This is a genomic window from Hafnia sp., from assembly GCF_036648275.1.
Lineage (GTDB): Bacteria > Pseudomonadota > Gammaproteobacteria > Enterobacterales > Enterobacteriaceae > Hafnia > Hafnia alvei.
Genome location: NZ_JAVXIQ010000001.1, coordinates 57,672 through 115,342, shown reverse-complemented (window position 1 = coordinate 115,342; position 57,671 = coordinate 57,672). Strand labels below are relative to the sequence as shown.

50 protein-coding genes and 1 tRNA gene (2 of these 51 cut by a window edge) are annotated in these 57,671 nt (G+C 50.4%); 17 read left to right on the top strand and 34 right to left on the bottom strand.

Annotated features, from left to right (window positions below):
• The 30 genes from RSC70_RS00560 to RSC70_RS00415 form a co-directional block, all read right to left on the bottom strand.
• On the bottom strand, nt 1–1,293 hold the 5' portion of the coding sequence (locus RSC70_RS00560) for a VasL domain-containing protein (protein ID WP_332541298.1). The gene continues 75 nt to the left of window position 1, outside the view; only the first 1,293 of its 1,368 coding nucleotides appear in the window; it begins with the start codon at nt 1,291–1,293; its stop codon lies beyond the left edge, outside the window.
• Between the two features lie 33 nt (nt 1,294–1,326).
• A complete protein-coding gene (gene tssE / locus RSC70_RS00555; RefSeq protein ID WP_040045974.1) occupies nt 1,327–1,764 on the bottom strand; it encodes a type VI secretion system baseplate subunit TssE in 438 nt (145 codons plus the stop codon).
• 3 nt (nt 1,765–1,767) lie between these two features.
• Nucleotides 1,768–2,316 (bottom strand): type VI secretion system lipoprotein TssJ, encoded by a 549-nt coding sequence (gene tssJ / locus RSC70_RS00550; protein WP_279078575.1) that lies wholly within the window; start codon nt 2,314–2,316, stop codon nt 1,768–1,770.
• Nucleotides 2,297–3,382 (bottom strand): type VI secretion system baseplate subunit TssG, encoded by a 1,086-nt coding sequence (tssG, locus tag RSC70_RS00545; protein ID WP_332541296.1) that lies wholly within the window; start codon nt 3,380–3,382, stop codon nt 2,297–2,299. The genes tssJ and tssG overlap by 20 nt, the downstream gene beginning before the upstream one ends.
• On the bottom strand, nt 3,346–5,109 hold the full coding sequence (tssF, locus tag RSC70_RS00540) for a type VI secretion system baseplate subunit TssF (protein WP_025801648.1): 1,764 nt from the start codon (nt 5,107–5,109) through the stop codon (nt 3,346–3,348). The genes tssG and tssF overlap by 37 nt, the downstream gene beginning before the upstream one ends.
• Before the next feature lie 77 nt (nt 5,110–5,186).
• The gene (tssA, locus tag RSC70_RS00535; RefSeq protein ID WP_332541294.1) at nt 5,187–6,779 is read right to left on the bottom strand and encodes a type VI secretion system protein TssA; all 1,593 of its coding nucleotides are present in this window, start codon (nt 6,777–6,779) and stop codon (nt 5,187–5,189) included.
• Nucleotides 6,779–10,156, bottom strand: coding sequence for an ImcF-related family protein (locus RSC70_RS00530; RefSeq protein WP_332541293.1), 3,378 nt, complete (start codon nt 10,154–10,156; stop codon nt 6,779–6,781). The genes tssA and RSC70_RS00530 overlap by 1 nt, the downstream gene beginning before the upstream one ends.
• Entirely contained in the window at nt 10,143–11,273 is a 1,131-nt protein-coding gene (locus RSC70_RS00525) for a hypothetical protein (RefSeq protein WP_332541292.1), read from the bottom strand. The genes RSC70_RS00530 and RSC70_RS00525 overlap by 14 nt, the downstream gene beginning before the upstream one ends.
• Nucleotides 11,270–11,527, bottom strand: a complete 258-nt coding sequence (locus RSC70_RS00520) for a PAAR domain-containing protein (protein WP_046457902.1) — start codon at nt 11,525–11,527, stop codon at nt 11,270–11,272. The genes RSC70_RS00525 and RSC70_RS00520 overlap by 4 nt, the downstream gene beginning before the upstream one ends.
• A gap of 9 nt (nt 11,528–11,536) precedes the next feature.
• On the bottom strand, nt 11,537–13,894 hold the full coding sequence (locus RSC70_RS00515) for a T6SS phospholipase effector Tle1-like catalytic domain-containing protein (RefSeq protein ID WP_332541290.1): 2,358 nt from the start codon (nt 13,892–13,894) through the stop codon (nt 11,537–11,539).
• Nucleotides 13,885–14,391 (bottom strand): DUF3304 domain-containing protein, encoded by a 507-nt coding sequence (locus RSC70_RS00510; protein WP_304187008.1) that lies wholly within the window; start codon nt 14,389–14,391, stop codon nt 13,885–13,887. Before RSC70_RS00510 ends, RSC70_RS00515 begins: the two co-directional genes overlap by 10 nt.
• A gap of 81 nt (nt 14,392–14,472) precedes the next feature.
• Complete coding sequence (locus RSC70_RS00505; RefSeq protein WP_332541289.1) at nt 14,473–14,985, bottom strand: DUF3304 domain-containing protein; 513 nt, start codon at nt 14,983–14,985, stop codon at nt 14,473–14,475.
• 81 nt (nt 14,986–15,066) lie between these two features.
• Nucleotides 15,067–15,573 (bottom strand): DUF3304 domain-containing protein, encoded by a 507-nt coding sequence (locus tag RSC70_RS00500; RefSeq protein WP_304187013.1) that lies wholly within the window; start codon nt 15,571–15,573, stop codon nt 15,067–15,069.
• 81 nt (nt 15,574–15,654) lie between these two features.
• Nucleotides 15,655–16,158, bottom strand: coding sequence for a DUF3304 domain-containing protein (locus RSC70_RS00495; protein WP_304187015.1), 504 nt, complete (start codon nt 16,156–16,158; stop codon nt 15,655–15,657).
• 34 nt (nt 16,159–16,192) lie between these two features.
• Nucleotides 16,193–16,954, bottom strand: coding sequence for a DUF4123 domain-containing protein (locus tag RSC70_RS00490; protein ID WP_304187018.1), 762 nt, complete (start codon nt 16,952–16,954; stop codon nt 16,193–16,195).
• Nucleotides 16,955–16,967: 13 nt separating this feature from the next.
• Nucleotides 16,968–19,364 carry a type VI secretion system Vgr family protein gene (locus RSC70_RS00485; RefSeq protein ID WP_332541287.1) on the bottom strand — a complete coding sequence of 799 codons (2,397 nt, stop codon included), beginning with the start codon at nt 19,362–19,364 and terminating at the stop codon, nt 16,968–16,970.
• Entirely contained in the window at nt 19,358–22,123 is a 2,766-nt protein-coding gene (tssH, locus tag RSC70_RS00480) for a type VI secretion system ATPase TssH (RefSeq protein WP_332541286.1), read from the bottom strand. Before tssH ends, RSC70_RS00485 begins: the two co-directional genes overlap by 7 nt.
• A 207-nt stretch (nt 22,124–22,330) precedes the next feature.
• Entirely contained in the window at nt 22,331–22,822 is a 492-nt protein-coding gene (locus RSC70_RS00475) for an Hcp family type VI secretion system effector (RefSeq protein ID WP_025802740.1), read from the bottom strand.
• A gap of 88 nt (nt 22,823–22,910) precedes the next feature.
• The gene (locus RSC70_RS00470) at nt 22,911–24,620 is read right to left on the bottom strand and encodes an OmpA family protein (RefSeq protein ID WP_332541284.1); all 1,710 of its coding nucleotides are present in this window, start codon (nt 24,618–24,620) and stop codon (nt 22,911–22,913) included.
• Between the two features lie 12 nt (nt 24,621–24,632).
• A complete protein-coding gene (tssL, locus tag RSC70_RS00465) occupies nt 24,633–25,292 on the bottom strand; it encodes a type VI secretion system protein TssL, short form (RefSeq protein ID WP_304187030.1) in 660 nt (219 codons plus the stop codon).
• Nucleotides 25,289–26,638: a type VI secretion system baseplate subunit TssK gene (gene tssK / locus RSC70_RS00460; RefSeq protein WP_115103045.1), complete on the bottom strand. Its 1,350-nt coding sequence runs from the start codon at nt 26,636–26,638 to the stop codon at nt 25,289–25,291. The genes tssL and tssK overlap by 4 nt, the downstream gene beginning before the upstream one ends.
• A gap of 18 nt (nt 26,639–26,656) precedes the next feature.
• Entirely contained in the window at nt 26,657–28,210 is a 1,554-nt protein-coding gene (gene tssC / locus RSC70_RS00455) for a type VI secretion system contractile sheath large subunit (protein WP_038502127.1), read from the bottom strand.
• Between the two features lie 25 nt (nt 28,211–28,235).
• Nucleotides 28,236–28,736, bottom strand: a complete 501-nt coding sequence (gene tssB, locus RSC70_RS00450) for a type VI secretion system contractile sheath small subunit (RefSeq protein ID WP_025802730.1) — start codon at nt 28,734–28,736, stop codon at nt 28,236–28,238.
• A 968-nt stretch (nt 28,737–29,704) separates the two neighbouring features.
• Complete coding sequence (locus RSC70_RS00445; protein ID WP_130971476.1) at nt 29,705–30,349, bottom strand: hypothetical protein; 645 nt, start codon at nt 30,347–30,349, stop codon at nt 29,705–29,707.
• Between the two features lie 577 nt (nt 30,350–30,926).
• Nucleotides 30,927–31,517 carry a cob(I)yrinic acid a,c-diamide adenosyltransferase gene (gene cobO, locus RSC70_RS00440; RefSeq protein ID WP_332541282.1) on the bottom strand — a complete coding sequence of 197 codons (591 nt, stop codon included), beginning with the start codon at nt 31,515–31,517 and terminating at the stop codon, nt 30,927–30,929.
• Between the two features lie 17 nt (nt 31,518–31,534).
• Nucleotides 31,535–33,181, bottom strand: coding sequence for a fumarate hydratase (locus RSC70_RS00435; RefSeq protein ID WP_103009461.1), 1,647 nt, complete (start codon nt 33,179–33,181; stop codon nt 31,535–31,537).
• 160 nt (nt 33,182–33,341) lie between these two features.
• A complete protein-coding gene (locus RSC70_RS00430) occupies nt 33,342–34,265 on the bottom strand; it encodes a LysR family transcriptional regulator (protein WP_025802722.1) in 924 nt (307 codons plus the stop codon).
• A 32-nt stretch (nt 34,266–34,297) separates the two neighbouring features.
• Nucleotides 34,298–35,362: a nicotinate-nucleotide--dimethylbenzimidazole phosphoribosyltransferase gene (gene cobT / locus RSC70_RS00425; protein ID WP_332541281.1), complete on the bottom strand. Its 1,065-nt coding sequence runs from the start codon at nt 35,360–35,362 to the stop codon at nt 34,298–34,300.
• A 22-nt stretch (nt 35,363–35,384) separates the two neighbouring features.
• Complete coding sequence (gene cobS, locus RSC70_RS00420; RefSeq protein WP_332541280.1) at nt 35,385–36,143, bottom strand: adenosylcobinamide-GDP ribazoletransferase; 759 nt, start codon at nt 36,141–36,143, stop codon at nt 35,385–35,387.
• A gap of 25 nt (nt 36,144–36,168) precedes the next feature.
• Entirely contained in the window at nt 36,169–37,704 is a 1,536-nt protein-coding gene (locus tag RSC70_RS00415) for a cobyric acid synthase (protein WP_282814738.1), read from the bottom strand.
• 751 nt (nt 37,705–38,455) lie between these two features.
• On the opposite strand from RSC70_RS00415, the gene cobA reads away from it, so the two are divergent.
• The 10 genes from cobA to glsA all read left to right on the top strand — a co-directional run bounded on the left by cobA (nt 38,456) and on the right by glsA (nt 49,697).
• Nucleotides 38,456–39,238 (top strand): uroporphyrinogen-III C-methyltransferase, encoded by a 783-nt coding sequence (gene cobA / locus RSC70_RS00410; protein ID WP_130934052.1) that lies wholly within the window; start codon nt 38,456–38,458, stop codon nt 39,236–39,238.
• A gap of 86 nt (nt 39,239–39,324) precedes the next feature.
• Entirely contained in the window at nt 39,325–40,185 is an 861-nt protein-coding gene (locus RSC70_RS00405; protein ID WP_130934053.1) for a GHMP family kinase ATP-binding protein, read from the top strand.
• 603 nt (nt 40,186–40,788) lie between these two features.
• On the top strand, nt 40,789–41,235 hold the full coding sequence (glmS, locus tag RSC70_RS00400; protein ID WP_025802711.1) for a methylaspartate mutase subunit S: 447 nt from the start codon (nt 40,789–40,791) through the stop codon (nt 41,233–41,235).
• Entirely contained in the window at nt 41,232–42,623 is a 1,392-nt protein-coding gene (gene glmL / locus RSC70_RS00395) for a methylaspartate mutase accessory protein GlmL (RefSeq protein WP_025802709.1), read from the top strand. Before glmS ends, glmL begins: the two co-directional genes overlap by 4 nt.
• A gap of 14 nt (nt 42,624–42,637) precedes the next feature.
• Nucleotides 42,638–44,083, top strand: coding sequence for a methylaspartate mutase subunit E (locus RSC70_RS00390; protein WP_040045945.1), 1,446 nt, complete (start codon nt 42,638–42,640; stop codon nt 44,081–44,083).
• Nucleotides 44,083–45,327 (top strand): methylaspartate ammonia-lyase, encoded by a 1,245-nt coding sequence (locus tag RSC70_RS00385; RefSeq protein ID WP_063587422.1) that lies wholly within the window; start codon nt 44,083–44,085, stop codon nt 45,325–45,327. Before RSC70_RS00390 ends, RSC70_RS00385 begins: the two co-directional genes overlap by 1 nt.
• A gap of 1 nt (nt 45,328) precedes the next feature.
• Nucleotides 45,329–46,702, top strand: a complete 1,374-nt coding sequence (locus RSC70_RS00380; RefSeq protein WP_282806732.1) for an acyclic terpene utilization AtuA family protein — start codon at nt 45,329–45,331, stop codon at nt 46,700–46,702.
• Entirely contained in the window at nt 46,699–47,016 is a 318-nt protein-coding gene (locus RSC70_RS00375; RefSeq protein WP_130997754.1) for a DUF4387 domain-containing protein, read from the top strand. The genes RSC70_RS00380 and RSC70_RS00375 overlap by 4 nt, the downstream gene beginning before the upstream one ends.
• A 274-nt stretch (nt 47,017–47,290) precedes the next feature.
• A complete protein-coding gene (locus RSC70_RS00370) occupies nt 47,291–48,607 on the top strand; it encodes a dicarboxylate/amino acid:cation symporter (protein ID WP_040045941.1) in 1,317 nt (438 codons plus the stop codon).
• A 94-nt stretch (nt 48,608–48,701) separates the two neighbouring features.
• Nucleotides 48,702–49,697, top strand: coding sequence for a glutaminase A (gene glsA / locus RSC70_RS00365; protein ID WP_418910014.1), 996 nt, complete (start codon nt 48,702–48,704; stop codon nt 49,695–49,697).
• 87 nt (nt 49,698–49,784) lie between these two features.
• Here glsA and RSC70_RS00360 read toward each other — a convergent pair.
• Nucleotides 49,785–49,872 (bottom strand) — tRNA-Ser (locus RSC70_RS00360).
• 271 nt (nt 49,873–50,143) lie between these two features.
• On the opposite strand from RSC70_RS00360, the gene yccA reads away from it, so the two are divergent.
• Together yccA and tusE are read left to right on the top strand one after the other, a co-directional pair.
• Nucleotides 50,144–50,806, top strand: coding sequence for an FtsH protease modulator YccA (yccA, locus tag RSC70_RS00355; protein ID WP_008813056.1), 663 nt, complete (start codon nt 50,144–50,146; stop codon nt 50,804–50,806).
• Between the two features lie 185 nt (nt 50,807–50,991).
• Nucleotides 50,992–51,321, top strand: coding sequence for a sulfurtransferase TusE (gene tusE / locus RSC70_RS00350; RefSeq protein WP_046457935.1), 330 nt, complete (start codon nt 50,992–50,994; stop codon nt 51,319–51,321).
• Here the strand turns inward: tusE and yccX are convergent, their stop codons facing one another.
• Nucleotides 51,322–51,600 carry an acylphosphatase gene (gene yccX, locus RSC70_RS00345; protein WP_234618973.1) on the bottom strand — a complete coding sequence of 93 codons (279 nt, stop codon included), beginning with the start codon at nt 51,598–51,600 and terminating at the stop codon, nt 51,322–51,324.
• Between the two features lie 108 nt (nt 51,601–51,708).
• Between yccX and rlmI the strand changes: the two genes are divergently transcribed.
• Nucleotides 51,709–52,902, top strand: a complete 1,194-nt coding sequence (rlmI, locus tag RSC70_RS00340; RefSeq protein WP_040045938.1) for a 23S rRNA (cytosine(1962)-C(5))-methyltransferase RlmI — start codon at nt 51,709–51,711, stop codon at nt 52,900–52,902.
• 159 nt (nt 52,903–53,061) lie between these two features.
• Nucleotides 53,062–53,382 (top strand): heat shock protein HspQ, encoded by a 321-nt coding sequence (gene hspQ / locus RSC70_RS00335; RefSeq protein WP_025801019.1) that lies wholly within the window; start codon nt 53,062–53,064, stop codon nt 53,380–53,382.
• A gap of 55 nt (nt 53,383–53,437) precedes the next feature.
• Here the strand turns inward: hspQ and RSC70_RS00330 are convergent, their stop codons facing one another.
• Nucleotides 53,438–53,854, bottom strand: a complete 417-nt coding sequence (locus RSC70_RS00330; protein ID WP_103009395.1) for a CoA-binding protein — start codon at nt 53,852–53,854, stop codon at nt 53,438–53,440.
• 326 nt (nt 53,855–54,180) lie between these two features.
• Here RSC70_RS00330 and RSC70_RS00325 point away from each other — a divergent pair, with 326 nt between their 5' ends.
• Nucleotides 54,181–54,690, top strand: coding sequence for a YccT family protein (locus tag RSC70_RS00325; RefSeq protein WP_040045936.1), 510 nt, complete (start codon nt 54,181–54,183; stop codon nt 54,688–54,690).
• Nucleotides 54,691–54,794: 104 nt separating this feature from the next.
• A complete protein-coding gene (locus RSC70_RS00320) occupies nt 54,795–55,253 on the top strand; it encodes a methylglyoxal synthase (protein WP_025801016.1) in 459 nt (152 codons plus the stop codon).
• Between the two features lie 44 nt (nt 55,254–55,297).
• Here the strand turns inward: RSC70_RS00320 and helD are convergent, their stop codons facing one another.
• Complete coding sequence (gene helD / locus RSC70_RS00315; protein WP_332541276.1) at nt 55,298–57,352, bottom strand: DNA helicase IV; 2,055 nt, start codon at nt 57,350–57,352, stop codon at nt 55,298–55,300.
• A gap of 210 nt (nt 57,353–57,562) precedes the next feature.
• Between helD and RSC70_RS00310 the strand changes: the two genes are divergently transcribed.
• Nucleotides 57,563–57,671, top strand: partial view of a YccF domain-containing protein gene (locus RSC70_RS00310; RefSeq protein WP_025801014.1) — the start only. Its footprint extends 338 nt past the window's final position; only the first 109 of its 447 coding nucleotides appear in the window; it begins with the start codon at nt 57,563–57,565; its stop codon lies off the right edge, out of view.

The window sequence follows — 57,671 nt, the reverse complement described above, 5'->3', positions numbered from 1 at the left end:
AACCAGCGCCGGAGATACTTTTCCGGCGTTTTGCTGTTCAGACAGTTGGCGCAACAGTTCCTCCAGCGGCGGTGATTTCACCAACGGCTGTTGAATGGCAAAAATAGACGATTTCAGCTCTGAAACGGTCATATATTTCCCGCGCTGCTCGTCCAATCCATTGAGCTTATTGGCGAGCAATTGCAGACGGCTTTGCGCCATATGCCAATCCCCCAACGAATCACTGGCGGCTGCCTGCGCATTCAAATTTAGCAACCAACCGGCAGCTAGCTGATCGACCGCTGGCGTCTGCGGCCACAGCGTTTGCGCCTGCTTAACCAACTGAGAGGCATAGTTCAGCGACCAAAGTGCGGGTAAACTATTGATAGTCTCCAACTGCTTTTGCGTGGCCGCCACCATCTCATTCGTTAAAGAAGGTAGCTTGTCCGCTTTCTCGGTTCGCAGCGTATTCATCTGCTCCGACGACAACGGCTGCGGCAACGGTTCTACCGTGGCTAACAGCACATTGCGTACGGGCTCCTGATGCCACGCATTCCAACCCCACAGCCCTGCGCTGCCCACCAACGCCATGCAAATTAATCCAGCCGCAAAACCAACCCAATGGCTTTTCTGAATGCCGGTCGCGGTATTTTCCACCCGCATGATCACCGGTTTTGCTTCGGCTTGAACCACATACACCAGCGGTGAATCATCCTGCATTTCAGGCCCGGCTATCGACATCGATGGGCGAGTAGCCAGCGTACTGCCGCCCTGGATCGCATTATCGCCATCCAAACTTTCCAGCCGAAGCGCGGTGTTATGCATCAGATGATACAAACCATCTAGCTGGCTGAGATGCTTCAGCTCCAGACGTGCCAGCACTTCGCCCAGATGTTCCAGCAGCGTTTCAGTGCGATAAATAATCGGCAAGTCACTATACTTAAATACATAGCCGCGTAGCAACTGTTGCAGGCGTGTGGCAAGCCAGCCAAGAATTTCCATGCGAGCGTGCGTTTGCGCAGGCCAGAATACTGGCCACTGATGCGTCAGCAAACCATCGACGAGTACCAACCCCTCTTCAATGCCTGCCAATCCTGCGCGATGCGCGCGTGCCAGCGTGTAATACGCGGTGGTTTGCAGCTCAACCCCGTTTTGGCGAAAGAGTCCTAAACACAGTTGTTCCACTTTTTGCCAATCGACGTCAGGACGCGCGGGGTGCGTGAGCTTATTCAGCTCATCGCGCAGTGCGGTAAATTCGCTCAGGGTGCGCGGATCGCCGCCGGTACGTAAATGTTGTTCGGAGAAAGAAGCCATGCGTAAGTGAAGCTCCGTAAAAAGAAAGAAAAACTAAGCGGAAACAAACTGCTGCTGTTTGAGATGGCGCACCAACACTTTTCCCTCAGGCGCAAACTCCGTGCCAAAGCGCACCAGACCAAGCTCTTTCAGCTGAGCCTCAAGGGTGTATTCCAGATGGCCGCTGCGCGTTTGGGGGAGCAGCGTAATCGACAGGCTTTCAAGGCGTGGTTCATACTTCAATAACGTCGCCGAAAGCAGCGACAGCAGCCCATGCGCCGATCCCGGCATGCCTTGTAAGATCTGGCTCATGTCGGGCAGGCCATAGTCGGGCAGATGCGCCAAGGTGCCAGCGCGGCTATTCAGGATGCGTTGCATATTATCGAGCACCGATAAAATCACCTGATCGCGTTCGCTCACCCGCTGCAAATCCAGCTCACCGCCAAAGTTCAGCGTCAGCATTTCATACAATGAAGGGTTTTGAGACGTCATGGTCTAGTCCTTCACTGGTTTAAGGCTAAGCGCGTTATTTCTCAGCTCGATAATTCGTGGATCGTCAGGCAGCAAATCTTCACGGTCGATAACCAACCGCCAGCTATTTTTCTGCATATCAGGCATACGGAAAAGCCCAACGATCGCCACAAACTTGGCTTCTTTTTCCATCGGCATATTCAGCGACGCACCGGTTCCCGGTTTCACCACCACTTCACGTTCGCTGAGCAAATCCGCTTTCAGGCTCGCATCGCCGTCCACCAACAGGCTCTGATAATCCAGCTGTTCGAACGCTTTGCTATCGCGCAGTTGATAAACCCGCACCAGCGTAGGCACCGACAGCGCGCTCATGTCGTTGGCGTCGGTGTTAAGCGCCTCGCGGGCGCTGAAATCCAGATGCAGCGTTTTGATCTGCTTATAAAATATCGATTTAGTCACCGATGCCGTGCCGTCTGCCACGCTCTGCGTCAGGCCACAGCCCGCCAGCAACAGCGCGGACAACGCCATCGCTGTCGCCTTTAATGTACGGGGCTTAGAAGCGAAAATTGACATGCTTAACCTCTCTGTTCGCCGTATTCGGCTGTAATCCTTGATAATGCCCCAAGTTAACCGTGATCTCGTTGGGTAGAGCTAAGGCCGCAGGTGCGGCGGCGTGTAGGCCGAGCAGGCCGGTTAAACCGAGCTGAACCGGTGTTTTACCTAATACCGGCGGCGGCAATATGGCGGTCGGTAGCACCAGTTTTAGCCGCGCATTGCAACGCCATCCCAGATAAACGCGCAGTAAAACCATCAGATCGGTATGCAGTTGACCACCTGGCAGCCAGCCCTTCGCCTCGGTCAAATCGGTAGTGTGCAGCGTGAGCAACAGTTGGGTATTCACATCCGTTCCCGTCGCACCCAATACGGCTCGTTGAGACAAATTAATCCGCTGTGCTTGCCCTAGTCCGGCAGGCTGTTTGAGTGCAATTTGCTGGCGATCGTGCGGCGTGACCACCGCCGTGGTGTTCGGTGCCAACAGTCTCACTAACGCCATCACCCCTTCGGCGGTGCGCGTCGGTAAGCGCATCACGCTCAGCAAGGCCAAAAACCGCGATACCGGCGTGGCAATATGTGAAGAAGTGCCGGGGATCCCTAAACCAATCAGCCCCAATAGGCACTGCGAGGTTTCATCCGTTCCGCCGGTTTGAAAAGTGGCCGGATAGGAATACTTGCGCCAAATACGATAAAACTGGGTAAAGATACGGTGGTTAAAAATATCCAGAAACGCTTCCAGCGCCTCATGCCCTTCTCGCCTTTGTGCGATATCGTCGAGGTATGAGGTCGGCAGCGGTGAATCAACACCGTATAACCCTAGAAACGTGGTACGCACCGTCGGTGGACGCTCTGGGTGAAACTCATCACTTTCCAGTGATTTCAGCTCACTAACGGGAAATCCCATGCCAGGATGAGGACGAAAACGCACCGGATCGTCATGCGGGCTGGCAGTACTTCCCAACGCCGGTCTTTCTGGTGCCACCCGCTCCAGCAACTGGCAAAAGCGATAGACGTTAACCTCCGACATGCGCCCTTGCAGCGCCGTCATTAGCCCGGAATGCGCTGACTGTGATTCTCTTTCCATTGCAGACATTTCCCTGAGGGTTGCAGTATCAACGTAAGCTGGTTAAACAGATGAATATCGGCATACAGCGCAAAGAAGCGGCTAAGCATTTCACCAAACAGGCTGATATCCCCCTCGCCGGAAAAACCGTTGCTATCCAGCGTGACTTCAATGTCCACGCCGCGCAGCAAAAAGCCCTTCTCAAAGCGCTGGATCAGATGATGTTTCACGTCAACAATCGCCGCTAATCGACGGCGGTTAAGCTCGTCGCCAGTCCAGTCATACAGCGAAAGCGTGCCGCGCAGCACTTCGGCGTTATCCATCATCGGCAGGAAATTCGAACCAAGGTGGCTTAATACTCGCCAGTGAAAACGGTCGCGCGTCGGCGGATAGCACGGCATGGTTGGCGCGCACAGATTTCGCACCGACAGTTTGGTTTGCGTCGATTGAACTACGGTATCCAGCAGCGTGCTTTGCAGCGCCTTACGCGGCAGTTGGCCGTTGGTGCCGGTCAGGCTCAGTGACAAGTTTTCTTCGGCCAGCAGCTTATCGCTGTCGAACGCTTCGCCGCCGAGGATCAGCCACGTATCGTGCAGCCCAGAAGCACCGCGTTTCACCCGCGTATGAAAATAGCGTTCCGGCGCGTCGTAACGCATCATGCCGCCTTTGTGTCGGAAGCTGCTGAAAGGCACGTAGGTTTGGTGTCCGGTATGTTTCGAAGAGACGACGCTATCGACCGAATAGATCTCAGTATGCCCATCCTGCAAGCGCATCGGGCGCAGTAGGTAGTCGGTTTCCAACGGCGAAAGGCGCAGCGGATCGGCCTCTAACGGGAAAAGATTAATCACGGGAACACAGTGCAAACGCAGGTTTTCAGCGTCAAACGGCATGTCGTATGGCCACAGCTCGCTCAGCACCACCTCAATTTCAAACCACGGCAGTGCGGCGGGCAGTTCAACCTGCTCCAGCCCGTTCAAACCGACAAACATGAATTTCTGCCGGAAGGTGAAAAACTCCAACAGCAGCTGATAGCCGCTAAAGGCGCTTTCCCCTTTCGGCCACAGACCGTCCTGCTCGCCAAAGCCCAGCGGCGAAAAGTAACCATCGATACGCTGGCGGTCAGGCCGTTCCGGTAAACGCAGATACATGGCCTGCGTTTGCAGCGTTAACGCCTGATGCAGGGCGCTCGCCACCGGACTATCCGCGTTCAAATACAGCGGCAGGCGGCTAAGATCGATTTGCGCCCAGTCGGCCAGTTCGCTGCATTCAAAGCGGAAACGGATCACCGAACGACCATCCGGCTCAGTGCTCAGCCCCACCTTAGACAAATTTAACGGCAGCAGATCGAGATCCTGCGTGGTGCTATAGCGACAGCGAGTTTTCTGCTGCCCCACCGGCTGCGACATCACTTCAAAACCACCAGCCACACGCTCGCTGTGTTTCATCTGCGACCAGTCCGGCGAGAGCTCCACGATGGAAAGCGACGGGATGGTGCGCAAATAATGCGGCCACAGCAGACTCACAAGGCCTTCGGTTAGCTCGGGCAAGTCGTCATCCAGCTTTTCACGCAGTCGCCCCATCAAGAAGGCAAAACCTTCAAACAGACGTTCCACGTAGGGATCGCGTGCGCCCACCTTATCCAGATTAAGCATGGCCGCGCGGTCAGGATGCGCTTCGGCAAATTCTTTACCTGCTTCACGCAGATAGCGCATTTCTGCTTCAAAATAGCGCAGAGTTAAGTCATCCATGCGAATTGTGTTCTCATGAGAAAGGTTAAAAAATCGGGGGAGGTAAAACTAAAATCAGGCAATAATCTGCGGCAGTATCAGCCACACAGCACGGCGGCTCTCACCGGATCGATGTTCACCAGTCCGGCTAACAAGGTCTCCATACGCCGCGCCAGCGCCGCTTTATCGCTATCGTTACGCTGTGATTTCAAGCGCAACAGTTTCAGCAGGCGAGCTTTTACTTCGAAACTCAGCGCAGGCTCCCATTCCGCCAGCGTCAGTTGGGACGGATTGATATCCAGTTCGGTTAACAGATGCAGCGCCATTTCATTTTTGCCGTACTGCTCGGCAATGCGCGCCATCAGCAACCGCAACAACCAGCGATTGCGCGGGGTATGAATGCCCGAGCGGGTGCTTAGCCACGTCAGCGCGGCTTCAACGCCATCGCTATCGGCCTGCGCCAGCGCTTCACCTTCCAGCGCTAACACGTCGTCATCGCCCTGCGGCTGAGCCGATGCCGGTGGCGCAGCCCACTGCTCTTGATTGCCGCTCACATGCTGGGCAATCCAGTCGCGAGTCACCTCGTCGGCGAACGGCGTGCCGTCGTTGTAGGTCATCTCCTCCAACCCCGGCAGACGTTCTAAAAACATGCCCAAATCGCGCTTTACGATATCGGCCCACGCGTCATAAGGATGGCCTTGTTTGCTCAAGCTTTGGCAGGCATACCACTGCAAATCGAGCCAAAAATGATTCACGCCTTCGGCATACATACGCTCAACCTGTTCCAGCAGCTCATTCCAACTTTGCTGCATATGCAGGCGTTTAAGCTGGGCGCGATTGTCCGCCCGTGGCGGCGTTAAGCGCGTATTGCCCGAGGCATCCTGCGGCGGCAACTGATGCACCGTATCCCAACGCAGGCTTTTCATCAGCCGACTGCTCGACAGCCAGCCCTGCGGCTGATCGCGCAGGTAACGCGCCAGCTCCCGCGCCTGATCGAGCAAGTCACGTCCTGATTGGATCTGCTTGAGGGTAGGTAAACCCATCGTCGATCCCGCGTCTTCCTTTTGCCCCGCTGGCGCGCTGTTCTGCGGCACCACCGCGTCTAGGCCGCCCGCCTGCGCTAAGCGTGCATCCAGCGCCGAATAAAGTCCGCCGAGCGATGGGCGTTCTTCCTCTGGCCACACCTGCATTGCGCTGTCCAACAGCGCCAACGCGGCCACCGTGCGCTCCACATCGGCTTTCACCACTTCTGGATAACGCGACAGGCTATCCAGCACTTTGCTGCTGGTCAGCCATTCCATCGCCACCTTGCGGCTATGCGCACGCAGCGGCAGCACCGTATCGCTAAAGCGAGACACCACGCCCGCCAGCAGCGTTAAACCATCGGCAAGCCCGGTTTCTCCATCGCGATGCAAACGCGCCCAAAGGTAGTAGGTCGCCACCCGCACGTCTTTACACGCGGTAGTCAGCAGCTTTTCAGCTAACTGACAGATAAGATCGGTGTCAGCCCCCGACAGGCGGTTAACCTCTTCGCGCATGCGCTGAAAATCATCGTCGTAGCCCGGGTCTTCCCCCGCTGGCACATCAGCGCTAATCGGTAACAGCCATTTGTCCCACAGCGCCACCTGCTCGCCCGCCAATGCCAAAGCATCGCGCCCGTTCATGCTGGCTGCGATTAATCCCTGTAGCATTATTCATCCCCCAACGCGCTGTGATTACTGACCATCGCGTCTGACGCGCCCGCGTTCACCACAAAAATTTTGCTCGGCAGGCTAAACCCGCGCAGTTTCAGCAGCGCTAGCGGGCCGCTGCCCAGTTGGGTACGCAGGATCCACGACAGCGTGAGGCCATCCGGCGTATCCAGCGCTAAGCGGTAGCTGCTTTCGTCCAGCTTGGTGACTTTGGCTTTTTCTAGCCAATGGATTAGCCCCCAACTGCCCTGATAGTCGCCGAACAGGCGAGCGCCGCCGTTAACGCTGGTCCACGTCAGCATCACGCCTGGCTGGTAAGTGGCACCCGGCCAGTTAAAGCTCTGCCAGCTTTCCATCTGGTTGAAATAGCGCAGGCGTTGACCGTCGATCGCCAGATTGGTTTCTACCACGTTGCGCGCTGGCTGGGCGCGCAGCTCAAAGTGCACGCCTTGGCTGCCGTCGGTGAACAGCACGTCTGCCAGTTGGCTTAGCTGGTTGATAGCCTGTAAAAACTCAGGATTAAACTGAAGCCCCTGACTGTTGATTTGATCCGGCACCCACGTGTTGCCCTCTTTGTGCAGCACGCCCGCCAACTGACGCGTGAGGAACTGTTCAATTCGCCCTGAATTAGCGCGAATAAACTGGCCAAGCATCGGCAGAGAAGCGTCGTTACCGCTATTGGCAAACGGATAACGCCCAGCAAAGGCGCTGTTCCAGTTCGCCACAATCGAGGTTTGCCATTGGGTATTTAGGCTGGCGGCAGAAGGTTGCAGCACCGTTTGCCAAGCCTGAGTCAGCGGCTGCACAAACATTTCACGGCCAAAGCCGCTCCACTCTTCGCCCAGACTGGCCGCCATCAGGCTGCCGTAATCCTGCGTTTCCGTCAGATCGACCGTTTTACCTTGAAACACCGTCTGCGCCATTTGCTGCGTCATCTGCTGCGGATCGGACGCGTTCGCCACCTGTTGCAGCTTCAACCGCACCCGTGTGACGCGAGTTAAAAAGGTTTGCAGGCTCAGCGAACTATCGGCATTCATCACACCGTTGGTGGTGGTGCCCTTGCCCATCAGCGAGAGCAACGGTCCGAAGGTGCTATCCAGCGGCCCCGTTGGCCCGCTGACGCGCTGATCGATCACCGGCGCTTTCTCTTTATGCAGCAGGTTTTGCGCCGATTTCATCAACGAATCCGATAGCGCTTCGCCGCGCTGTCCGGTTTGTCCCTGATAGGCCAGCGTATTCAGCAACGCAATCAGCGGCGACTGGCGTACATCGCTCATCAGGGTCAGTTGGTCGGTCACATCAGATAAATTCTGTGCTTTCTTCCAGTGCAGGCTGTTTAAGAAATCCAACCACGCACCGCTAAAATCGGTGAAATAGCGCTCGGTGAGGCGCGCTTTGAGCGCGTCAGGAGACACATCCGCCGAGGCGGGATGTTTGTTATCGCTCAGCACCCAGTCGATCTCTTCACGGCGCGACGACACCGCATCATCGATGGCTTTCTGCACCTGACCGTCCCACGCCTGACGGGTAAACATCCCCGGCACCACCTGTTCGGTGGTAAACAACGACTGCGCATCGGTATCACCCACCATTTGCGCTAGCCCCATATCCGCGTAGTTTTGCGCGACGGACTGCAACATATTCTGATACAGCGTAGCTTCGGCGTTACGCTGCCCAATCTGATTGAGCAACACCTGCCGAACCTGCGCCACCATTGCGGTATCAGGCTTAATTCGCCACTCAGGATGAGCGGGCAGATTTTCGGCATAGAACGTCCACAGGCTTGGCGCCATTCCCTGCCACAGGCCAGGGGCAACGCCGGTGCGCGTTGGCTCATTGGCGCTCAGCACGCGGGTAAGAAATTCGGCATCGGCTTTGTCTGGATTCGCCATCATCAGATAGGCTTTCAGGCTATCGTATCCGGCGCGTGCCAGCTTGGCGCGCTTAGGACTATCGGGCGGCAGCGCGGCCATTTCACTGAGGTTACGATGCAGCTCGTCGGCGGCCTGCCCGCGGATCAAGCGCAGGCTCGCCACGTCGTAATGCGGCCACAGCGCACTTTCTAGCGCGTCATTTTGGCTTAATCCAAACTGTTGATACCACGGCACCGTATGCGCAGCCCGATACTGTAGCTGGCCGAGCGTATTACCAAACAGCTGTAGCGCAACCAGCTGTTCCATCGGTTTAGCATTGGATTTATTCAGCAAATCAACCTGATCGCGCACCGTGGCAATCTGTGAACGGTTGGTGAAAAACGACAGGATACTGCCCGCGAGCCACAGCAGCGCCAGCGCCATCACGGCATAATAAGCGCTCTGCTCCCAAGAGAACCCGACCCGACGACCGCGCACTGCACGATCGCTCAACACACCCTGCCACGCCGCATCCGGCAACCAGCCATGCTGAGCAACACCCGATTTCGACGCCAGCGGCAAACTAAACATCAGCCCACGCAGCGACAGCGACGACGCATATTCGCGCAGCATCGGCGTTAACGCCTGCTGCCAATGAGCGATGCCCTTACGCTCTAAACGATTTGCCAGACGTAATAAAAAGTCATGGCTGTTTTTCAACAACACCTGCGTCATACCGCGCTGACGCAGCGGCGCGACCAGCTTCTGCAAACTGGCCGCCAGTTTCTCCGGCGAGTTTTTCTCGGGGAACAAACACCCCACTGGCTGGGTAATGCGGTCGTCCTGCTGCCACGCGCTGTCACACACCTGCCACAGATAAACCGGTGCCTGCTGTTTTAAAATCTGCCCACGTTTCTGCAGCTGACGACAGCCCTGATCGATAACGCCAGCCTGCGCGCTCTGCTGCTCATTCATCACCCACACCACGCCATCCAACGGACGGCGACGGCGCAGCTTACGCAGCCCCAACAGCCACGCCTCATCCGGCTCCGCCTGCACGCCACCGCCCCACAACAATAATGTACCCTGCCCCTCCAGCCATTGCTGAGTAGTTAACCCCGGCGCGATAGCTTCCGCAGACGCGTTTTCCCCAACGACTAGCAGGATGCGAATTTTATTGCGCCATAGGAGGCCGTGGCGGGCGCGGAGGTGGGTGATAAGTTGTACCCAAGCACCTTCTTTTTTTGTCTCTACATTTTTTTTCGTTTTTATATCTGACAAAACACGTGAACGGGCAAGCTTATCCCAAATAAAAATAAATAAAGGACAAAACCAGCTCAGTATAAACCAGCACCCCACGCCCCATAATAATAACGTTGGCAAAGATAATTCTGGAAATTTAAAGTAGGGTCCAACAAATAAATATAGAAGGACGCCAATAAGCACCAATAGGAAAATAACGATTAAATAACCTATAACTAAACGCACCAACGAACTCGGATTATCTTTTTTATCGGTTGCCATGAGGAACGGTCACTCCAATAACCATTTTATTTTCTGTACACTGACTCATCCAGCCACAAGACTGCTGCGTATCTAGCGTGTGAAGAAGCGACATTGATATCGCTATATAAGGAGATATTTCACCTAGCGCCCCCCAATAAGGGGCAAGAATATGTTCAATGGCCGACCATCCTCCAGGCTGAAATTGAGCCATACTTTTCTGGTCCATCGCGAGGCAACATTCAGGCATGTCATCCAAATGGGCATAGCGTTCTAGATGACGAGCAGCCATACCAGATTCTACATCCGATGCAACGTCGATTTCCTCAGCACGATGCAAAAGGGCGTTACCTGCTTGACTCGCTATCCAAGCAAAACCGGCCTCTCCTGCAGGAATAGCGTCAGCAGATTGAGATAAACTATAAGTGCCTGCGCAAAGCATCCATTTATTAGCATCGACACTCTGCTGGAAAACATCAATAACGTGGTCCACATCGTCAATGCACTTTAAATCTAATCGTATAAATGAAATGCTATTGACCGCAGACTTTATTGTTTCAATAAATATCTGGAAACTTGCCTCATCGCCAAACCAGCTAATATAAGCAAGGCTTTGCCATCGTGATTTTATTTCTGGACTATTAATTAACTGCTGAGCCAAATGGTGTGCTAAACCCTGTTCTCGTGCCGTGGGCATATTTAATAACAGTGGGTAGCGTAGAGATGACAACGTGGGATTATTGGGAGCAGGTGTTCCTCCTGTCATTATTCCTGAATATAACGATTGCTCGTCACCTAATGGGCCTATTAAGTAAACCTTTTCAATGGCAATACCTAAAGAACGTTCTTGCCACCAATCATTTTGCTCTTGTTCAACAACCTGCTGATAGCTGCTGCGATTCTTCAATCCAATCTGTAGCAGTAGGTAGCGGATAGCAAGTGCAAGTGCCCAAAATAACGAAGGAAAACCTATGATGAAAAACCAAAAGGCCAAACCGGAGGGAGCTTGCTCTGTTGAACGTAGAAGTAGTGCCAGAAACGAACCGATTAACCAAATAGCAGCGAGCAATATGCCCCATCGTCGCCAACGAATAGGCCCAGGGGTGATATAATCGGGGTATTCTGGCGGAAATTTCATGGTGCAATATCCATCTGAGCCAACGAGCTAACCAGCGTACAACCACATTCGCAACGGTGGCCGTCCAACGCTACGGCCTTTCCATTAATCGTGCTGCCCGATGCGCCTTGAGCAATGCGGGTTGCACCATGTTTATTACATACCGCGCTGTCACCCACGCAGGATATCGGCTTGCCGAAGGCGTTATAACTGCCGCCCGTCACTTTGCCACCATATTCTTTCAAGGTGTCACCCACACGAATCACCTTTTTCATTTCAACCCCCTATGCCACTTTAGTCACATCACTGGGTTCATCAATGCCGAGATAGCTACTCAGATAATCCATTCTCTGATTGTGCTGAGCGCCTATCGCCTGCTGTTTTTGGCTTCTGACAAGTGCACCAATATTCTTGGTCGGCGCAAGCAGATCCATCGCATTCGGGAGCAGTGGCACATCTAATCCCGTCGCTAAATCAACAATTTTATACTCTGCCGACATCACGCCGATGGTTCCCGCCACGCCACCGAGCACGTTCTGCACGTTTTTCTGCTTCACCGTATAAATCACGCCACCGACCAACGTTGCCGCACCAACAACTTGGCCTGCAACGGCAATCAGCGACAGATCTTTATTGTTTTCATTACCGCTGTAGATCATGCGATAGCGAAAATAGCCTGCCCAAGGCTCTCGGGAATTTAAAGTAGAATGCATAAACCACGCGCGAGAATCATGAATTTGCTCATCATATAGCGCACAAACCAAGGCCATTTGCGGATCTTTGGTCACGCTTCCCAGTCGATCGATAAATAATTTGGAATATAACCCCTCGCCAGCCTTTTTCATCTCGTCGTATTCAACTTGCTCATCATCGCTGTTAATAAGGTATATGGCATATTTTGGGATCGTATCGAGGATCACCTGTGCCACGCTATTTTGCTCACGATTCCAATCGTAATAATCGTGTTCAAACTCACGGGCAGCTTCGCGTAGCTGCTGCTTATCCAAAGTGGGTTCAAACTCTGGAATACCCTGCTTGTTTATACCTGTGGTTGGGATAGAGTCGTTTGAATCTTTTCGCTTGGTCTGTCTAGATTGCTTGATTTCGCTTACTGCCTCGTCATATTCGTCTTTCTTCCGTTTTTGCGTCTCAGCATCCCACTGTGTGGCATTTGTATAAAAACCCTGAACCTGATAGCTACCACGTGCATAACGCCCAATACGCCACGCGGTGATCCACCCCATCTGCTCCTCAATCTTGGTTTCAAGTGAATGGCTTAATAGATGAGGCTTATAGCCCACTGCCGTCTTAGTTTCACCACTCTGCTGCGTTTCATTTTCAGAAAGGATAGTTTCACGCCATGCGTTGAACCGCCCAACTAATATTGGAGATACATGAAACTCAATAAGTGAGTCAGATGACATTGCGAACGACGGCGACTTAAACTTAATCCCCTCAGGGATAAGATTCTCTGGGACTGATAGAGGTGCCCCTGAGTCAAAAGCGGCCGCATACATATCATGCAATATGATTTGCGATAGCAATTCACCATCCCCCCCTGTCGCCTTACCCTGATCGCCCTTAGGATATCCGCCGCCGATATCCGAGTGCATACCCGGGTATATAATCTCTTTTGCATAGCTCGGGTATGTGCCATTTGGCCTGCGGATTGTATCGAGGGGGAAGCTTAAGCGCTGCTCATGGGCGGCCACGAAGTGCTGGCAGCATTTCACATAGTCAGGATATTTTTTTTCATCAGGCAATTGCTGAGTACCATCCGCCCAGCCCATATGGCCTGCAGCAAAAGGCGCAACGTGCGCAATACCCACTGAGGGTACGGTATCCAAAATACCGAGAAACTCAATGCTAAGCGGCAATCCTAAAATAGTTTGCTCCGGCAGTTCAGCGCCCTTCGGAGTTGTAAACATTTCGCTTAGCCAATTCACAAAGGTGCGCGCTTCCGCCGCCCCGCGAGAAAAGCCATAGACGAAAAGTTTAATCGCCAATATTTTAGGATTTGCTGTATCGATCTTGCAACGAAGGGGCTCTAGCAAATTATTAAACGCGTTACGACGATTCACCTCACCGGTAAGCGGCCAATGGGCACGCATATCAGCAATCGTTGTTTTCATTTTTTCCGCAGCTAAAGGCGCATCACCCAACGAAATCGAAAGTGCATGGACTAGCTGTAGTAATGCCCAATTAATTCGGTCTTCTCCACCAGAAGCATACTTTAAACCATCACCGCTATAGTCCATCTCTCCAATATCTGGAAATGGCGTGCCAACCCCCGGCATGTAATAGGAGAAATAACCTTTTAACCTTGCATCTTCGGCTAACAACGATGCATGGAAAAGCTTCGCTATATTTGTGGGATGTGGGATCTTGTCATCTTTCTTCTCACTATCGTTTTTGTCATTATTCCCTGTACCATCAAAAAATAGGCTGACATGCAAGCTTTGGCTGCAGGTGAAGCCTGTTTTTTTTCCTGCAGACTCACTGCATTGAAGTAAAAAACGATTTTCTTCTTTTTTTTGCTTATTATAGTTTTCTTCAACTTGAAGTTTAGACGTCGGAAATCGTCCTACTGAAGGAAATAATGGTGGAGCACAGACTGAGCTTTTATTAGTTGTTATTGACATGTTTTCGGCTCCGGCATATTTAATGGTTCTTTTATTGGGTAGTCACCTCTACCGTAAACAGAACATGCCACAGTAGCTTTGACTTGATCGCAGGGTAAAAAATGAATAACCAAATCACACGCTTGGCTATATTTAGGAATATCTACTACTGCAGAATGAAATACATAATCATCCTTTACACTCTTTTCCCATTCTTTATATTTTCTCTCATCAGCATAGCCAGGAAACGAATGCGTATTTTTAGAGGCTGATTTCCATTCTATATTTACCTTCATTCCAGGTACCCATTTGTCTTGGAGCATAACACAGCAGGTATAGCCTCCCACTTGCCCTCTATATCCATTTGCCGTAAAACTAGTGATCTCTTTTTGAGTGTGGTTCACACCGGTTAAATTTGCTCCACTAGAAACTCCATCTCTCGCTGCTGCAGTAAATCCTGTTGTCAACAGAGCCAGCAGCATTAGTACACCACCGCAATTCCTTAATGTTTTATTCATTACCTTCTCCTATTTGGATTAGCACCATTATGGTTATTTACTTCACACTTTAATAAATAGTCATAATGGCACCCATAGTATTTATCTTGGGCATGTTTTCGGCTCCGACATATTTAAAGGTTCTTTTATTGGGTAATTTGGATTTCCATATGCCCAGCAAGATGTTGTGGTTTTAACTTTACCGCAGGGTAAAAAATGCACTGTGAGGCCACATCTTTTTTCTCCATAATTAGGGATATCTACAATAGCACTATTATTTTTATAGCTGGCTTCATGCTTAGCCAAAGCTTGTTCATCAAATCCATAGCCTCTCGTTTTTCTTTTTATTTTTTCTCGAGGGTTTGGATCTGACACCCACTCAACTTGCGCCTTCAAACCAGAGCGCCAAGTATTGGGTAATAAAATGCAGCATGAATTCCCTCCCACAAAGCCGCTATATCCATTGACTGAAAAATTAGTAATTCCTTCTTGTGTATGATTCACTCCCCTTAAATTCCCACCGGTCATATCATCGTCGCTGGCGAATGAGCAACCGGCCGTCAATAGCGTCAACAGCACCAGTACACCATCGCAATTTCTTAATATTTTATTCATTACCTTCTCCTATTTTGATTAGCACCATTATGGTTATTTACTCCACACATTAATAAATAGTCATAATGGTACCAACAGTATTTATCTCGGACATGTTTTTGGCTCCGGCATATTCAGTGGTTCTTTTATTGGATATTCTGGGCTACCATATCCCCAGCATGATGTTGTGACTTTAACGTTATTACAGGGCAAAAAATGCACTGTTAGACCACACCTTTTTTCGCCATATTTCGGTATCTGAACCATCGCACTATGACTTGTATAACGCGATGCATGCTCCGCATAAGCCTTCCTATACTCATCCGTTCCTAAAGGCGGTAACCGTTCATATGGTTTTGGATCTACACTCCATTTAACCACCGCACTCATACCCGGATTCCATTTATTAGGTAACAAAACACAACATGTATTTCCCCCAACAAAACCTCCGTAACCATTTACTGAAAATCGAGTTATCCCTTGTTTTGTATGATTTACTCCCCTTAAATCCCCACCGGTCATATCATCGTCACTGGCGAATGAGCAACCTGTCGTAAATAGCGTCAACAGCACCAGCATGCCACCGCAATTCCTTAATGTTTTGTTCATTACCCTCTCCTGTTTGGATTAGCACCATTATGGTTATTTACTCCACACTTTAATAAATAGTCATAATAGTACGCATGATATTTATCTCGGACATGTTTTCGGCTCCGGCATATTCAATGGTTCTTTTATTGGATACTCAGGGCTACCATATCCCCAGCATGACGTTGTGACTTTAACTTTGTCACAGGGCAAAAAATGCACAGTTAATCCACAGCTATCATTATCATATCTAGGAATATTCACTACCGCAGAATGAAATACATAATCATCCTTTACATTTTTTTCCCATTCTTTATATTTTTTCTCATCAGAATAGCCAGGAAACAAATGCGTAATTTTAGAGGCTGATTTCCATTCTACGTTTACCTTCACTCCAGATACCCATTTGTCTGGGAGCATAACACAACAGGTATAGCCTCCCACTTGCCCTCTATATCCATTTGCCGTAAAACTAGTAATCTCTTTTTGAGTATGGTTTACACCGGTTAAATTTGCGCCACTGGAGCTTTCACCAGAAACCACCGTCCCTGAGGTTAATAATGTGGCAAGCATGACCATATTTCTTACCACTATTATTTTTTTCATTTTATAACGTCCTTGTTGTAAAGATGAGTGAGTATTAGCACTCTAAATGGTGCTGCTCGATAAAGTCAGCAATATCGCCAAGAAAACCTTGTTCGGTTATGCGCACGGCCACACGATAGTAATGGGAGAAATTATGTTCCTTGGAAAAGGCGTTATTGCGAAACCGTTCTGAGCTCGCAATATTTTCGGCATCACTCATACAGGCAATTCTCTCAAACTGATTATCATCCAAAGATATCTCAAAATCACTCATGACAAAATTCACTTCTGGATTAAAACTGCCAGTCAGCCAAACAGGTGATTTATCCCTATCCATCCAGCTCCAAAAAAGGGCAATATCCGTTAGCCGTTTCTTTTGTTCAAGATTAAAAACATCCGTTACTAAAAGAGGAAATACGCGGGTATCATAAAAACGCAACAGGCCAAATTGTTCCCCCCATTTAGCGACGGATATTTTTTTCAAGTGCTCGCACAGCAGATCAAAAGAGAGTGGTGAGACCAGCATTAACAGTCTTGGGGTTCCAGAGAAATGTTCCATTAGCTCAGACAGCCATGCTTTATGCTGCCATATATCCAGTTGAACACGCATAAGCAAAGGGGCTTGTTCAAGCAGCCCCTCTTCGGGCGTATCATCGAATAACGAAAACCATTTTATTTCTGGTTGCATACGCTGCAAGGACGAGACTATGGGCTGCTGCCAAGCAGCCTGATCGACAAGAATATCGATATAGTTTAAATCTGTCGTCGTACACACTTTTTCGATTTGAGACAGCCAAAGCTGGCGTTTTTCACTCACGTTTTCGTTCCTTCTATTGACGCAATACAAATCCGGCAGCTTCTTCCTGTGCCTTTTTCAAACACTCTTTGCACACCGATTGAGGGAGCTCGGGTAGAGGAAAATTCTCACTTGCAGGCGTATCCCAAACGTGTGTACCTTTCAAACTTAAACGGCTTGGCCCGTGAATCTCAATCTCACCCTGTGGCGTTAAACGAATATAAGCCCCGCCGCAGCCAATAGTGATACCGTTTTTCGCAGTCAACTGTAGATGCCCTTGCACCGACTGTATGGTAACGTCTTTCAGTGCGGTTAAAGCCATCGTATCAGCATGGGATTCAATGGTTAATGCGCCTTTACCTGAAACTAAACGCATACCTTCCTGCTGAGCCAATAGCGATATTGCCTGACTTGAATTTGCAGAAATACGCTGTGCGCTCGCTAAGTTTATCTCTCCTTGGCTTTGCAGATAGAGCGCTTTGCCGCTTTGTAACATCACGGTTTCTGGGCTGACGGCACCTATTCCCTGTGGTGCACTCATCAGAAGTGCCGCACCGGTTAGCTGCGTTGCTTGTGTCAGATAGTTTTTTAAACTCTCGCTTTCAGGCTGCAAATTGTGATGGGACTGGGTGATGGTTCCCCAGTCCGTCATTTGGCTTATGGCTCCCTTGATCAAGCTTACCGCCTGATCCATCTCCAACACCTTCCCACCCGCCTTTGGCTGGCCGTCGGCGCTGATGAAAATCCCCTTGCCCGCCCTTATCGCGCCCCAGTCGTCGGTGCGCAGTTCGAAGCCTTCGCCGCGTTTCTGTTTTTGGCTATCGACCAAATGGCCGAGGTTGAGCTGGGTTTTGCCGCCGTATTCGGTGCTGAGTTTGATGTGCTCTTTGCCGCGTTCGTCGTCGAGGCGCAGTTTGTTGTTGGCGGGGGTGCGCAGCACGTTGCGTTTGTAGTTTTGCAGCGTGACGTGGTCGCCGTGTTTGGAGTCGTGCAGCGCGTAGGCGATGTACGGTCGGTCGGGGTTGCCCTCTTCGAACGCAATCGCCACTTCGGTGCCCGCCAGCAGCGGTGCGTGTAGGCCGTAGGTGTCACCGGCATACGGCCGCGCTTGGCGTACCCATAGGCTTTCGCAGCCGGCCTGCCATTCGTCGCGGTCAAAATCAAACGACACGCGGTAGCGGCCATCTTTGTCGATGTGGCTGTAGGTGTCATTCACCACGGTGCTGGTGACGCGAGCCGGAATGGTGCCCGCCATCACCGGCTTGGCGCTGGGTTCTGGGCGGAAACAGACGTTTTCAGAATATGGGATGGCGGTGAATTCAACTTCGTAGCTTTGGTCGCGGCGCGCTTTGCTGCTGATAGCCACGATCACCGCACCTTGGCGGAACGCCTCGGGTGCATCGCCATCCACTTTGAGTTCTTGCCCCGGCGACAACGCCGCCGAGGTGGTGAAACCGTGCAGCAGGGTTTGCTGATTCAGATAGCGTTCATGACGCAGGCGCGCATAGAACGCACCGCTCTCTGACTCAGACTGTGGGCTGTTTTTGTCGCCCGCCGCCAGATAATTATCCGCGTAGTGATAGGCTTCACCGTAGGTGGTTTTGTCGCCTCGGGTGACGTCAACGTCGCCGTCCATCCACGATTGGGCTTGGCGATAGTTGTAGTCTCGGGTGGTGACGCGGTTTTCGACCACCTGATGAGCGCTGGTTAAGCCCCACACCGATTCAACGCCAACGTCATTCATGCCCGACGGATTACGCAGCGGCAGGCTGGTGCCGAACTGGTAATGCTGTTGATCGTCATAGAATTCTACGACGTCGATATTGAGTTTAGGGTCAGCGGTGAAGCGGAACCAGATACCAATTTCTGCCAGCAGGCGGCTGATAAATTGCAGATCGTTTTCGCCGTACTGCATCACCAGTTCACGCTTTGGATAGGTGTGCGCCAGCGTGAACAGGAAATCTTGCCCTTTGAAACCGTGGCGATCGCGCAGGATCTTTTCCACGATCTCCGGCACCGAGAGGTTTTGGTAAATCGCGTGCTGATGGCTTTTCGCCAGCAGCGCCAAGCGCGGAACCAAAGTGACTTCATAGCGGCTTTCATCGCGTGAAGTAGACAGGCGCTTGAAGCGCTGGATCACCCCGTGCACCGTGCGCACCGCCTGCATAACCGGCTGCGTCATCGACAACGCGGCACCTAAAGAGGCCAGCGCATTCGGCGTGGCGTTCAGAGTGAACGTGGCGTCCTGCATCAGCATCTGCGCGGGCTGGATGTCTTTGGCCGAGCTGGTGAATTCAATGGTGTAGCGATAAGGCTGGCTGAGATGCTCTTCGCCAGTGAACGCCAACACGTCCAGCGGAGCCGTGTTGTCCCAGACCTTCAGCACATGGTGGCTGTGGTCGAACATCAGTTGAGCCGCAGTATTTAACATGTCACCCTCGCTTCGGCGGTTATTGCGCCGTCTGATTCAGCGTTCTTTTCGTTACCGTTCGATTCATCACCGCTATCTTCGTCACCGCTCTCTTCATCACCAAAATCCAGCGTAATGCCGTCTTCGTCGTTGTAACCCAATGTCAGGCTGTTTGGTTTTCGCTGCTGCGCTAAAAGCTGTAATAGCTGCTGAGAAAGTACCGGTAAGATCTGCTGGTTAAGCAGGCTGTCGATGTTGCGCGCGCCGGTATCCGGTAGCAGGCAGGCCTCGACCAGCGTGTCCATCAGGCTTTCTTCGATGTGGCAAGTCAGTCCGTAATGACGCTGAAGACGTTTTGCCACCTGCCCTAATTTGATGGCCACAATGCGGCGGAGCGCCACGGCGTCTAGCGGGCGATAAATCAAAGTCTGGAAACGGGCGAGTAAGGCTGGCTGGAAATGATCACGCAAGATCGGGCGCAGCAGCTCTTGCAGCATGCCGTCTGATGCCTCTGGCTGTTGTTCTAACAGCGCCATCAACTCATCGCTGCCCAAGTTGGCGGTCATTAAAATCACGGTATTGCGGAAGTCGATCTCGCGCCCTTCGCCGTCGCGCATAAAGCCACGGTCGAATACCTGATAGAACAGGTTTAAAACGTCGCGATGCGCCTTCTCAACCTCGTCGAGCAGCACCACGCTGTATGGTCGCTTGCGTACCGCCTCGGTCAAAATCCCGCCCTGACCATAACCCACGTAGCCCGGAGGTGAGCCTTTAAGCTGGGAAACGGTGTGCGCCTCTTGATACTCGGACATATTAATCGTGATCAGCGATTTTTCGCCGCCGAACAGGTCATCAGCCAGCGCCAATGCGCTTTCGGTTTTGCCCACGCCGCTCGGGCCAACCAGCAGGAATACGCCGAGCGGGCCGTTCTCCGAGGTTAAACCGGTTTTTGCGGCGCGTAACCGCTGCGCCAGCGCGCCTAGTGCGGCCGGTTGGCCAATGACGCGTTCGCCCAGCTGATCTTCCAGCTGTAACAGGCTGGTTTGTTCGTCTTTCAACAAGCTGCCCAGCGGCACGCCCGTCCAGTCGGCGATCACGTTCGCCACGGTGCGCACGTCAACGTCGAGAGAAAGCAGCGGCTGATTGCCCTGAATTTCGCTTAGTTGCTGCTGAATAGCGGCGCGTTCGGACTGGCGGCTGAGGTCTTGACGCACCTCCAGCAGCGTTTGGGTAAGCTCGCGCTCTTGCTGATATTGGGCATCGAGCTGCGCCTGTTGGCTGAGTAATTCAGCGCTCAGTTTTTCAATCGTGCCAAGTCGTTCGCTATCAGCGCCGCTGCTGAGCACCAAATCTTGCTCGATAGCCAGTTTTTCCATCTCCAGCGACGCTAACTGGGCGTTAATCTGGGTGAGCTGCTCTGGCACGGTATCCAAGCTCATACGCACGCGGGCGCTGGCGGTATCCAGTAAATCGACGCCTTTGTCCGGCAGTTGTCGTCCGGTGATGTAGCGGCGCGACAGCGTGACCGCCGCTTTCACCGCCGCGTCTTGGATATGCACGCCGTGATGGGTGGCGTAGCGCTCTTTCAAGCCGCGCAGCATCAGGCACGCCATCTCATCGTCAGGCTCGTCCACTTTGACCATCTGGAAACGGCGTTCCAGCGCGGCGTCGCGTTCGAAATACTGTTTGTATTCAGACCAGGTGGTAGCCGCAATGGTGCGCAGTTCACCGCGTGCCAGCGCCGGCTTCAGCAGGTTAGCGGCATCTGCGCCACCGGCCTGATTGCCCGCGCCGATAATGGTGTGCGCTTCGTCAATAAACAGCAGCACCGGTTCGGGCGCTTGCTGTACCGCTTCAATCACATTTTTCAGCCGTTGTTCGAATTCACCTTTTACGCCTGCGCCCGCCTGTAGCAGACCGAGATCCAGCGTGCGTACGCTTACGGTTTTTAAGCTGTCGGGCACATTTCCTTCGGCGATACGCAGCGCTAAACCTTCCACCAGCGCGGTTTTACCTACGCCGGGTTCGCCCACCAGAATCGGGTTATTTTTGCGGCGGCGGGAAAGAATATCGACCATCTGGCGAATTTCCATATCGCGCCCAAATACGGGGTCGATACCGCCCGAACGCGCTTTTTCGGTGACGTCGAGGGTGAACTTATTGAGCACCGCCAGATGCGCTTCCTGCATCGGCGAAACGCCGCTGGCGTTGGGTTGACCCGAGGCCGATTCGGCATTCGGCGTCGGCTGCGGTTCAGGATAATGTTCAGAATGATGCTGCGAGTGCTGCAATCCAGTTTGCAGCTCAGGGCGCTCTTCCGACTGGCTATCTAACAGCGGCAGCAAACGAGAAAGCTGCGTGGTGCTGATACTCAGCAACGGCCAAACGGCATCCGTCGCCAGTAAATTAGGCTTATTAATCAGCGCGGCGAGCAGATGAGAGGAGCGCACGGCATCGGTGTTTTCCTGCAACGATGCATCTAGCCACGCATTTTTGATCAGCTGTTGGAGCTTGTCAGAGAGCTGCGGTTTTCCCTGAATGGTATGCGGAAGACTTTCTAAATGATTCAGCAACCCCTGCCATAGGCCGTCCATGTCCCATTCGTAGCGGCGAGCGATCACCGTAATGTCACCTTCGCCCTGCTCTAACAGCTTGAGCAGCCAGTGTTCTACCGTGATTTCCGCATGGGCGCGGGTTTGGCATAAGGTGGCGGCGGCGGCAAGCGCCTGAGCACAATATGGATTTAACCGACGCAGTAAGCTTGCTGAATTATTTCCCATTACATTCTCTCTCCCGTTTATGCCCATTGCCTTATTAGGCACGCTACCGCCCATAGCCGTTTTCCATACTTGGAAGCCAAGGCCCATAAGGTCATCAAATTAAATTGTTTTAAATCCGTTCGTTGTTGTGCTCAGTGTCCGAACGAGGCCGTTTTGGCACTGAGCAGAAAAACGAAAAGGCAGACGATTTCTCGTCTGCCTGAGGTATTACGCTGAAGCGCGCTCATTCCAAGAGTCAGAATGAATGATGTTGCCGTCTTTGAAGGTCCAAGTGATCTTCTCGTAACGGAACTCAATCTCTTCCAGATGGTTGTGTTTTTCTTTCGATGGGTCTTTGATATCCCACATTTTTGGCGCGACTTTCACGACTTTGACGTTTTCGAGCTTGGTGTTGAAGTATTCCACTTCTTGACCCGCGTCATCGATCTTGTACCATTTGATTTCGGCAGACTTCAGGGTCTGGCCAGAAGTCACGGCTTTGTACAGGTAAGGACTTGATGCATCGACTTCTTTGGTGAACACCAGAGGAGTGTGGATACGTGTACCGGTCAGTTTGCCGGTGTTGTTATCCGTTGGGATGTACAGAGAGTGTTCCAGCGCCACCATCTCGATGCTGCCTTCACGCTTTTGTACGTCTACTGAACCCTTAATGTCTGCGCCGCCGTCGTCTTTCAGCCACAGATATGCTGGAATTGCCATGTAAAACTCCTTGTTACTGGGGAGGTACTTATCCGTACTTGGGGTGCTGATAAGTACACTGTTGTAAGCCGCCGAACTTGGCGGCTGGTTAAAAATCTGATGCCTTGGCGGGCAGCTTGCAGGCTCCCGCCTCTGGCACCAGACGAATATCTACCCGCCGATTAGCCGCTCGGCCAACGTCGGTTTCATTGCTGGCGATAGGCTGACTTGCGCCATATCCCTGCACCGCGAAACAGGTCATCGGAATATCCCCCATGCTGCGCATCCAATCGCGTACCGCTTCGGCGCGTGCTTGGGAAAGCGTGACATTGCGCTGCGGATTACCGGTGGAATCGGTATGTCCGGCGATCACAATCAGCCAGCCCGGCTGCGCTTTGATGTCGACTAGCGCACTGACCAACACCTTGGTGGAGCCCGCTTTTAGCTTCGCGCTGTTGGTATCAAACAGCGATAGACTGTCTAAGCGCACCGCTTTGGGGATCACCACCTTGGCTTTTTCCTGTACCTTTTCCGGCGGCGGTGGCAGATAGGTGGCAATCGTGGCCAATAATGGCTGGCGCAAACGCTCCCCCGGATACAGCCCTAATCCCATGCGCAGCGGGACGCCCTGCCGATAGTTGTTATCCAACAGCACTTCGTCTTGGATCAGCACGTCAACCGCGTGCTTTTTCGCCACGTAGTCGGTCATGCGAATCGCGTTGTAGCGCTGGATATCGTCACTTACCTGCCGCAAAAGCTGGCGGTTATGCCACGCGGAGCTGCCTAGCGCCGCAACCGCTGCCAGCGTAAATAGCCCAATGCCCCATGCCTGCGTCCGGCGCAGCGGAGTAAACCCCGACTGCTGAGGCAACAGGCGCAGCAAGCGATCGGGGAAAGCCAATCCGCCGCTCGATTCAGCGTGGGTCATTTCGCCCTTCGCGCCATCGCTGAGCGTGGTTTTGCTTACTAGCCACTGCTGCCACAGCGAGTGATTACCCACCGATGCAGGCAGCGCCGCGACCGGCGATAGTGCAATCGCCACCGGTCGACAGGCCGGAGCCGAATGCTCCTGACGCTGACAGTGCGGCAACACAAATTCAGCCATCCATTCGCGCCAGCTTTTTACCGTGACCGCACACTGGAAACGTTCGGCGCGCTGCGTTTCGTCTTCATCGCTACGATTCGCCGCAAGCCAGTCAGCCAGCGCGCGCGGAGCCGAACGCCCAATGCCAATGCTGCTTTCCGCCTGCCCTGCCAGCCACTCAAACCACAGTTCATCGGGCTGATGCGTGTTGGCGATCGCCAAATAGCTGGTGAACAGCACCGGCGTGTCTCGGCCACACAGCTTGCTGACGCGTGATACCTGATAACAGAACTCACGCATTTGCCCAGCGAGCACGGCGGCATCGCTTTGCTGCTGTGGGTTTATCACCCGCAAGATGCTGATTTGCTCACTCCAACCGGCGCGCTGCGCCAGCATAGAATCAACAAAATCCACCAAGCGAAGCTCTGGCGGTAAGCGCAGATAACAGCCCTGCGGGGTTTCTCTTACGTTGGCTGGACCAAACAGCGCATCAACGCCGTCGCCGCACACCACCACCACCGGATGACGGAAATGCTCAGGTGGTAAATCAGCGGTAGCCTCCATCACATGGGCATTCACACGCCCTGCGCGCCGCCAACCGATAACCACCACCAGCAAGACCACTACGATGGCGATAATTTGCCCCAACAGCGTCAACGGCAGCCAAACTAGACACAGTAACAGCGCGAGCAATCCGCCCCATGCCCATAGGGCGCGCTTGTAGGTGGTGCTCATGTCATCGTCCCTTTATGGCTTGGCGGGTAACAGCGTGGTAACCAGCGTCGTGAGATAGCTGTGAAAGCCCCACCAAACACCGGCCAGAATCACCACCGCCGCAACAACATGAACCCAACGCGAATGCAGCCAGCGATAACGCCGCGATGCAGCGGCGTTCACCAACAACGGTGCGCTTTGATCAACATCCAGCGGCGCTACGCGTTGGCTAAGTTCAGCCACCAGCTGTTGGCGCGCCGGCGTATCGGTTTCGCCATAAACGCCACGAAACCCCAGCATCAACACACGGTGAAAACAGGTCAGCACGGCCATGTTTGGCGCAGGCTCACGCAGCACTTCACGCATGCGTTGATAAAGCAGTTCACCCGCCTGTAGGGTTTGAAAGAAGTGGGCCTGCAACGGCATCGCGTGCCAGGCAGAGTAGCCGTCGTCTTGGGGACGCCCCAGCACCGTTTCATCCAGCAAAGCACACTGGGCGTAACGAATATGATCGATGGCACTCTGATGCATGCCCGCTTCTTTCAAAGTCTGTTCGGTACGTTCGATATTTTTCGTGCAGTGCTGCCAAAGGGTTTGTCCATGCTCGACTGGAACCCCTTGACGCAGTTGGACCACCAGCAGCCATGTGTCTTGCAGCAGATCGTCGATATCAATCACACTCTTTTTACTCATGCTCTCAGCACCGCATACAGTTCAAGTTGCACATCCGATAAGGTTCCTGGTACGTAAAACGCACACACGCCAGAGGCCAACATCGCCGTCGCCGTTGGATGTTTGAGATCCAAAGCGAAGTACTGATTTTCCAGACGTAGCGGAATGGCGGCAGGGACATGGCTGAGTGGAATAAGCGGAACACCGTTGAGGGCAACGTTGATCAAATTATTGACGTCATCCGGCGCGCCCACTTTGCACAGTAGTGGGAACTGGGTTTGCAGCAGATGAGCCGGTAACGCAGAGCGCACCGAAAGATAGAAATCCGCCTCTTCGCGCAGGCGAGCGTCGTTTAACGCGGCCTGCCACTGGTTTGGACGGACCTTTTCCAGTTCGAGGGCGATCACGCGTGACGGCAAACTGGCTTCTAACAATGTGCTAATCAGGCTGAACAACGGCGGGAATACCGAGCCTAAACGCGCGTGGTCATAGGCTGGAATAGCATCCATATCGTGCTCTAGCGAAAAAGTGAGCAACGCACCGGCCAGCTTCACCAATTCGCGATAAACCAACTCAGGATGCAACGCAGGATGGGTGAGGAAATCATTCAGCACCGGCTGGTAGCTGTTCAGCGCATTCAGCAGCCAAAACAGCGACACATCGGCAACGGCAAAATCGGCCATCCGCTGGTTGCTTTCACGGCGCATGCCCATCAGGCGCGTGCGCTTGGCATGCAGTTGGGTCAATAAACGATCCAAATAGCTGACCAGCGCAGCGTGCGCACCGAACTGAAGCAATGGCGGAACGAACTGCGGATCGACGCCCCAAACACCCTGCACGTCGCGCACTAAGCGCACGGCGGGACACGTTAGGTAATCACCGTTTTCATCACCGTCTAGACGCAGCGTAAGCGCATAACGCGCCACCGCCATGGACTCGGTATCGTTACCAAAAATGTCCTGCACTGATGCCCAATCCTGACGATAGCGAATGGGACGATCGGCTTTGGCATCCATCGGTAAGCAGTTACCGCCATTGGCATGTTCCAACGGCAGCGCCAGCAACAGCGTGGCGCTTTGTGCATCGGCAGGTAACACCTGCGCTAAATCCAGCGCAGGTGGCAACAGATCTGCCCGCTCACTGTCGAGCAACGTACCGTCCTGAAAGCGGACGCTAATGCGATCCGCTTTCAGTTTGCCCAGCCGTAATGCGTCCTTGTCAAACTCAGCAGCTAAGATCCCCCAAGGGTGAACCAGCGCCAGATGAGCGATACACTCATTGGTGTATGCCTCCCAGCGCGCCTGCTGTTGGAACTGCTGCGGAGACAACAATGTCCCAGCAGCCCATAACGGACGGTCAATTTTCATCTTTGCGCTCGGTTCCGATTAGGCTTTGGCTTTAGGCATCTGCGAAACCAGAGACAGGTTCACATCCATTCCTTCAACTTGGAAATGCGGAACAGCAAACAACTTCACGCGGAAGAAACCAGGGTTATCTTCGATGTCTTCAACAGTCACTTTGGCATCGCGCAACGGATGTGACGCCTGTAAGTCATCAGCCGGATCGGTCATTTCTGTGACCAGCCCACGGATCCAATTATTCAGCTCCAGCTCCAACAAACGGCGGTCTTTGGTGGTGCCGATATTTTCGCGCTGGATCAGTTTCAGATAATGCGCAATACGCGATAGCAGGAAGATGTACGGCAGACGCGCGTTGATGCGGCTGTTCGCTGTGGCGTCGTGGGTTTCATACAGCGCCGGTTTCTGGGTGGAGTTCGCCGAGAAGAAGCACGCGTAGTCGCGGTTTTTGTAGTACGACAGCGGGATGAAGCCCAAGTTAGCGAATTCAAACTCGCGGGTTTCTGGGATCATCACTTCAGACGGGATTTTCACCTGATTACCGGTGCCCAAATCGTAGAGATGGATCGGCAGATCGGTAACGGCACCACCGGCCTGCGGGCCACGAATTTGCACACACCAACCGTTGTTGATGAAGCTTTTCACCATGTTGGCGGCGAACGCAAACGAGGCGTTGGTCCACAGGTATTTCTCGTGATCTGGCCCCTTCACCTCTTCCACGTAGTTAAAACTACGCACTGGAATAGTATCTGGACCATATGGCAAGCGGCCCAATACGCGCGGCATCGTCAAACCGATATAGCGCGCATCGTCGCTTTCACGGAAAGATTTCCACTTCAGGTACTCTGCACGGTCGAAGTAGTTACCGATATCTTTGATAGCAGCCACTTCTTCCATAGTGTCTTTGCCGAAGAACGCTGGCCCAACAGAACCAATGAACGGCATATGCGCGGCAGCAGCCACTTTGGAGATATTACGCAGCAAAGCAATATCCTGCGGGCCACGGCCAAACTCATAGTTGGAAATAGTGGCTGCAATAGGCTCACCGCCTGGGGTGTCGTATTCCTGAATGTAGGTATGGGAATACAGGCCGCTTTGGGCAATTTCTGGCGCATCTTCAAAATCCTGAGCCAGATGATCTTTGCTCACGTCCAGCAGCTCGATGCGGACGTTCTGGCGGAAATCAGTTTGGTCAATCAGTGACTTAACGCCGCGCCACGTGGATTCCACGCGCTGGAAATCAGGATGGTGCATCACGGCATCTAACTGGCTGCTAATCTGAGCATCCAATGCGGCAATGTGGCCATCTAGCAAGGTTTTATCCAGTTTTTCAACTTTTTGCGCTGACTGCTTCAGCAGATCTAAAAACACGCTCACGGCGGCGGTAACACGCTCGTCGGCGGAGGTTTCTGCCAGTCCTTCGTTATTTTGGAAGATTTCAATACCGGTCAGCGATGAAACTGGGCTGAGATTGATTTTTTCAAACAGCGATGCATAAACGCCCTGCATGATAGGCGCTTCATTTTCAAGCACAGCGGTAGCATTACCCTGCGCATTTTTTTCCTGTACAGACATCAGCATTTCCTTCTCTTATCCAACCCGGTGATTAACAGTCTTGTGGCGCTAATGCCGCCAATTCCGCGCGCAGTTCATCGCTCAAAGCGTCGTCTTTGAGAATATTTTCGAGTTCACGGCGGAACGTTGCGTTGTCGAGCAGGTTTGATTTGAGATCGCGTAGCAGGTTACGCATGGCGAGCAGAGCACGTAGCTGAGGGATCTGGCGAGCTACCTGTTCAGGTTCGAAATCTTTCATATCATTGAAAGTTAGAGATACCGCGGTATCCGTACCGTCACCGGCCAAAGTATCTGGCACTGCCATTTTTATACTTGGCTGGAATTCACCCAGTACGCTATTGAAGTTATTTTTATTAATATCGATTTTGCTGCGTTCGGAAAGTGGACGTTGTTCTTTACCGTTGCTGTAGTCGCCCATTACCAGTAATTTCAGCGGCAGTTCAACTTTCTTCTGTGCTCCACCGGTATGTAAATCCAATTTGATATTGACGCGAGCCTTGGGTACTTCATTTTGGAAACTTGATGAAGCCATTTACTGTCCCTTACAACTGAAAATTAAGGATAACTGCCAGTCGTGACAAACATTCCCTGCCTTAAATTAAGTCACCGTAAACAGGTGAATTAATTGCGAATAAACGGCGTAGTCAAAACGTTCATCGATTGGCGATATTTAGTATTTCTAGTACATATTTAATTAATAAGGAAAGGTGAGTAAGCAGAATACTCGTGACTGAGTTTAAGAAGTTTTTACTTCTATTAAGAAACGTTTAACTGTTACAGGATGTAACGAAAAGATCGTTTTGTGACATAGATCATCTAATTGAAATGTAAGATATTTCTTACGATAAAAATCAATACCCCTTGTGCTGCAAGGGTTTAAGGCGTCTCAGCACAGGCTTAATCCTAGTCATTTAATAGAATTCAAAAATAAGATATTTCCTCTATGGAATGAGCAAATAAATGACTATCAGACCACACTAGGAACTTTGCTATGAGAATATAAAAACTCAATGAATCGCATCAACTCAATAGCACAAACGACGTTAATAACTTGGCATTAATCCGATAAACATAACCAATATGTCCATATAAATCGGTTGATTTAACGCCATGAGTGGAATTCAGATAAATAATCACCATCCATTTACGGTACGTTTAAAATAAGAGTTTTCTTGCGAACATCGCAGATAATCCAAGATGTTGTTCTCAAGCGATGATTATCAGTTTATGGCTGATGTATATATTAATTTCATCAATTAGCGATAAGTCATTTATATAACCTTTCACTATATTCAGGTCTATGCGGTGGTTTTATCATTGGGTTTGGCACATTTAGCTTTAAAGTAAATAAAATGCATCAAATCGCGGGATAAAATACAGATCAAAAAATAGGCAGAATAAGCGTTGAGGCATAAAAATAGCCCCGCTGTAGGCGAGGCTGATATCTCAGGTGGTTACAATTTATACGAGTGCGTTAAACGGGGGCGCGGTGGCGACGGTCTAAACGCTCTGACGCAGGGGAGAAGTGGCGTCGTTGGTACGATTTGGCTCTTTTAGCATACCAATCAGAAGATCAATCTCAGTTTTGTTCTTGAGTCCCAGTTTCTTCTTGAGATAAGAGCGTCTGTTTAAAATATTTTTGTAGTCGTTACCCTTGCGCTTCGCCTGCGAGCACGCAGCATCCCAGTCCATTAATAACGCCGCAAATTTATTGGAGATATGCTTTTGCAGGCCAAGATAAATTTGCGAGGACAGCGTATTCACCAAATACCCGTGTGAGGTGCTCTGAATAGTGTCAGAGAGCGCTTGCAGATCACCGATGCACGCGATGTTGAGTTCAGGGAAATCTAGCGGGTAGCGGTGCGCCATTTGAGCGTTTTTATTGTCAACGATCAGAACGATACGGCTGCGATAGCTCTCATCGGCCAGACGTTGCAATAAATACTGGATATCAGCGGCGCACGTTAGCACCGTATCAACCACCAATAGCTTAGGCCGAATGATCAGCACTGCTACGGCAGTTTGTATAGGGTTTTGAAACTTGAAGTTTGGGCTGGTTCGAAGTGTTGCTGAACGGCATCCTGTGATGCTCGCAATAGCCGACTGCATGATGTGCGAGCGACTGAATAAGAATATGTCATCCATGATGTCCCCCAAGCAGGGTGCTTCAGCGAAGCATTCACTCAACACCGCATTTACAAGATAGATTATTCACTCATTCTATCAATGGGTATTTCGATAATCAATTTCGATCAAATCTGATCTATTGATCGTCAACACCAATCACAGCCAATCAAAAACGCTCAATTGATCGTCATAATCTATCTTTAATTTCAACCATAAAAACTCATATCATTGATTTTTAATTAGAAAATCAATAACCTTATAAATTGCATGCATAAATCACTTAACATTAACAACACTAACCGTTAGTGATTTATTTTTTTCATCCAGAAAAAACGAAATTTAATACTATTTAGAAAGTTCTTAGAGACGGACAAAACTATAAACAAAGCTTAAGCAAAGCCGCCTTGAGGTGTAATAGGAAACCAATGACTTGCTTTATTGCCGTGTCATACATTGACTATAGTCACTGTCTAGGAAAAACGGGGGAAATTTCATCATTTGTTTTTTGGCAAGAAAAAGGCCACACCGCACGGCATGGCCTTTGTTACGTAGCAAGCAAGCTATATTACTTTTCGGTATTACTTTTCGATGCGTATTACCAATCAATGCCTGCCTGTGCCTGGATACCGCTATCAAAAGCGTGCTTAATCGGCCGCATTTCACTCACCGTGTCAGCCAACGCAATGAGATCTCGATGGCAGGCTCTTCCCGTGATCACCACATTTTGCTGAGCGGGTCGATTTTCAAGCGCGGTTAACACCTCATCAAGTTCCAAATAGCCATAGGTCAGCATATAGGTCAGTTCATCTAAGATAACCAGCCCATAGGCGGGATCTGCCAGCATACGCTTGCCCTGTTCCCACGCCGTTACCGCAGCCCGCGTATCCGACAGCTTATCTTGAGTATCCCAGGTAAAACCGGTCGCCATGATATGAAACTCAGCCCCAGCGCGTTCGAGTAGATTGCGCTCGCCGCTTTCCCACTCCCCTTTGATAAACTGCACCACACCGACTTTCATGCCGTGACCGATTGCCCGTGCGGCCGTACCAAAAGCCGCAGAGGTTTTACCTTTGCCATTGCCGGTAAACACAATCACGATCCCGCAGCGTTTCGTGGCTTCTGCAACGCGTTGTTCAACGCGCTCTTTGAGCTGCTGTTGGCGTTGTTGATAGCGTTCTTCACTCATGACAATGCTCCTATGGGCTATTTTTGACAGCCTGCGCATGCCTTCATCTGGATCTGGTCGAAGAATGAATGGCCTTTATCATCGACCAAAATAAACGCTGGGAAGTTTTTGACATTCATTTTCCAAACCGCCTCCATACCCAGCTCGGGATATTCAAGACACTCCAAGCTTTCAATATATTCCTGCGCCAGAATGGCCGCCGAACCGCCGATACTGCCCAGATAAAAGCCCCCGTGCTGTGCGCAAGCGTCGGTCACCTGCTGGCTACGGTTGCCTTTGGCGAGCATCACTAAGCTTCCGCCGTGGGATTGAAACAGCTCAACATAGCTATCCATGCGCCCACCGGTGGTTGGCCCCATCGAGCCTGAAACATATTCGTCTGGTTTTTTGGCGGGTCCCGCATAATACACGGGATGATCTTTCATATATTGTGGCAACGGCTCGCCCTGCTCTAGGCGTTCTTTAAGCTTGGCATGGACAATGTCACGCGCCACAATCAACGGTCCGTTGAGCGACACGCGCGTCGAAACCGGATAGCGCGAAAGTTCTTGCTGGATCTCCGCCATCGGGCGGTTAAGATCAATATCGACGACCTGCCCTTCTTGATGCTGGCGCATCGCCTGCGGAATGTAGCGTTCAGGATGGCGTTCTAACTTCTCCAGCCAGATCCCCTGCTTGTTAATTTTGGCTTTGATATTGCGATCTGATGAGCATGAAATAGCCATGCCAATCGGGCACGATCCACCGTGGCGCGGCAGACGAATAACCCGCACATCGTGCGCAAAATATTTTCCGCCAAACTGCGCCCCTAAGCCAAACTCGCGAGAAGCCTCGAGCAAGCTCTGTTCTAAATGCGTATCGCGAAATGCTTGACCGTATTCATTGCCGCTCACCGGCAGTGCATCAAAATATTTGGTTGAGGCCAACTTAGCGGTTTTTAACGTTTGTTCCGCCGATAAGCCGCCAATCACGAAGGCAATGTGATACGGCGGGCAGGCTGCCGTGCCTAAACTTTTCATTTTTTCGATCAGAAACGCTTTAAGTTTTTCCGGCTCAAGAATGGCTTTGGTTTCCTGATACAGCGCGGCTTTGTTGGCTGAGCCGCCGCCTTTGTTCACGAACAAAAATGAATACTGCGCGCCGGTGGTGGCAAAAATGTCAATTTGTCCGGGTAGATTGGTCGCGGTATTCACTTCGTTGTACATATCCAACGCCGCATTTTGTGAATAGCGCAAATTGTCTTGGCGGAAAGTATTAAAAATGCCGCGTGACAGCGCTTCTACGTCGTCAGTATCGGTCCAAACATACTGCCCCTTCTTGGCCACAATCGTTGATGTGCCGGTATCTTGGCAGTTGGGCAAGATGCCTTTCGCCGAAATTTCAGAATTGCGCAGGAGCTGTAAAGCCACATATTTATCGTTTTCACTGGCCTGAGGATCTTGCAAAATGGCGGCTACCTGCTGCTGATGCGCAGGACGCAAGAAAAATGACGCATCATGAAACGCCTGTTGAGAAACCAGCGTTAACGCCTCGGGCTCTATTTTAAGCACTTCCTTGCCAGCAATAGTAAAAGTAGAAACGTATTTATCGGTAAGGAGGTAATACTCGGTTTTATCTTCAGATAGAGGAAATATCTCTTGGTAAAAAAAATCATTTTTATGCATTATTTTTACTCAATAAATTGGAAAATAGTAGCAAGAGAATCTTGCTAGCCATGAGGCGTAACAAAAAGATAGATTGTTTGAAAATTGAAAATATAAAAACAATTCCAATTATTATTTTATTAACTTAAAAATCAATTGTTCAATTTTCAACATATGATGCTTAACTGTGAATACCTGTTCTTTTTAATTCCTCGTCATTCGATTTTTCATGTACCCAATGGCTAAACTTCTGCAAACTACGTAAACCTCGCTTTCCTTCCTTATAGGTTAAAATAAAGTGGTTACCGGTGCTCATAGGTAAATCGCACGGGATCACCATATCGCCATTTTCAAGATCTTTATGAATTGCAAAACGCGGCAGCAGCGCAACGCCTAAATTGGAACGCACGGCAGAAATCAGCATAGAGAGCAGATCAAAGCGCGGCCCCATGCGCACCTGCGGGCTGCTCACGCCGGATAACGCAAACCAATCGTGCCATGAATCAAGCCGTGTAGTCTGATGTAACAACGTGAATTCATCCAGTAACTGGTCCGCGCGCATCACCTCTTTATCGTCACGCCATAGCATGCGGCTACACACCGGAACTAGCTCTTCTTCAAATAAATGTTCATTCTCCGCCCAAGGGCTACAGAAGTCTTCGCGCATAATCACGGCGTCATAGCGTAGATTTAAAAAATCAGCGGGTGTGGTCAGCGCAATTAAATTTAGCACTATCTCAGGATTATTTTCATGGAAGTCACTCAGGTTAGGAATAAGCCAGTGTGTGCTAAACGTTGGCGTGACCGCTAATTCCAAAATCTGTTGCGTAGATTGATAGGACATAATACTTTGCGTATCGCGTTCCATCTGCTCTAGTGTATCTCTGACGAGATCGAGATAATAACGGCCGGCATCGTTAAGAAAAATACGCTTGCGCACGTGATGGAATAAAGACACGTTAAGAAATTCTTCTAATGCGGTTATTTGACGAAATACCGCACTCTGCGTTAACGCTAATTTCTCTGCCGCACGCGTATAGCTTTCATACTGAGCCACGGCTTCAAACGTCACTAATAGATCGGTCTTAGGAATTTTACAGCGCATGTTGATACACCCATTAATTCATAATTAAAGAATCAGTTACGTAACGGCGACAGCGGCAAAGTAAAACCACTGCTCGTTTGCTGGCCCATATCGCAATACATGGCGCAGGCGGCGCTAATCACCGACATCGCCATCGCGGCGCCGCTGCCTTCACCCAAGCGCAGATCCAGATATAAATACGGAACCAGGTCGAGATGCTTCAGCGCCACCCCCGCCCCTTTTTCAGCCGAAAAATGAGAGGGAATGCAGTAATCTCGCACCTGTGGCGCCAGACGATACGCGGAAAGCGCAGACGCATAGGAGAGAAAACCATCCAGCACGACTGGCACTCCGGCAGCGGCGGCACCGAGGATCACGCCGGTCATACCCACCAGATCAAAACCACCGACTTTAGCCAGCACGTCAACGGCATCATTTGCATTCGGTTGATTAACATCGATTGCACGCCGCACAACGCTTTCTTTATGTGCCACTCGCGCCAAAGGAAGGTTCGCGCCGATACCGACTACGTCATGAGGATCGGTGTCGGTCAGCACGCTGATCATGGCCGACGCTGGCGTAGTATTAGCAATACCCAACTCGCCAACGCCAAAAATGGAAATCCCCTGCGCCACGCGCTCTTGCACCAGATTGGCGCTGGCAATCAACAGTTGTTGTGCCTGCGAGTAGCTCATCGCTGGCCCGCGAGCGATGTTTCCACAGCCGCGCGCCAGCTTCAGCGAACGTAGGTCGGCGATAGGGTCTGCATCAATACCAATATCAACAGGCAGCACGCGCGTATTACTATTTTTGGCCAGCGCACATACCCCGGTGAGCCCTTTTTGCATGTTTCGAGCCTGAATCGCCGTGACGTTTTTGGGCGTTACGGCAACCCCTTCCTCAAATACGCCGTGATCGGCGCACATCACGATAATCTCTTTGTTCAGATTGGCTAAATCAGTCATCCCCGACATGCCTGATAGCTGGATCGACAGTTGCTCTAAGCGCCCTAAACTTCCCGGTGGTTTGGCTAACGCATCCACATGTCCCGCAGCCTGCGCCATTTTTTCCCGATCTAAGGGGCGGATCCTTTGAATAATAGAGTCTAATGTGTTCATGCTTTTTCTCATTAAGGTGGTGCTAAACCCAAAGCAGTGCTAAAAGGAAAATCATTTCGCCCATCTCTTCTGCTGCGCCCAGCGTGTCTCCGGTTTGTCCACCGAGGTGATGGCGGAAATAACGCGCTAGCGCATAAATAGCTACGAAAGTGATGACCAGCGCCGCCAGCGCCTGACGACCGCCCAGTATTCCCACCAGCAAACAGCCGATGACTAACGTCGTTGCCGCCTCAAAACGCGATATTTTGCCGATATAGATGTTGCCCATTCCGTCGCCTTGGCGGGCATAGCGCTGCCCATACATCACCAGCACCATCGCGGTTCGCCCCGCCACGCAGGCGCAGCTCAAGAAACCGAATAATACCCACGGGGATAGCGGTGAAAGCGACACCACCGCCAGCGTTTTCGTTGCCACAGAGAAAATCAGCGCGAGGCCACCGTAGGTTCCGAGACGGCTATCTCGCATAATTTCCAACATCCGCTCGCGCTTGCGGGCAGAGAAAATGCCATCGCAGGTATCGGCTAATCCATCCAGATGAAAACCACCGGTCAGCAACGTCAATGCAAACACGTAGCCCAATGCACCAATATAGATACCTCCGCCCGACTGGCTGATAGCCAGCGAGACCCCAGCGGCCAGCACTCCCACCATCAGCCCTACGATGGGAAATGCTGGAACACCACGCCCGTATTGCTGAAAATCAGCCCCCTCGGCCCAGCGGCTTGGCACCGGCAGTCGGGTAATAAATTGCACCGTGGCCCAGAACATCGTCAGCGTCATTGGATATTGCTCCCGCGAGCCCGCCTCAATGTTGTGGTTCCTGATGCTGGCGCATCAAAGCGTAGATACGATCGATATCCAAATGCACGCGCATGTTGGATGCCAACGCGTCAAACTGCGTTTCTTTATGGCGCGTGTAATCGAAGTTTTCATCGTCTAGCGGTGCTAGATCTTTTTTCTGCCTCAGCTGATTGAGCAGAGATCGGGTGAACAGGTTTTGGTCAAACAGGCCATGCAAATAGCTGCCAGCTACGCTGCCGTCATGGTTTAGCGCGCCATCGAGCCACTCTTCCGCCTGACCATTCTTAACCTGCATATGGGCAAACGGGCGGGCCTTTTCACCCAGCGTTGAAACTCCCATGTGGATCTCATAACCCGTTAGAGGTTGATTACCGCACTGAGCCAACAGGCCGTTGAGGTGAGAGCCAGAAACGCCAGCCACCTGCGCGGTTTTTTTACTCGGTTCAAAACAGGTATCCACATCCAACAAACCTAATCCGCACATATGGCTTAGACCTGACTCCACTTCATCGAAAATCTGATTACCCAGCATTTGATAACCACCGCAGATCCCCATGACTGCGGTACCTGCTCCGTGGGCTTTTTTAATCGCGCGATCCAGCCTGCGCGCTCTTAACCAGCTCAGATCGCCGAGCGTATTTTTACTGCCTGGCAAAATAATCAGATCTGCGCCCATGATTTCCTGTGGATCGACTGCGTATCGCAGACGTACATCCGGCTGCACCGAGAGCGGATTAAAATCGGTGAAGTTGGCGATATGCGGAAACTGAATCACCACTACGTCCAGATCGGCTTCTTTGGCGGAGGAGTATTTTCCGACCTGCAATGCCACCCCGTCTTCATCCTCCAGATCCAGCGATAGCCAAGGCAAAACGCCGAGAACGGGAACCTGAGTCAGCGTTTCAATTTGCTTGAGTCCAGGGCGCAATAGCGTGATATCACCGCGAAATTTATTGATAATGACGCCAATGACCCGCGCCCTTTCTTCGGGTTTGAGCAACGCTAAGGTGCCATAGATAGAAGCGAATACCCCGCCGCGATCGATATCAGCCACCAGCAATACCGGTGCGCCAGCGGCCTCAGCCATGCCCATATTCACGATATCTCGATCGCGCAGATTAATTTCTGCCGGGCTGCCTGCACCTTCCAGCACCATGATGTCGGATTCGCTCGCCAGCTGTTGATAGACGGTTTTAATCTGCTGCTGTAGCTGGGATTTATAATGGTGGTATTCTGCGGCATCCATATGGCAGGCCACTTTTCCCATCACAATGACCTGCGCTTTATGATCGCTTGTCGGTTTGAGCAGTACCGGATTCATGCGCACATCGGGCGCAACTCCCGCCGCCTGAGCCTGAAAAATCTGCGCTCGCCCCATTTCATCGCCCTGCGCGGTGATCCCTGAATTCAACGCCATATTTTGTGATTTGAAAGGTTTACAGCGATAACCGTCCTGCATAAAAATACGGCAAAATCCAGCGACTAAAACACTTTTTCCTACGTCGGAGGCGGTGCCTTGAACCATCAGCGAAAGGCTCATTTCTCTTCTCCTTCCAGTGCCACAGTGCCGCGATCATTTCCTGATCGTTTTTGCATGACTTACCTCGAGAGATTGATGCGTGCTAAATTTATAAAGTCTATGTCCGTCGGTTAATATCGACTGACTGTACTATTATTTTACGGAAGAGCATTTGTTGCATTTTCTATACAAATAAAGATGAAAAAACCTATCAATTTAAAAATAAATTACACACGCTCGTAAAAATCACAGCGCTATTTATTGAAAAACAGTTATTGAATGACGGAATTTATTTACATTTTCGTAACCAGCAAGCTCGATAATTAAAATACACACTTTCATATCGGTAAACATAGCAATTCGTTTTTTTTGTGACCAGCTTCTTATTAATAAATAAAGTTCATTATTCAACACAAAAAATCAAATTTATAAAACAAAAACATAGCCAAGGACATTGCAGATCTAAATATCAAATATGTAAAGCGTTTACTTTGCACATGAAAAGCTAAAGATTAAATAAACCGTAAATAAAATAATTATTAACTTCAACGAGATATAAACAAAACACAAGAACGTCAAATAATATAAAGAGATCATTCCGTAAAATGATTAAATATTGCGAGCGCCGTCAAACATATATTTTTTCGAGTCATTAATAATAGCACCGCATCAGAAACCCCAATGAGAATTTATATAATAAAATTTATTTTACACTTACATAAATAGCGCTCACTTTTTTCAGCCATAATTTTCAGCCATAAAGGTTTGTCTAATGAGGAAAGGAAAAGTTTTACTAGTTGGAGCCGGGCCAGGAGATGCATCACTCATTACGGTTAAAGGTTTAATCGCTATTCGTGAAGCTCAAGTTATTGTCCACGATCGTTTGGTTAATCTTGATCTGATTGCGCAAGCCTCACCGAATTGCCAAATTATTAACGTTGGTAAAAAACCGAATAATCATCCGGTTCCTCAAGAGAACATCAACCAAATCCTCATTGATCATGCCTTAATGGGAAAAAACGTCGTTCGCCTAAAAGGGGGTGACCCCTATGTATTTGGCCGCGGCGGCGAGGAAGCAGAAAGCCTGGCGCAGTGCGGTATCCCTTTCGAGATTATTCCGGGGATTAGTTCCGCTATTGGCGGGCTGGCCTGTGCAGGCATTCCTGTCACTCATCGTGATTACGCCTCCAGTTTTCACGTGGTAACAGGACATATGTGCCAAGGCAACGAACCGCAAAATTGGCAGTTGCTGGCACAGCTGGAAGGCACGCTGATTGTCCTCATGGGTATGACCCGACAAGAGGAAATTTGCCAGCTGTTGATCGAGGCCGGTAAATCACCCGATACGCCTGCGGCGGCCGTTATGTATGCCAGCCAGCAAAAACAGCAGATGGCAAAAGGCACCTTAACCACGCTCAAGGATGAAATTCAGCGTAAAAATCTGCACGCGCCTGCGCTTCTGGTTATTGGTCACGTTGTTAATCTCAGCGAAATACTGTCATTTGCTTCCAGCCAGATTGATATCAGCCAAGAATTGTTGCTGCAGGCGATATAGCCGATGGAAAGCAGCGAAACTGACAAAAAATCTGTTTAGCCCAGCAGGCAGAGTGTTAACCATCGGTATCAATCAAGGTGTGATTTATGGCTGAAGCATCCTGTCCAGCTTCTTGTGGTGAACTGCTACAGGGATGGATGAATGGAGGGGAAAAGCTAATCTCCTGCCCTATCAACTGGTATAGCACCGTTTACGTTAATGAAGGGGAACCGAGCCCGCAAGAGCGCCCACGAATGCGGCAAATGCTTCAGCAGGTGTTGTCCTATTTTGGTGAATCCCCGCGTCTTGCCGAAAGTATGCGCATCGAATTTGATTCAACGATTCCGGTCGCAAAAGGCTTAGCCAGCAGCACCGCCGATATTGCCGCCACGGCAGTGGCTACCGCGCGATTGCTTAACCGTTCGTTAAGCGCCGAACAGCTGGCCGTACTTTGCGTCGCTATCGAACCCACGGACAGCACCATCTTTAAAAACCTTACGCTTTTTGACCATCAGACGGCACAAACCCAGCAGCATTTCCCGTGGCTGCCTACGCTGGATATTGTGTTGTTAGAAAGTCCGCAGCGCATCATCACCGAAGAGTTTCACCGTAGAGATCGCCAGTCGCTGTTACTTAATCAGGCCCAGAATTTAGAAAATGCCCTGATTCAATTTCACCTTGCAAACCATCGCCGCTGTTATTATCGCCTGGGTGAAGCGACTACGCTTAGCGCGATTGCCAGTGAGGCTTTGTTGCCTAAACCCGAATTTAACCAGCTGCGCGATCTGGTCGAACATTGGGGAATTTATGGTTTGAATGTGGCCCACAGCGGAAGCGTCGTTGGCTTACTCTGCGATCGACGTAAACATGATATCGACAAAATAGTCAGCGCCTTGCAGGAGCAAAAAATAACTCGCAGCTATCCGAGAATTCATGTCGTTAAAACCGTTGTCGGTGGCGTGCATTAGTGACGAATCCTAAATAGTCAATTAACGCATCTCATATACTTTTAAGATAAAACGCGCTGTTTAGATGGTATTTAGATTTTCGTTATATTTCGTTCTAAATGGCACACAATAATTACATTTAATTGCCAGCGTGAGTTGTATTTTTACGTTGGCAACATTACTTCTTTTTTTTAAAAAATAAAAATAACCAATAAATATGACCAAGGTCACAAATCAATAAACACTAAGTAGATCACAAATTAGAGATGAATTTATTCAACCTGTAAAAAGCCTTTATTTTTACCAAAATTTAATTTCATGCAACGATATGTTTTTTAAAGATTTTTAAATTAATTATCATTTGTAAACAATAAAACATCTATTTTTCAAGAACTCCTGACGAGATATCAATTGTGTTTAACTAGCGCAAAAAGCACATTGATATGAACAAATATTCAGCGATGTTTTTTTGAATTTTCATCGTCGCACTATCGCCAACACTTTATATGCAGCATGTCACAAAAATAACTTCTGGCCGGTTTTAATCATGATTTTGATCATGGCATTAACTTTCCAGTCATCAAGCTAAATATGGACCGTTATCTAAATAGAGGGCTTATTAACATGCAAAATCCAACAATTGTTATTGGCGTCATCGGTGCTGATTGCCATGCTGTTGGTAACAAAGTATTAGATCGCGTATTCACCATGCACGATTTTAACGTTATTAATCTCGGCGTGATGGTTAGCCAGGATGAGTATATTGACGCGGCTATTGAAACCGGTGCACAGGCTATCGTCGTTTCCTCTATTTATGGGCACGGTGAAGTGGACTGTATTGGCATGCGGGAAAACTGCATCGAGCGTGGTATCGGCGATATCTTGCTCTACGTGGGCGGTAATCTGGTTATCGGTAAACATGACTTTTGTGATATCGAGACCAAATTTAAAGGCATGGGGTTTAATCGCGTCTTTGCACCCGATACGGATCTGGAGCTGGTTTGCTCGCTGATGAGAAAAGACATTGAACCCGTTATGCAAAACGAACGCGTGGCAGAGGGCGTGCAATGATCAACGTCTCTATCGATATCGGCTCCACGTGGACGAAAGGAGCAGTGTTCGAGGTGGGAGATAATGACCATATTGAAGTCAAAAACTGCGCATTATCCCCAACGACACCGCACCATCTGGCTGAAGGATTTTTTACCGTTCTGAATAGAATCCTCAACGTTGACGATGCACGTCCTCTTTTGGAATCGGGAAAAATCAAGCTTGATTACTCCTCGTCGGCCAAAGGTGGGCTGGCCGTTGCCGCCATCGGTCTGGTGCCCAGCATCACGTTAGAATCGGCAAAGGTCACGGCGCATTCTGCCGGAGCAAAGGTTTCGCAGCATTTTGCTTATAACCTGAACAAAGCAGATCTGCGTGCTCTAGAAGCTACGCCACCCGATATTTTGCTGTTTACCGGAGGCACCGACGGCGGTGACTGTGCACATGGTTTAGCCAACGCCAAGCTGTTGGCCAAATCTAATCTCGACTGCGCCATTATTTATGCGGGTAATCGTGACCTGCAAGATGAGGTTCAAGATCTGCTCGGCGATAAAGATTTAACCATCGTCGATAACGTTTTACCGAGTCTGGATAACCCAAGTCCATTGGGTGCGCGCAGCGCTATTTGCGATATTTTCCTGCATAAAATCGTTAAGGGAAAAGGCTTAGACGTCATTGTTGAGCAGACCGGCGAAGAGCCGCTGCCGACCCCCTACTCCGTTTTCGAACTCGTGGAGCAGATCCGTCGCCATGTCGTGGGATGGGAAACCTTCATGCTGATCGATATGGGCGGCGCTACGACCGATATTTATTCAGCCAACCAGAACAGTCTGGCACCGGACACCGTGATGCATGGCCTGCCTGAACCTATCGTCAAGCGCACGGTAGAGGGCGATCTGGGGATGCGAGTATCGGCCATCACGGCGGGTGAAACTGGGGCGCCGCTGATTGCGCATTATTTTTCTCATCAAGAAAGCAAAATTGCGGCCTTTCATCACTACTTAAAACATCTGGTAGCGAATCCCGGCTATCTGCCGCGCACCGATGAAGAGCGCATCTTTGATCAATTGCTGGCGGGGATCTGTGTGGGTTACGCAGCTGAACGCCACGCGGGCAAAAAAGTACAGGTTTGCACCTGCGCCGGAAATGTCGACCTCCAAGTGGGCCGAGATCTCAATCCGATTAAAAAAGTGATCGGCACCGGTGGCTGGCTCTCACGCGCCAATGATTTCGATATTCACCACTGGTTGAAATATCGCGATCTGGACGATGACGGCAAACAAGTGCTGCTGCCAAGTCAGTTTGAATATTACCGAGATACACAGGGTTTACTTCCGCTACTCGCCAATGTCGCTCGTCGCTTTCCTAAAGCTGCCGCCCAGACTAGCGTTCAAATTTTGAACAAGTAAAAATTGGAGTCATGATGGAACTTCGAAACAAAAAAATTACGTTAGACGATTTTATGACCGAGCGTGCCAGTGTTTTACAAACTTGGCATACCGGCAAGGATGTTGAAAAATTTGAGGACTGCGTCAAATATCAGCAAACGATCCCTGAATCAAAAAACTTCGCCAAGGCACTGTTTGAAGCCGACAAGCAAGGTATCACGCTCAGCCAGCCACGTGCGGGGGTGGCGTTAATTGAAGAGCATATTGCGCTGCTTAAAACGCTGCAAAAAGACTGCGATCTGCTGCCAACCACCATTGATGCCTATACCCGTCTGAATCGTTATGAAGAAGCCGCCATCGGCATTCAGAAATCCATTGAAGCAGGAACCTCAAAGCTTAACGGCCTGCCAGTCGTCAACCACGGCGTAAAAGCCTGCCGTGGCATTACGGAGTCGCTCGACAAGCCACTTCAGATCCGTCACGGCACGCCCGACGCTCGTCTGTTAGCCGAGATCGCGATGGCCAGCGGGTTTACCAGCTACGAAGGTGGCGGTATCTCCTACAACATTCCTTATGCGAAACGCGTAACGCTGGAAAAATCCATCCGTGACTGGCAATACTGCGACCGTTTGATCGGCGTGTATGAAGAGCATGGCATTCGAATCAACCGCGAACCGTTCGGCCCATTAACCGGCACGCTGATCCCGCCGTTTGTTTCTCATGCGGTGGCCATCATTGAAGGGCTGCTCGCGCTGGAGCAAGGCGTTCGCTCTATTACCGTCGGCTACGGTCAGGTCGGCAACATCGTGCAAGACATTGCCGCCATTAAGTCGCTGCGCGATCTGTCTCATGAATATTTCCGTGCCAACGGCTATGAGAACTATGAACTGAGCACCGTTTTCCATCAGTGGATGGGCGGTTTCCCTGAAGATGAGTCACGCGCATTCGCAGTGATCTCTTGGGGTGCAGCGGTTGCCGGAATGGCTGGCGCAACCAAGGTGATTACCAAGAGTCCGCATGAGGCCTATGGCATTCCAACCGCAGAGGCCAACGGTCAAGGGCTGCGCGCCTCTAATCAGATGCTGAATATGGTCCGCGATCAGAAATTCCCACCGTGCCTAGAAGTCGATCGCGAAGTAGAACTTATCAAGCGTGAAGTGCGTGCCGTGATGAACAAAGTGCTGGAATTGGGCAACGGCGACATCGCAATCGGTACAGTACGCGCCTTTGAAGCCGGTGTGCTGGATGTACCGTTTGCGCCAGCAACTTGTAACTCAGGAAAAATGCTGCCGATCCGCGACAACAACGGGGCGATCCGCGTATTCGATCCGGGCTCTGTGCCGCTGCCTAAAGATGTCTTAACGCTGCACCACGATTTTGTTGCCGAACGCGCCAAGGAAGAAGGCCGCGAGCCCTCTTTCCAAATGATCATTGATGATATTAACGCTGTATCCCATAGCAAATTAATAGGAAGACCATAATGAAAATCAAACACGCACTCTTCACCGCCGGCAATTCATCCTTCTATTTTGACGATCAGCAGGCGATTAAAAATGGCGCTCAGTTGGATGGGTTTATCTATAAAGGGAAACCGGTTACGCCAGGATTTACTTCGATCCGTCAGGCCGGTGAATGCGTTTCTATCCAATTAATTTTAGAAAACGGCGCAGTGGCCGTGGGTGACTGTGCGGCGGTTCAATACTCTGGTGCAGGCGGTCGCGATCCGCTGTTTGTGGCGGCAAATTTTGTTCCTTTCTTGGAGAAACACATTAAGCCACTGCTTGAAGGCCGCAGCGTGGATGAATTTTTGCTCAACGCACGTTTCTTCGACGATGTAACTATTGAAGGCAAACAGCTGCATACGGCGATCCGCTATGGTCTGTCTCAGGCGTTACTGGACGCAACCGCGTTAGCCACCGGACGTTTAAAAGCCGAGGTGGTTTGTGACGAGTGGCATCTGCCGATTATCGCCAAATCGATTCCTCTGTTTGGTCAAAGCGGAGACGATCGCTATATCGCCGTAGATAAAATGATCGTGAAAGGCGTTGACGTACTGCCACACGGCTTGATTAACAACGTCGATGAAAAGCTGGGCCGCAACGGTGAGAAGCTGCGTGAGTATGTGAGCTGGTTGGCAAAACGCATTGCCGATCTGCGCGTCGATCCTAACTATAAACCGAATCTGCATATTGACGTTTACGGCACCATCGGTCTGATTTTCGATAAAGATCCGATCCGCTGCGCGGAGTATATCGCCAGCCTGCAAGAGCAAGCGGGCGATCTGGAGCTGTACATTGAAGGTCCGGTTGACGCCGGTAATAAACCCGATCAGATCCGACTGTTAACCGAGATCACCCACCATCTCAAAAAACTGGGCTCTAAGGTCAAAATCGTCGCTGACGAATGGTGCAATACCTATCAAGACATCATCGATTTTACCGACGCAGGCAGCTGCCATATGGTTCAGATTAAAACGCCGGACCTGGGCAGTATTCATAACATCGTCGACGCCGTTCTTTACTGTAATAAAAAAGGCATGGAAGCGTATCAGGGCGGTACCTGTAACGAAACCGACGTTAGCGCCCGCACCTGCGTGCACGTTGCCATCGCTTCACGCCCAATGCGTATGCTGATCAAGCCGGGTATGGGCTTTGATGAAGGGATGAATATCGTATTTAACGAGATGTCTCGTACTCTCGCTCAGTTGAATGCAAAGGCGAACTAACATGTCTAAAACGTTTAAGATCTTGTCGCCAACCGCCATTCTGGGATACGGGTTCCCAGAAGAAAGCTTTATGTTGGCGATGGAGGAATCTCCCGATTTGATCGCCGTTGACGCGGGTTCTTCCGATCCGGGTCCACATTATCTCGGCGCAGGCAAAGCCTTCACCGACCGCGCAGGGGTCAAGCGTGATTTGCGCTATATGATCAGCGCCGGTGTTCAGCACAATATTCCGGTGGTGATTGGCACCGCCGGGGGTTCCGGTGCCGAACCTCATCTGGAGTGGTGTCGCCAAATCATTCTTGAGATTGCCAAAGAAGAAGCGCTTGAGTTTACCATGGCGGTAATCCCTGCCGACGTGGATAAGGCGGTCGTTCACGCCGCGCTAGATGCGGGAAAAATTACCGCGCTGGATTTTGTTCCTGAACTGACCCACGAAGCCATCGATGCAACCACTTATATTGTGGCGCAAATGGGTATCGAGCCGTTCCAAGAAGCGCTGGCGGCGGGTGCTCAGGTGGTGTTAGGTGGTCGAGCCTACGATCCCGCCTGCTTTGCGGCGCTGCCTATCATGCAGGGATTCGATGAAGGTTTGGCACTGCACTGCGGCAAAATACTGGAGTGTGCGGCGATTGCTGCCACGCCGGGATCAGGCTCCGATTGCGCGATGGGCATTCTGGACGAAAGCGGTTTCACCCTGAAAGCGTTTAACAAAAAGCGTCAGTTTACTGAGACGTCTGCGGCAGCGCATACGCTCTATGAGAAATCCGACCCTTATTTCTTGCCGGGGCCTGGCGGGGTATTGAACCTGAAAGCCTGTCAGTTTAAGGATGCCGGAAATGGCCAAGTCCGCGTAACCGGTTCGGTGCATGAAGAAACGCCTTACACCGTGAAACTGGAAGGCGCTCGCCCAGTGGGCTATCGCACGCTCAGTATTGCGGGAACCCGCGATCCGATCATGATTGCCAACATTGACGATATCTTGCTGGAAGTGCGTCAGAGCGTTGAGAAGAACCTCAGTATCGCTCCTGATGCCGTGAAGCTGAATTTCCAGCTTTATGGCAAAAATGGCGTTATGGGTAAGATGGAGCCAGAACCCAATACCACCTCTTATGAATTGGGAATTTTACTCGACGTCGTCGCGCCGACTCAGGCGATGGCCGATAGCATTTGTTCTCTTGCCCGCTCTACCCTGTTGCATTATGGCTATACAGGCCGAATTGCAACAGCGGGTAATTTAGCATTCCCATTCTCTCCGTCAGATATTAAAGGCGGCGTGGTGTATGAATTCTCCATTTATCATTTAATGGAATATACCCCTGAGATTAAATTTAAGTTCCGTTTAGAAAACGTGACGCCTGAAGGAGCGATCGCATGAAAAAATCAATCCTAGACTTGGCTCATGTGGTCAGGTCTAAAAATGCGGGTCCTTATGAATTAGTGTTAGATATTTTGTTTAAGGATAAACAAATATATTCCCACATCAAAGAATCAGGACAATTTAAAAAAGAGCTGATTGCTCAGATTTATAAAATAGATCCAAAATCAGTTCACCGCATTGTGTGGTTTGACCCCGCGAATGCCGTTAAGGTGGTGATGCCTCGCGCCATTGTGTCTGGTTCCGTAGGCGATACCGATGTTTATGGCGCTCAGCAGCACGCACCGTTGTTAAAACTCGAATTCGCTGTTTAGTTTTTAAATATCAAAATGAAACATACGGTGCGAAGCGCTCCGTCGTTCGCTGTGCTTTGCACCGTTCTAACCTGAAAGTACTGTTTTTCTTTACGGCATTTTTAGCACCATCACTTTACGACACAACTTTGCACCATGACTTGGCAATAAAGAGGAAATATTTAATACACAAATATGCCGTGGGTAAAAATTTCATTCAATGAAGCACAACATCAGCTCCGTTATTAAATAACGTTAGAGAAATGATACTACCCTACTTATAAATGGAATCATTATGAAATCGAAAAACCTAACCACAATGATCATATTGGGTCTGATAATAGGTGTTATTGCTGGTTTTTTAATAAACGAGTTCTGTAGCCAAGAATTCGCCAAGTCTTACGCCTCCGAGATCTCTATTTTTACTGATATTTTCCTGCGTTTAATCAAAATGATTATTGCACCGTTAATCATTTCAACGCTGGTGGTCGGGATCGCGAAAATGGGCGATGCCAAAACTTTAGGGCGTGTTTTTTCTAAAACGCTATTTTTGTTCATCTGCGCTGCGTTCATTTCCATTTTGCTGGGGCTGGTCGTAGTAAATCTGTTGCGACCTGGCGATGGTATCAACTTTGTCGCAGCGGGCGCAGGTGCCGTTGACGGCATTGAACCGGTGCCGTTCTCGGCGAAAGTGTTCATTGCTCATGCAATCCCAACCAGTATCGTTGACGCGATGGCGCGCAATGAAATTCTGCAGATCGTGGTGTTCTCTATCTTTATGGGGATCAGCCTTTCCGCCATTGGCGATAAAGCCAAGCCGATCGTATCCGTGTTGGATTCGTTAGCTCATCTGATGCTGAAACTTACTGGCTACGTGATGCTTTTCGCACCTCTGACCGTATTCGCCGCCATCTCCGCGATGATCTCAGAACGTGGTCTTGGGGTATTGGTGAGCGCCGGGATCTTCATGGGCGAGTTTTACTTCACGCTGGCAGGCCTGTGGGTGATTCTAATTGGCTGTTCAGTATTGCTGATAGGTCGCTGTACCCTGCGACTGATTAAAGGTATTTCTGAACCAGCCCTACTCGCATTTACGACATCAAGTTCAGAAGCGGCCTTCCCAGGTACGTTAGAAGCGCTAGAAAAATTTGGCGTCAGCAACAAAATTGCCAGCTTCGTCTTGCCGATTGGGTATTCATTTAACCTAGTTGGCTCGATGGCCTACTGCTCGTTTGCCGTTATCTTTATTGCCCAAGCCTGCAATATTCATCTTGGGATGGGCGAACAAATTACCATGCTGCTGATTTTAATGCTGACATCCAAAGGCATGGCGGGTGTTCCAAGAGCCTCGTTGGTGGTTATTGCCGCCACGCTAAGCCAGTTTAATATTCCTGAAGCAGGCTTGATTCTGCTGATGGGCGTCGATCCTTTCCTTGATATGGGTCGTTCAGCCACTAACGTGATGAGTAACGCCGTGGGTGCTGCGCTGGTGGGTCGTTGGGAAGGTGAGCATTACGGTGAAGGCTGCCGAGGAACCGCTAGGTGCCTAGATAGCATGGTGGATGATAACGAACCTTCAGAGCAATTCATCATTGAAGCAGAAGCCAAATAATATTTCGTTTGTCATCGTTTTTTATCCCTCGGGAGACATGCCGCTGTGCATGTTTCCCTTTTCCTGCTTTACCGCTTCACGCTAGGAAACCGTTATGAAAACGAAAGTTATCTCCGCTTTTTTTATCATCGTGTGTTTGATGGGAAATACCTGTGCAAAAACTGCCCCGAACACGGACTATTCAACCCTAGTGCAGGATGCCTACACGCAGTTTAAAAATGATAAACGTGGCGATGTGGCGGATTACATTCCCGCCTTAGCGAAATATAGCCCTGATAATTACGCTATCGTTATCGCCACCGTTGATGGGCAGATATTTTCCGCAGGCAATAAAGACGCACTTTTTCCTCTCGAATCGCTCACCAAAGTATTCACTCTGGCGCTGGTGATGGAGCAACAAGGGCAAAAGCAGACGCTGAATAAGCTCGGTGCAAATGCAACCGGGCTTCCTTTTAATTCAGGTTTAGCCGTTGAACTGCGCCCAGAGCGTCCACAAAATCCGCTGGTGAATGCGGGAGCCATCAGCTCGGTGAGTTTGCTTAACGCCAAGAACCCTGACGCAAAATGGGAGCAGATTATCGGCAATCTGAATGCCTTTGCCGATAACCAGCTGCACGTTAACCAAGAGGTTTATCAATCTGAATCTGAAACCAATCAGCATAATCAGGCGCTGGCCTTGCTGATGCAGTCGTACGGTAGGCTGTATAGCAATCCGCGCGAAGCCGTGGATCTTTATACCCGCCAATGCTCCGTGAATGCCTCAACGCTCGACTTAGCTAAGATGGGCGCTACGCTTGCCAATCATGGACAGTCGCCTTATAGCGGTAAGCGTCTTATCGCTGAAGAGAACGTGCCAAAGATTCTGGCTGAAATGGCAATTGCGGGGCTATACGACGGTTCAGGCCAGTGGCTGTATAACGTGGGGATCCCTGCTAAAAGTGGCGTAGGCGGTGGGATTTTTGCCGTTGTACCGGGGAAATATGCGATTGCGGTCTATTCACCGCCGCTGGATAAAGAAGGAAACAGCGTGCGCGCGCAGGAAGCTATTGAATATATTGCTCATGCAACGCAGGCGAATGTGTTTCGCTGAGGAGCTTTCCCTCATGAAACAGCACATCTGGGGTTAGCAAAATACCAAAGCAAAAAGGCCACGCTTAAAAGCGTGGCCTTCGAATTTTGGCGGAGGAGTAGAGATTCGAACTCTAGGAGCTGTTACACTCGACGGTTTTCAAGACCGCTGCCTTAAACCACTCAGCCACTCCTCCGCAACGGGACGAACTATAACGGCACAGGAATTTCTTGTAAAGCACGAGAATGTTCGAATGCTGATAAAATCACCAATTATTAGTTTGTTTGTTTTATTTTTCAGCGCACTGATGAAAACATCAACGCTATTGCGCCTTTCTTTTAGATAGTTTCCCTCGGTAATCAAAGTAAAGAAGGGTAAAACGCCTTTCGTGCGCGCGCGCTCCTCTCTATTATTTTGCTCTAGATCAATAATTTTCCGATCGATTCATTACACAAGAGAAAAATTCTATGGACCGTATTGTTGTTTCCAGCTCATCTTCGCGCGACTCTCTGCTGAGCACGCATAAAGTGTTGCGCAATACTTATTTTCTGCTGGCACTGACGCTGGCGTTCTCCGCATTAACCGCCACGGCTAGCACGGTGCTGATGTTGCCTGCTCCGGGTCTGCTGTTGATGCTGGTTGGTTTCTATGGCCTGATGTTCTTAACCTATCGTTTGGCCGATCGCCCTGCCGGTATTTTGGCGGTGTTCGCGCTGACCGGATTCATGGGGTATACCCTTGGACCGATTTTAAGCTCCTTTATCGCAAGCGGTGCGGGCGATCTGATTATGCTGGCGCTGGGCGGTACTGCGGCGGTGTTCTTCTGCTGTTCGGCCTACGTGCTGACCACGCGCAAAGATATGTCGTTCCTTTCTGGGATGATGATGGCAGGCTTCGTTATTTTGCTGGTTGCCGTGATTGCCAATCTGTTCTTACAGATCCCTGCGTTATCGCTGGCGATTAGCGCGCTGTTTATTCTGTTCTCTACGGGTGCCATCCTGTGGGAAACCAGCAACATTATTCATGGCGGCGAAACCAACTACATCCGCGCCACCGTTGGCCTGTATGTATCCCTGTATAACCTGTTCATCAGCCTGTTGAGCATTTTGGGTTTCGCACGCAGTAACTAATTCAGCCCAGCTGAATATGTAGCACGGTTTTACCCAATAAAATGTGCCCCGCCAAAAGCGGGGCTTTCTTGTTTCTGAACGGTACGTTTAAACGGTACTTCCCCCTCCCTTGTTGCTCATTTTGCCGCGCTGCCGCTCCTTGAGTTACAATAGCCGCTGATTTGTCGATAAGAGATACATTCCCAATGTTAGAATTTGCTGGCCGCCAGATTGAGACGGATGCGCAGGGTTACTTACTGAACAGTAGCGATTGGAGCGAAGAGCTGGTGCCTTTGCTGGCGATGGAAGAAGGTATTGAGCTAAGCGAAGCCCACTGGGAAGTGGTGCGTTTTGTGCGTGAGTTCTATATGGAGTTCAATACGTCTCCGGCCATTCGCATGCTGGTAAAAGCCATGACACAGAAATATGGCGAGGAGAAAGGAAATAGCCGCTATCTATATCGCCTATTTCCTAAGGGCCCAGCGAAACAAGCCACCAAGCTTGCGGGTTTGCCAAAACCGGTGAAATGCATTTAATCAGTATTTGATTTTAAACTGGCTGAAATTCTGTAGCGAACGCGGTTCTGTGAGTACCTGATCGACTCGGGCACCGCGTGGACCGCCCTGCTTTATCCACTCAATCAGTTGCTCTACCGCGTCAGCCTCGCCTTCCGCCACCACTTCCACTCGCCCATCATCCATGTTGTAGGCATAGCCAGTAAGATTGAGCGCCCGCGCCTGACGCTGCGTGTTATAGCGAAAGCCGACACCTTGAACGCTGCCTGCAACATAAGCCGCCGTACTGACTTTTGACATATTGCCTCCCTAAGCTCCGAATGATTTGGGTATTTGCTTTTCTTGTCCCATAACCGGACAATGTCGCACCTTATTTGTCTGATTCATCATAGATCATAGAAAACTAACATGACCGCACGTTTATTTCTTGCCAAAGGACGCGAAAAGTCCTTACTCCGCCGCCATCCATGGGTATTCTCCGGTGCAGTGACCCGCGTTGAGGGTAATGCTGCTTCAGGTGAAACCATCGACGTTTGCGATTTTCAGGGAAAATGGCTGGCCCGTGCCGCTTTTTCGCCTCAGTCTCAAATCCGTGCGCGTGTTTGGACATTTGATCAGCAGGAAGCCGTGGATCGTGACTTTTTCATCAATCGTCTGCAAACCGCTCAGCAATGGCGTACGTGGCTGGCCGAGCGTGATGATTTAACAGGTTATCGCCTGATCGCCGGTGAGTCTGATGGTATGCCGGGCATTACCATTGACCGATTCCAAAACTTCATCGTCCTGCAATTACTTTCGGCAGGCGCTGAATACCAGCGTGCTAATCTGTTAGCCGCGCTGCAGCATTGCTATCCAGAGTGCTCTATTTACGATCGTTCCGACGTTGCGGTGCGTAAAAAAGAAGGCTTACCGCTGGCACAAGGTTTAGTGCTGGGCGACGAACCACCAGCCTTATTGCCTATCCGTGAACACGGCATGCAGATTTTGGTTGATATCAAAGAAGGCCATAAAACCGGCTTTTATCTCGATCAGCGCGACAGCCGACTCGCCGCGCGTCGTTTTTCAGCCAACGCAAAAGTGCTGAACTGCTTCTCTTACACCGGTGCATTTGCCGTATCCGCGCTGATGGGCGGCTGTGAGCACGTGATCAGCGTAGACACCTCGCAGGCGGCCTTAGACGTGGCGCGCCAAAACGTCGAGCTCAACCAGCTAGATTTGAGCAAAGCTGAATTCGTCCGTGACGACGTTTTCCAACTGCTGCGCAAATACCGCGATGAAGGCCGTAAATTTGACCTTATCATCATGGACCCGCCGAAGTTTGTAGAAAACAAAAGTCAGCTGGCGGGTGCGTGCCGTGGCTATAAAGATATCAATATGTTGGCAATGAACTTGCTGAACAGCGGCGGCATCTTGCTGAGCTTCTCTTGCTCAGGGCTCATGCCAATCGAATTGTTCCAGAAAATTTTAGCCGACGCCGCCATAGATGCTGGACGTGATGTACAATTTATAGAGCAGTATCGTCAGGCGGCCGACCATCCGGTTATCGCGTCTTACCCTGAAGGTCTGTATCTGAAAGGCTTTGCTTGCCGTGTAGTCGGTTAATCAAAAAGCGATTGTCGCTGCTATGAACGGTTTCAGAGCAGCGCCAAATACCATGGATAAGGTTGAAACGTTCGTCTCCGCCCACATATTTATAGGTAAACCCTGTTTGAGCGACCCGCAATGACAGGGGAAAGAGCAACGGTTTCTCAGGAGGTCATTATGATTACCAGCAAATTTGGCATCGGACAGCAGGTACGCCACAAACTGTTAGGCTCATTGGGCGTGGTGGTAGATATTGACCCTGAATATTCACTCGAAGTCGCACCAGACGCCGACGAGCTAGCCGCAAATGAACATTTGCGTCATATGCCGTGGTATCACGTTGTGATGGAGAATGATGATGGCGAAGCGGTACATACCTATTTGGCTGAAGCGCAGCTTGATGGTGAAAACAGCGATGCCCATCCTGAACAGCCATCTATGGATGATTTGGCCGAATCAATCCGCCATCAGCTACAAGCACCACGGCTGAGAAACTAACGTTCTGATTTTTCTCTTTAAAAAGCCCAGAATTCTGGGCTTTTTTGTTTTTGCCTTACGCCTTTTCTAATCCAAAGCGTGGAATATCAATTTTAGGGCAGCGATCCATCACAACCTGTAATCCGGCCTCTGTCGCCAACTGTTCAGCCTGTTCGTTGATGACCCCAAGCTGTAGCCACAGCACTTTAGCGTTAATAGCAATCGCCTCCTCTGCTACGCCATAGGCTGCGTCTGAATTCCGAAATACGTCAACCATATCAACCGGGTGTGGTATTTCAGCCAAGGTTGCATACACTTTTTGGCCTAGCAGGTTTTGCCCTGCCAATTTTGGGCTAACGGGCGTAACCTGATAGCCCTGCTCTAGCAGATAAGCCATTACCCCATAACTTGCGCGATGTGGCTTATCGCTCGCACCGACTAACGCGATGTGCTTTACCTGTTGCAGAATGGATTTAATCTGTTGTTCGGTCATGCTGGCTCCATAAATGGCAAATACAAAGAGTGAGCGAAACGAGTCATTCTTATCACTATGCTTAGCCTAAGTGAGTCGTGGTTGTGGCTCTATACCCAAAATAATTCAAGTTGCTTGAAGGCGGCAAACCTGTGAATCCTCAAGAGCTTACTTAAGTAAGTGACTGGGGTAAACAGGTGCAGCCAACGCGTAAGCAGCTTGAAGTATGACGGGTATATTTGATATTAATCGGCTAACATGTAAGTAATTATGAATAACAAAATACTTTGACACACCATGCCGGCTACTGAACAATGTCCTTCGCACAGTCTATAGTTGAGGGTTTCATGAGATATCGCGTTTTACAGACAGGTGCGTTGCTATTTTTGCTCAGCCAGTCCGTTTTTGCTACTACCTTAAAGTTTAGCTCAGAAGTCGAACTTCTGGCCGTCGATGGTCAGCCGCTACCTAGTGCCCTATTTAAAAGCGCCGATAGTTTGGAACTCAACGGCGGTGTTCATCAAATATTGTTCCGCGTGGAGAAAATGGTTCCTCCTGCGGGGCAGCACCAACGGATGTTCACCTCGGTACCTTTAGTCGTGGTATTTGACGTACGTGACTACACCTCAATCAGCATTAAAATTCCCAAGCTGCTTAACGAACATGACGTTCGCGCGTTTGAGAAAAGCCTCAGCTTCGATTTGTTGAATAACCGTGGTAATCCGGTGGAATATAAATCCGATGTTTTGCATATCAGCCAGCCGCTATTAGCAAACTATGAGCAGGCTATGCAGCGCTATAACCTCTCCGATGCCTCAGCCGCTCTGCCTGCACTGGTTAAAAAAACACAAAAATGATGAATTAATCGTCAGGCAGCCAAATTTTTTGCGTCTAGTCTGATTATGGTGAGCGAGCTTATTGTATTGTGTGTGAATTCATATGATTGGCTAAAGGTCTAGACATGGAACTCACCACCCGCACTATTGCTAAGAAAAAACACATCGCGCTTGTTGCTCACGATCACTGTAAACAAGCGCTGCTGAGCTGGGTGCAAGCAAACCGCGACCAGCTGGCACAGCATCAGCTTTCTGCTACCGGCACCACGGGTAACCTTATCCAGCGCGCGACCGGCATTCCCGTCAATAGCATGCTGAGTGGCCCAATGGGTGGCGATCAGCAGGTGGGGTCTCTGATTTCGGAAGGGAAAATCGACATGCTGATTTTCTTCTGGGATCCTCTTAATGCGGTTCCGCACGACCCTGACGTCAAAGCATTGCTGCGCTTGGCGACGGTCTGGAATATTCCCGTCGCGAATAACCGTTCTACGGCCGACTTCCTGATTAGCTCTCCGATGTTTAAAGAAGAAGTCGAGATCGCGATCCCCGACTATCAGCGCTACTTAGCCGAGCGTTTGAAGTAAATCTGGGAAATAGATACAAAAATGGGGACTTAAGTCCCCATTTTTTATGGTTTTCGCTGTACCGCTGCGCCCAGCCGTTTGAGCTGTTCAACAAATACTGACGGCTTATCGACATCCTGCATCAGCCATACCTGATGGCGTGCTCGCGTTAGCGCGACATAAAGCAGCCTGCGTTCTTCAGCGTCTGGGAAGTCTTCACTCTGTGGCAACAGAACCTGTTCAATGACGGATTCGCCCGTTGTCGCTGGGAAGCCATCTTTGCCCTCTTGTAAGCCTAAAATAATCACATAGTCAGCCTGCTGTCCTTTGCTGGCGTGAATAGTCGTGAATTCTATATTGAGTTTAGGCCAGCGCGTGGCGGCTTTATCTAAAACATCCGGTTTAAAGTAACGGTAACGCGCCAGAATCAGGATTCGCTCTTCAGGTTTTACGTAGCCGCTGAGCTTGTTTAGCAGATCTTCTAGTCGCTCCTGCGGCAGAATCGTCACCGCTTTCTTAGGCCCTTCAGACAGGCTATTTAACGCTTTGCGTAGTTGATGAGGGTTTTGCTGGATAAAACCGTTGGCTATCTCGCCGATACGGCGGTTAAAGCGATACGTGGTATCGAGCTCGCGCCGATCGCTGTCGCCAAAATGCTGAGTAAACGCGGTGGTGAGCGTCAGTTCTGCACCACTGAAACGATAGATCGCCTGCCAATCATCTCCAACAGCAAACAGGTTCGTGCGTGAGTTTTGCTTACGCAGTGCTTCAAGCAGCCTCGCACGCTGCGGTGAGATATCCTGAAACTCATCGACCAGAATGTGCTTCCACGGGCTAATAAACCGCCCTTTATCCAGCACGGCGATCGCCTGCTGTATCAGCCCTGGGAAATCTACTGCACCCTCATCTTTTAGTGCCGTTTTCCAAGCTTTGAGCAATGGAGCCATCAAACGAATGCGCTTTTGGAATAAATCACGGATTTCTTCCGGCGCACCTTCAATCATCTGGGCCTGCGAACCGCCATGCTCACGCATTAGCCCTACCCAACGTTCCAATTTTGGGGCTAAGCGCATCGCGAGCTTTTTGTCCTGCCAGTAGTTTTCCTCTTCAACCTGCCAATCCAGATCTTCGGTCAACCATTGGCGCCAGCCCTTCGCCTGCGCTTTCTTTGCCGCACACTCTTGCTGCCAGGTTTTCACCAACAGCTTTTGTCGAGCCTGAGCATCACCTTCGAGCTTACTGATATTGATCGTTTTCTTGCCGGAGTGATTGATAATTTGCAGCGCTAAAGCATGGAACGTTTTGGCCTGAATATCTGCCGTATGCAAACGTTCTTTAATACGATCGTTCATCTCCTCTGCGGCTTTACGCCCAAAGGCAAGCAACAGAATCTGTTCTGGCGTAGCCTCTTTCCGCAGTAATAGCCATCCTGCGCGCGCCACCAGCACGGAGGTTTTACCGCTACCGGCACCGGCGAGCACCAGAACGCCATTTTCACCGTTCACCACGGCCTGTGCCTGAGAAGAATTCAACGGCTGACTTTCTACCTGTTCGAAGAACTCGGCGTGCTCTGACAGCATGCGCTTAGTCCATTGCTGATTGCGTTCATCAACCATTTTTAAACCGTAGTTCAGCCACTTAAGGCAATAGCGGTAGCATTCACGACAGCTATCAAACTCTTCAAGGCGCTGCTGCGGCAAAGGAATGGCTTCGAAACAGCCCTTAATCATGGTGCAAATATCGGCGAGTTCGCTGCGCTTGAGCCAGCGGTCTTGCTGATTGAACTGTTCCAGCTCGGTGACCTGTGCAGAAAGTACGTCGGCGCTGATTTGCGCCATTTCATCGCTCCACGCCTGCCAGCTTTGCTGTAGGTGGTGATAAAAGCGCTGCGTCTCTTGCCAGTCGGTGCCGTGCAAACGCACCACTTTGGCTTCAGGGAGTTCAAACTCTAATTCGCCCCACACAATGCCTCGTTTGCAATGAATGGCGACCAATTGGTTAAACGGAATAAGGTACTCATGGCGATCGCCGCTCACCTCAACGCCCGCATTCAACAGTCTGACACGGTTATAAGGATGCTGAGCCAGATGTTGGCCCATTTTGGTTGCTCTCAGTTCCATTGTTTCGCCACTGTATTTTCGTTCTTCAGTATCACTATAGTTTACCTGTGTTCCTGCAACATACCTAGAACCTGCGTTGTGGAGCTTATCTTTATGAATTTTCCCTCTTTTACGCTGTGGGTATGGCAGATGAATATCAGAGAAAGTCAAAACAGGGTAAACTGCGCGGTAAAATGCATATTGTTAATGTTGTTATTTAGGTAAAGATCTATGAGAACTGTACTTAATATTCTTAATTTTGTTCTGGGTGGTTTCTTCACAACTTTGGGGTGGTTATTAGCGACGGCAGTCAGCGTTATTTTAATTTTCACGCTGCCAT

Coding starts and splice junctions, on each gene's coding strand:
- tssE (WP_040045974.1), bottom strand. CDS start 1,764: ATGACGTCTCAAAACCCTTCATTGTATGAAATGCTGACGCTGAACTTT.
- tssJ (WP_279078575.1), bottom strand. CDS start 2,316: ATGTCAATTTTCGCTTCTAAGCCCCGTACATTAAAGGCGACAGCGATG.
- tssG (WP_332541296.1), bottom strand. CDS start 3,382: ATGGAAAGAGAATCACAGTCAGCGCATTCCGGGCTAATGACGGCGCTG.
- tssF (WP_025801648.1), bottom strand. CDS start 5,109: ATGGATGACTTAACTCTGCGCTATTTTGAAGCAGAAATGCGCTATCTG.
- tssA (WP_332541294.1), bottom strand. CDS start 6,779: ATGCTACAGGGATTAATCGCAGCCAGCATGAACGGGCGCGATGCTTTG.
- RSC70_RS00530 (WP_332541293.1), bottom strand. CDS start 10,156: ATGGCAACCGATAAAAAAGATAATCCGAGTTCGTTGGTGCGTTTAGTT.
- RSC70_RS00525 (WP_332541292.1), bottom strand. CDS start 11,273: ATGAAATTTCCGCCAGAATACCCCGATTATATCACCCCTGGGCCTATT.
- RSC70_RS00520 (WP_046457902.1), bottom strand. CDS start 11,527: ATGAAAAAGGTGATTCGTGTGGGTGACACCTTGAAAGAATATGGTGGC.
- RSC70_RS00515 (WP_332541290.1), bottom strand. CDS start 13,894: ATGTCAATAACAACTAATAAAAGCTCAGTCTGTGCTCCACCATTATTT.
- RSC70_RS00510 (WP_304187008.1), bottom strand. CDS start 14,391: ATGAATAAAACATTAAGGAATTGCGGTGGTGTACTAATGCTGCTGGCT.
- RSC70_RS00505 (WP_332541289.1), bottom strand. CDS start 14,985: ATGAATAAAATATTAAGAAATTGCGATGGTGTACTGGTGCTGTTGACG.
- RSC70_RS00500 (WP_304187013.1), bottom strand. CDS start 15,573: ATGAACAAAACATTAAGGAATTGCGGTGGCATGCTGGTGCTGTTGACG.
- RSC70_RS00495 (WP_304187015.1), bottom strand. CDS start 16,158: ATGAAAAAAATAATAGTGGTAAGAAATATGGTCATGCTTGCCACATTA.
- RSC70_RS00485 (WP_332541287.1), bottom strand. CDS start 19,364: ATGTTAAATACTGCGGCTCAACTGATGTTCGACCACAGCCACCATGTG.
- tssH (WP_332541286.1), bottom strand. CDS start 22,123: ATGGGAAATAATTCAGCAAGCTTACTGCGTCGGTTAAATCCATATTGT.
- RSC70_RS00475 (WP_025802740.1), bottom strand. CDS start 22,822: ATGGCAATTCCAGCATATCTGTGGCTGAAAGACGACGGCGGCGCAGAC.
- RSC70_RS00470 (WP_332541284.1), bottom strand. CDS start 24,620: ATGAGCACCACCTACAAGCGCGCCCTATGGGCATGGGGCGGATTGCTC.
- tssL (WP_304187030.1), bottom strand. CDS start 25,292: ATGAGTAAAAAGAGTGTGATTGATATCGACGATCTGCTGCAAGACACA.
- tssK (WP_115103045.1), bottom strand. CDS start 26,638: ATGAAAATTGACCGTCCGTTATGGGCTGCTGGGACATTGTTGTCTCCG.
- tssC (WP_038502127.1), bottom strand. CDS start 28,210: ATGCTGATGTCTGTACAGGAAAAAAATGCGCAGGGTAATGCTACCGCT.
- tssB (WP_025802730.1), bottom strand. CDS start 28,736: ATGGCTTCATCAAGTTTCCAAAATGAAGTACCCAAGGCTCGCGTCAAT.
- RSC70_RS00445 (WP_130971476.1), bottom strand. CDS start 30,349: ATGGATGACATATTCTTATTCAGTCGCTCGCACATCATGCAGTCGGCT.
- cobO (WP_332541282.1), bottom strand. CDS start 31,517: ATGAGTGAAGAACGCTATCAACAACGCCAACAGCAGCTCAAAGAGCGC.
- RSC70_RS00435 (WP_103009461.1), bottom strand. CDS start 33,181: ATGCATAAAAATGATTTTTTTTACCAAGAGATATTTCCTCTATCTGAA.
- RSC70_RS00430 (WP_025802722.1), bottom strand. CDS start 34,265: ATGCGCTGTAAAATTCCTAAGACCGATCTATTAGTGACGTTTGAAGCC.
- cobT (WP_332541281.1), bottom strand. CDS start 35,362: ATGAACACATTAGACTCTATTATTCAAAGGATCCGCCCCTTAGATCGG.
- cobS (WP_332541280.1), bottom strand. CDS start 36,143: ATGACGCTGACGATGTTCTGGGCCACGGTGCAATTTATTACCCGACTG.
- RSC70_RS00415 (WP_282814738.1), bottom strand. CDS start 37,704: ATGAGCCTTTCGCTGATGGTTCAAGGCACCGCCTCCGACGTAGGAAAA.
- cobA (WP_130934052.1), top strand. CDS start 38,456: ATGAGGAAAGGAAAAGTTTTACTAGTTGGAGCCGGGCCAGGAGATGCA.
- RSC70_RS00405 (WP_130934053.1), top strand. CDS start 39,325: ATGGCTGAAGCATCCTGTCCAGCTTCTTGTGGTGAACTGCTACAGGGA.
- glmS (WP_025802711.1), top strand. CDS start 40,789: ATGCAAAATCCAACAATTGTTATTGGCGTCATCGGTGCTGATTGCCAT.
- glmL (WP_025802709.1), top strand. CDS start 41,232: ATGATCAACGTCTCTATCGATATCGGCTCCACGTGGACGAAAGGAGCA.
- RSC70_RS00390 (WP_040045945.1), top strand. CDS start 42,638: ATGGAACTTCGAAACAAAAAAATTACGTTAGACGATTTTATGACCGAG.
- RSC70_RS00385 (WP_063587422.1), top strand. CDS start 44,083: ATGAAAATCAAACACGCACTCTTCACCGCCGGCAATTCATCCTTCTAT.
- RSC70_RS00380 (WP_282806732.1), top strand. CDS start 45,329: ATGTCTAAAACGTTTAAGATCTTGTCGCCAACCGCCATTCTGGGATAC.
- RSC70_RS00375 (WP_130997754.1), top strand. CDS start 46,699: ATGAAAAAATCAATCCTAGACTTGGCTCATGTGGTCAGGTCTAAAAAT.
- RSC70_RS00370 (WP_040045941.1), top strand. CDS start 47,291: ATGAAATCGAAAAACCTAACCACAATGATCATATTGGGTCTGATAATA.
- glsA (WP_418910014.1), top strand. CDS start 48,702: ATGAAAACGAAAGTTATCTCCGCTTTTTTTATCATCGTGTGTTTGATG.
- yccA (WP_008813056.1), top strand. CDS start 50,144: ATGGACCGTATTGTTGTTTCCAGCTCATCTTCGCGCGACTCTCTGCTG.
- tusE (WP_046457935.1), top strand. CDS start 50,992: ATGTTAGAATTTGCTGGCCGCCAGATTGAGACGGATGCGCAGGGTTAC.
- yccX (WP_234618973.1), bottom strand. CDS start 51,600: ATGTCAAAAGTCAGTACGGCGGCTTATGTTGCAGGCAGCGTTCAAGGT.
- rlmI (WP_040045938.1), top strand. CDS start 51,709: ATGACCGCACGTTTATTTCTTGCCAAAGGACGCGAAAAGTCCTTACTC.
- hspQ (WP_025801019.1), top strand. CDS start 53,062: ATGATTACCAGCAAATTTGGCATCGGACAGCAGGTACGCCACAAACTG.
- RSC70_RS00330 (WP_103009395.1), bottom strand. CDS start 53,854: ATGACCGAACAACAGATTAAATCCATTCTGCAACAGGTAAAGCACATC.
- RSC70_RS00325 (WP_040045936.1), top strand. CDS start 54,181: ATGAGATATCGCGTTTTACAGACAGGTGCGTTGCTATTTTTGCTCAGC.
- RSC70_RS00320 (WP_025801016.1), top strand. CDS start 54,795: ATGGAACTCACCACCCGCACTATTGCTAAGAAAAAACACATCGCGCTT.
- helD (WP_332541276.1), bottom strand. CDS start 57,352: ATGGAACTGAGAGCAACCAAAATGGGCCAACATCTGGCTCAGCATCCT.